Annotated in this window: 54 protein-coding genes and 1 pseudogene (2 of these 55 only partly in view); 36 read left to right on the top strand and 19 right to left on the bottom strand. The window is 61.2% G+C overall.

The genetic code is table 11. The features are described 5' to 3' along the window. Window positions 1-693: the 5' portion of a helix-turn-helix domain-containing protein gene (locus QCBJ_RS10220; protein WP_102060725.1), read on the bottom strand. Its footprint begins 174 nt before the window's first position; only the first 693 of its 867 coding nucleotides appear in the window; its start codon is at window positions 691-693; its stop codon lies beyond the left edge, outside the window. Between the two features lie 109 nt (window positions 694-802). Here QCBJ_RS10220 and QCBJ_RS10215 point away from each other — a divergent pair, with 109 nt between their 5' ends. After that, on the top strand, window positions 803-1,213 hold the full coding sequence (locus tag QCBJ_RS10215; protein WP_093541714.1) for a hypothetical protein: 411 nt from the start codon (window positions 803-805) through the stop codon (window positions 1,211-1,213). 33 nt (window positions 1,214-1,246) lie between these two features. On the opposite strand, the gene QCBJ_RS10210 is transcribed toward QCBJ_RS10215, so the two are convergent. Beyond that, a complete protein-coding gene (locus QCBJ_RS10210) occupies window positions 1,247-1,582 on the bottom strand; it encodes a hypothetical protein (RefSeq protein ID WP_093541716.1) in 336 nt (111 codons plus the stop codon). A gap of 91 nt (window positions 1,583-1,673) precedes the next feature. Between QCBJ_RS10210 and QCBJ_RS10205 the strand changes: the two genes are divergently transcribed. After that, a complete protein-coding gene (locus QCBJ_RS10205; RefSeq protein WP_012724736.1) occupies window positions 1,674-2,018 on the top strand; it encodes a hypothetical protein in 345 nt (114 codons plus the stop codon). A gap of 55 nt (window positions 2,019-2,073) precedes the next feature. Then, window positions 2,074-2,982 carry a glutaminase B gene (gene glsB, locus QCBJ_RS10200; RefSeq protein ID WP_012724735.1) on the top strand — a complete coding sequence of 303 codons (909 nt, stop codon included), beginning with the start codon at window positions 2,074-2,076 and terminating at the stop codon, window positions 2,980-2,982. 38 nt (window positions 2,983-3,020) lie between these two features. Here the strand turns inward: glsB and QCBJ_RS10195 are convergent, their stop codons facing one another. The 5 genes from QCBJ_RS10195 to QCBJ_RS10175 form a co-directional block, all read right to left on the bottom strand. After that, window positions 3,021-3,260, bottom strand: a complete 240-nt coding sequence (locus tag QCBJ_RS10195) for a DUF6124 family protein (protein WP_102060724.1) — start codon at window positions 3,258-3,260, stop codon at window positions 3,021-3,023. Window positions 3,261-3,725: 465 nt separating this feature from the next. Beyond that, window positions 3,726-4,994, bottom strand: coding sequence for an FAD-binding oxidoreductase (locus QCBJ_RS10190; RefSeq protein ID WP_102060723.1), 1,269 nt, complete (start codon window positions 4,992-4,994; stop codon window positions 3,726-3,728). Then, the gene (locus QCBJ_RS10185) at window positions 4,991-5,743 is read right to left on the bottom strand and encodes an amino acid ABC transporter ATP-binding protein (RefSeq protein WP_012724732.1); all 753 of its coding nucleotides are present in this window, start codon (window positions 5,741-5,743) and stop codon (window positions 4,991-4,993) included. Before QCBJ_RS10185 ends, QCBJ_RS10190 begins: the two co-directional genes overlap by 4 nt. Continuing rightward, window positions 5,740-6,408 (bottom strand): amino acid ABC transporter permease, encoded by a 669-nt coding sequence (locus tag QCBJ_RS10180; protein WP_012724731.1) that lies wholly within the window; start codon window positions 6,406-6,408, stop codon window positions 5,740-5,742. The genes QCBJ_RS10185 and QCBJ_RS10180 overlap by 4 nt, the downstream gene beginning before the upstream one ends. Beyond that, window positions 6,405-7,187 carry an ABC transporter substrate-binding protein gene (locus QCBJ_RS10175; protein ID WP_012724730.1) on the bottom strand — a complete coding sequence of 261 codons (783 nt, stop codon included), beginning with the start codon at window positions 7,185-7,187 and terminating at the stop codon, window positions 6,405-6,407. The genes QCBJ_RS10180 and QCBJ_RS10175 overlap by 4 nt, the downstream gene beginning before the upstream one ends. Window positions 7,188-7,402: 215 nt before the next feature. On the opposite strand from QCBJ_RS10175, the gene QCBJ_RS10170 reads away from it, so the two are divergent. After that, on the top strand, window positions 7,403-8,182 hold the full coding sequence (locus QCBJ_RS10170; protein ID WP_012724729.1) for an IclR family transcriptional regulator: 780 nt from the start codon (window positions 7,403-7,405) through the stop codon (window positions 8,180-8,182). A 134-nt stretch (window positions 8,183-8,316) separates the two neighbouring features. Here QCBJ_RS10170 and QCBJ_RS10165 read toward each other — a convergent pair whose 3' ends face one another. Both QCBJ_RS10165 and QCBJ_RS10160 read right to left on the bottom strand, forming a co-directional pair. Next, on the bottom strand, window positions 8,317-9,561 hold the full coding sequence (locus QCBJ_RS10165; RefSeq protein ID WP_012724728.1) for a saccharopine dehydrogenase family protein: 1,245 nt from the start codon (window positions 9,559-9,561) through the stop codon (window positions 8,317-8,319). A gap of 28 nt (window positions 9,562-9,589) precedes the next feature. Then, complete coding sequence (locus QCBJ_RS10160; protein WP_012724727.1) at window positions 9,590-10,687, bottom strand: carboxynorspermidine decarboxylase; 1,098 nt, start codon at window positions 10,685-10,687, stop codon at window positions 9,590-9,592. A 397-nt stretch (window positions 10,688-11,084) separates the two neighbouring features. On the opposite strand from QCBJ_RS10160, the gene QCBJ_RS10155 reads away from it, so the two are divergent. Genes QCBJ_RS10155 through QCBJ_RS10125 form a run of 7 tightly spaced genes read left to right on the top strand, consistent with a single transcriptional unit; the run spans window position 11,085 to window position 17,900 of the window. Continuing rightward, on the top strand, window positions 11,085-12,104 hold the full coding sequence (locus QCBJ_RS10155) for a LacI family DNA-binding transcriptional regulator (RefSeq protein ID WP_012724726.1): 1,020 nt from the start codon (window positions 11,085-11,087) through the stop codon (window positions 12,102-12,104). Next, window positions 12,088-13,092, top strand: coding sequence for an ABC transporter substrate-binding protein (locus QCBJ_RS10150; protein WP_093541726.1), 1,005 nt, complete (start codon window positions 12,088-12,090; stop codon window positions 13,090-13,092). Before QCBJ_RS10155 ends, QCBJ_RS10150 begins: the two co-directional genes overlap by 17 nt. Further along, window positions 13,093-13,911, top strand: a complete 819-nt coding sequence (locus QCBJ_RS10145; protein WP_012724724.1) for an iron ABC transporter permease — start codon at window positions 13,093-13,095, stop codon at window positions 13,909-13,911. It abuts the gene before it with no gap. Then, a complete protein-coding gene (locus tag QCBJ_RS10140) occupies window positions 13,908-14,702 on the top strand; it encodes an ABC transporter permease (protein ID WP_046034739.1) in 795 nt (264 codons plus the stop codon). The genes QCBJ_RS10145 and QCBJ_RS10140 overlap by 4 nt, the downstream gene beginning before the upstream one ends. Continuing rightward, a complete protein-coding gene (locus tag QCBJ_RS10135; RefSeq protein ID WP_012724722.1) occupies window positions 14,699-15,730 on the top strand; it encodes an ABC transporter ATP-binding protein in 1,032 nt (343 codons plus the stop codon). The genes QCBJ_RS10140 and QCBJ_RS10135 overlap by 4 nt, the downstream gene beginning before the upstream one ends. A 9-nt stretch (window positions 15,731-15,739) precedes the next feature. Beyond that, on the top strand, window positions 15,740-16,573 hold the full coding sequence (locus tag QCBJ_RS10130) for a phosphodiesterase (protein ID WP_102060722.1): 834 nt from the start codon (window positions 15,740-15,742) through the stop codon (window positions 16,571-16,573). Between the two features lie 7 nt (window positions 16,574-16,580). After that, the gene (locus QCBJ_RS10125) at window positions 16,581-17,900 is read left to right on the top strand and encodes an OprD family porin (protein ID WP_043205473.1); all 1,320 of its coding nucleotides are present in this window, start codon (window positions 16,581-16,583) and stop codon (window positions 17,898-17,900) included. A 117-nt stretch (window positions 17,901-18,017) separates the two neighbouring features. Here the strand turns inward: QCBJ_RS10125 and QCBJ_RS10120 are convergent, their stop codons facing one another. Further along, window positions 18,018-19,661: a sensor domain-containing diguanylate cyclase gene (locus QCBJ_RS10120; RefSeq protein WP_102060721.1), complete on the bottom strand. Its 1,644-nt coding sequence runs from the start codon at window positions 19,659-19,661 to the stop codon at window positions 18,018-18,020. Between the two features lie 191 nt (window positions 19,662-19,852). Between QCBJ_RS10120 and metE the strand changes: the two genes are divergently transcribed. Further along, complete coding sequence (metE, locus tag QCBJ_RS10115) at window positions 19,853-22,141, top strand: 5-methyltetrahydropteroyltriglutamate--homocysteine S-methyltransferase (RefSeq protein ID WP_102060720.1); 2,289 nt, start codon at window positions 19,853-19,855, stop codon at window positions 22,139-22,141. A gap of 249 nt (window positions 22,142-22,390) precedes the next feature. Here the strand turns inward: metE and QCBJ_RS10110 are convergent, their stop codons facing one another. Beyond that, window positions 22,391-23,545 (bottom strand): DUF1624 domain-containing protein, encoded by a 1,155-nt coding sequence (locus tag QCBJ_RS10110; RefSeq protein ID WP_102060719.1) that lies wholly within the window; start codon window positions 23,543-23,545, stop codon window positions 22,391-22,393. A 129-nt stretch (window positions 23,546-23,674) separates the two neighbouring features. On the opposite strand from QCBJ_RS10110, the gene QCBJ_RS10105 reads away from it, so the two are divergent. The 5 genes and pseudogenes from QCBJ_RS10105 to yfcF all read left to right on the top strand — a co-directional run bounded on the left by QCBJ_RS10105 (window position 23,675) and on the right by yfcF (window position 28,794). After that, window positions 23,675-24,172 carry a sigma-70 family RNA polymerase sigma factor gene (locus QCBJ_RS10105; RefSeq protein ID WP_102060718.1) on the top strand — a complete coding sequence of 166 codons (498 nt, stop codon included), beginning with the start codon at window positions 23,675-23,677 and terminating at the stop codon, window positions 24,170-24,172. Continuing rightward, entirely contained in the window at window positions 24,169-25,122 is a 954-nt protein-coding gene (locus QCBJ_RS10100; RefSeq protein WP_102060717.1) for a FecR domain-containing protein, read from the top strand. Before QCBJ_RS10105 ends, QCBJ_RS10100 begins: the two co-directional genes overlap by 4 nt. Before the next feature lie 90 nt (window positions 25,123-25,212). Further along, window positions 25,213-27,645 (top strand): TonB-dependent receptor, encoded by a 2,433-nt coding sequence (locus QCBJ_RS10095; protein WP_102060716.1) that lies wholly within the window; start codon window positions 25,213-25,215, stop codon window positions 27,643-27,645. A gap of 192 nt (window positions 27,646-27,837) precedes the next feature. Further along, window positions 27,838-28,065: pseudogene (locus tag QCBJ_RS10090) on the top strand (DUF924 family protein); the annotation flags it as partial. Between the two features lie 96 nt (window positions 28,066-28,161). Continuing rightward, the gene (gene yfcF / locus QCBJ_RS10085) at window positions 28,162-28,794 is read left to right on the top strand and encodes a glutathione transferase (protein WP_102060715.1); all 633 of its coding nucleotides are present in this window, start codon (window positions 28,162-28,164) and stop codon (window positions 28,792-28,794) included. On the opposite strand, the gene QCBJ_RS10080 is transcribed toward yfcF, so the two are convergent. Further along, entirely contained in the window at window positions 28,769-29,041 is a 273-nt protein-coding gene (locus QCBJ_RS10080; protein WP_012724711.1) for a hypothetical protein, read from the bottom strand. The two genes, yfcF and QCBJ_RS10080, sit on opposite strands and share 26 nt — an antisense overlap. 132 nt (window positions 29,042-29,173) lie before the next feature. Here QCBJ_RS10080 and QCBJ_RS10075 point away from each other — a divergent pair, with 132 nt between their 5' ends. Together QCBJ_RS10075 and QCBJ_RS10070 are read left to right on the top strand one after the other, a co-directional pair. Continuing rightward, window positions 29,174-29,818: a hypothetical protein gene (locus QCBJ_RS10075; RefSeq protein ID WP_012724710.1), complete on the top strand. Its 645-nt coding sequence runs from the start codon at window positions 29,174-29,176 to the stop codon at window positions 29,816-29,818. A 45-nt stretch (window positions 29,819-29,863) separates the two neighbouring features. Then, the gene (locus QCBJ_RS10070; protein ID WP_012724709.1) at window positions 29,864-30,205 is read left to right on the top strand and encodes a hypothetical protein; all 342 of its coding nucleotides are present in this window, start codon (window positions 29,864-29,866) and stop codon (window positions 30,203-30,205) included. A gap of 662 nt (window positions 30,206-30,867) precedes the next feature. Here QCBJ_RS10070 and QCBJ_RS10065 read toward each other — a convergent pair. Together QCBJ_RS10065 and QCBJ_RS10060 are read right to left on the bottom strand one after the other, a co-directional pair. Then, window positions 30,868-31,614, bottom strand: coding sequence for a creatininase family protein (locus QCBJ_RS10065; RefSeq protein WP_012724708.1), 747 nt, complete (start codon window positions 31,612-31,614; stop codon window positions 30,868-30,870). Between the two features lie 32 nt (window positions 31,615-31,646). Further along, window positions 31,647-32,360: a murein L,D-transpeptidase catalytic domain family protein gene (locus QCBJ_RS10060; protein ID WP_012724707.1), complete on the bottom strand. Its 714-nt coding sequence runs from the start codon at window positions 32,358-32,360 to the stop codon at window positions 31,647-31,649. 40 nt (window positions 32,361-32,400) lie between these two features. Between QCBJ_RS10060 and QCBJ_RS10055 the strand changes: the two genes are divergently transcribed. Further along, on the top strand, window positions 32,401-33,984 hold the full coding sequence (locus tag QCBJ_RS10055; protein ID WP_102060714.1) for a murein L,D-transpeptidase: 1,584 nt from the start codon (window positions 32,401-32,403) through the stop codon (window positions 33,982-33,984). On the opposite strand, the gene QCBJ_RS10050 is transcribed toward QCBJ_RS10055, so the two are convergent. After that, window positions 33,965-34,474, bottom strand: coding sequence for an AAA family ATPase (locus tag QCBJ_RS10050; protein WP_102060713.1), 510 nt, complete (start codon window positions 34,472-34,474; stop codon window positions 33,965-33,967). The genes QCBJ_RS10055 and QCBJ_RS10050 overlap by 20 nt on opposite strands. Before the next feature lie 74 nt (window positions 34,475-34,548). Here QCBJ_RS10050 and dapF point away from each other — a divergent pair, with 74 nt between their 5' ends. Further along, complete coding sequence (gene dapF, locus QCBJ_RS10045) at window positions 34,549-35,352, top strand: diaminopimelate epimerase (protein ID WP_102060712.1); 804 nt, start codon at window positions 34,549-34,551, stop codon at window positions 35,350-35,352. On the opposite strand, the gene QCBJ_RS10040 is transcribed toward dapF, so the two are convergent. After that, the gene (locus QCBJ_RS10040; RefSeq protein ID WP_102060711.1) at window positions 35,340-36,482 is read right to left on the bottom strand and encodes a PAS domain-containing sensor histidine kinase; all 1,143 of its coding nucleotides are present in this window, start codon (window positions 36,480-36,482) and stop codon (window positions 35,340-35,342) included. The two genes, dapF and QCBJ_RS10040, sit on opposite strands and share 13 nt — an antisense overlap. Further along, window positions 36,472-37,287 carry an alpha/beta fold hydrolase gene (locus QCBJ_RS10035; protein ID WP_102060710.1) on the bottom strand — a complete coding sequence of 272 codons (816 nt, stop codon included), beginning with the start codon at window positions 37,285-37,287 and terminating at the stop codon, window positions 36,472-36,474. The genes QCBJ_RS10040 and QCBJ_RS10035 overlap by 11 nt, the downstream gene beginning before the upstream one ends. A gap of 128 nt (window positions 37,288-37,415) precedes the next feature. Between QCBJ_RS10035 and QCBJ_RS10030 the strand changes: the two genes are divergently transcribed. Continuing rightward, the gene (locus QCBJ_RS10030) at window positions 37,416-38,609 is read left to right on the top strand and encodes a YgcG family protein (protein ID WP_102060709.1); all 1,194 of its coding nucleotides are present in this window, start codon (window positions 37,416-37,418) and stop codon (window positions 38,607-38,609) included. An 83-nt stretch (window positions 38,610-38,692) separates the two neighbouring features. Here the strand turns inward: QCBJ_RS10030 and QCBJ_RS10025 are convergent, their stop codons facing one another. Then, window positions 38,693-39,187 (bottom strand): DUF1543 domain-containing protein, encoded by a 495-nt coding sequence (locus tag QCBJ_RS10025; RefSeq protein WP_093541743.1) that lies wholly within the window; start codon window positions 39,185-39,187, stop codon window positions 38,693-38,695. Between the two features lie 106 nt (window positions 39,188-39,293). On the opposite strand from QCBJ_RS10025, the gene QCBJ_RS10020 reads away from it, so the two are divergent. Continuing rightward, window positions 39,294-40,115 carry an aldo/keto reductase gene (locus QCBJ_RS10020; RefSeq protein WP_046034753.1) on the top strand — a complete coding sequence of 274 codons (822 nt, stop codon included), beginning with the start codon at window positions 39,294-39,296 and terminating at the stop codon, window positions 40,113-40,115. A 52-nt stretch (window positions 40,116-40,167) separates the two neighbouring features. On the opposite strand, the gene QCBJ_RS10015 is transcribed toward QCBJ_RS10020, so the two are convergent. Next, window positions 40,168-40,683, bottom strand: a complete 516-nt coding sequence (locus QCBJ_RS10015) for an Hcp family type VI secretion system effector (protein WP_012724698.1) — start codon at window positions 40,681-40,683, stop codon at window positions 40,168-40,170. A 497-nt stretch (window positions 40,684-41,180) separates the two neighbouring features. Here QCBJ_RS10015 and tssA point away from each other — a divergent pair, with 497 nt between their 5' ends. The 13 genes in view from tssA to icmH are tightly spaced (at most 42 nt apart) and all read left to right on the top strand, a layout consistent with a single transcriptional unit that may run on beyond the window. Then, window positions 41,181-42,734, top strand: coding sequence for a type VI secretion system protein TssA (tssA, locus tag QCBJ_RS10010; RefSeq protein WP_102060708.1), 1,554 nt, complete (start codon window positions 41,181-41,183; stop codon window positions 42,732-42,734). A 32-nt stretch (window positions 42,735-42,766) separates the two neighbouring features. After that, the gene (gene tssB, locus QCBJ_RS10005) at window positions 42,767-43,264 is read left to right on the top strand and encodes a type VI secretion system contractile sheath small subunit (protein ID WP_012724696.1); all 498 of its coding nucleotides are present in this window, start codon (window positions 42,767-42,769) and stop codon (window positions 43,262-43,264) included. 27 nt (window positions 43,265-43,291) lie between these two features. Next, window positions 43,292-44,767, top strand: a complete 1,476-nt coding sequence (gene tssC, locus QCBJ_RS10000; RefSeq protein WP_102060707.1) for a type VI secretion system contractile sheath large subunit — start codon at window positions 43,292-43,294, stop codon at window positions 44,765-44,767. Window positions 44,768-44,781: 14 nt separating this feature from the next. Then, entirely contained in the window at window positions 44,782-45,183 is a 402-nt protein-coding gene (gene tssE / locus QCBJ_RS09995) for a type VI secretion system baseplate subunit TssE (RefSeq protein WP_093541751.1), read from the top strand. After that, window positions 45,173-46,960 (top strand): type VI secretion system baseplate subunit TssF, encoded by a 1,788-nt coding sequence (gene tssF / locus QCBJ_RS09990; protein WP_102060706.1) that lies wholly within the window; start codon window positions 45,173-45,175, stop codon window positions 46,958-46,960. Before tssE ends, tssF begins: the two co-directional genes overlap by 11 nt. Then, window positions 46,924-47,931: a type VI secretion system baseplate subunit TssG gene (gene tssG / locus QCBJ_RS09985; RefSeq protein ID WP_102060705.1), complete on the top strand. Its 1,008-nt coding sequence runs from the start codon at window positions 46,924-46,926 to the stop codon at window positions 47,929-47,931. Before tssF ends, tssG begins: the two co-directional genes overlap by 37 nt. Window positions 47,932-47,943: 12 nt before the next feature. Further along, entirely contained in the window at window positions 47,944-50,376 is a 2,433-nt protein-coding gene (locus tag QCBJ_RS09980) for an AAA family ATPase (RefSeq protein WP_102060704.1), read from the top strand. After that, window positions 50,373-51,905, top strand: coding sequence for a sigma-54-dependent Fis family transcriptional regulator (locus QCBJ_RS09975; RefSeq protein ID WP_102060703.1), 1,533 nt, complete (start codon window positions 50,373-50,375; stop codon window positions 51,903-51,905). The genes QCBJ_RS09980 and QCBJ_RS09975 overlap by 4 nt, the downstream gene beginning before the upstream one ends. Window positions 51,906-51,947: 42 nt before the next feature. After that, entirely contained in the window at window positions 51,948-52,079 is a 132-nt protein-coding gene (locus tag QCBJ_RS09970; RefSeq protein WP_080943345.1) for a type VI secretion protein, read from the top strand. Window positions 52,080-52,095: 16 nt separating this feature from the next. Beyond that, on the top strand, window positions 52,096-53,268 hold the full coding sequence (gene tagH / locus QCBJ_RS09965; protein ID WP_102060702.1) for a type VI secretion system-associated FHA domain protein TagH: 1,173 nt from the start codon (window positions 52,096-52,098) through the stop codon (window positions 53,266-53,268). Window positions 53,269-53,273: 5 nt separating this feature from the next. Beyond that, a complete protein-coding gene (gene tssJ, locus QCBJ_RS09960; protein ID WP_102060701.1) occupies window positions 53,274-53,759 on the top strand; it encodes a type VI secretion system lipoprotein TssJ in 486 nt (161 codons plus the stop codon). A 1-nt stretch (window position 53,760) separates the two neighbouring features. Next, complete coding sequence (tssK, locus tag QCBJ_RS09955) at window positions 53,761-55,089, top strand: type VI secretion system baseplate subunit TssK (protein WP_102060700.1); 1,329 nt, start codon at window positions 53,761-53,763, stop codon at window positions 55,087-55,089. 5 nt (window positions 55,090-55,094) lie between these two features. Then, window positions 55,095-55,750, top strand: partial view of a type IVB secretion system protein IcmH/DotU gene (gene icmH, locus QCBJ_RS09950; protein WP_102060699.1) — the 5' portion only. It continues 208 nt past the right edge of the window; the window shows 656 of its 864 coding nt (coding positions 1-656); its start codon is at window positions 55,095-55,097; the stop codon falls past the right edge of the window.

Genomic DNA, 55,750 nt, shown 5'->3' with positions numbered 1-55,750 from the left:
CACGCTTTCACCCCTGGCCAGGCGTTGCAATGACAGGATCACATGCAACTGCCGGCGCCAGCGGCCGAAACTCAGGCCGAACTCTTCCAGCAGCAGGCGCGTCATGCTGCGCTCGCTCATGCCGATGCGCACGGCCCACTGGCCGAGGGTGGCCTTATCGCCGGGGTTGGCCAGCAGGCTGTCGGCCAGGCGCCGCAACCGTGGGTCCTGGGGCATCGGCAGGTGCAAGTCTTCGATGGGCGCCTGGGCCAACTCGTCCAGCAGCGTGCTGATCAACCGGCCCTGAGCGCCGTCCTCTTCGTACCAATGCGGAAAGCTTACCGCCTTAGTAATCAACTCATGCAACAGGCCGGACACCGCCAGCGTGCAGCATTGCGGGGGCAGGGCGCCAGCGGCGTGCGGGTCGATCAGCAGGCAATACACCTCGGCTTCGCCGGCCCCCCGCGCCGCATGTGAAAGGCCGCCGGGGATCCACAGCGCACACTGGGGCGGCACAATCCAGATACCGGCCTCGATCTGGCAATGAATCACCCCGCGCAGGGTGTACATCAACTGGCCCTTGCGATGGACATGCGGTGCATGCTCCCAGGTCTGGGACGTGCTGGTAGCGCCCACGGCCACCACGGCGCGCGGGATCATGTCGGCGTCCTTGGCCCTGGAGGGGTCGAATTGATCAAGGCGGTGGTGCGTCATGGCGGTTTCACAGCTTGGCTGAATTGCGAAACATTCTGGCTATTCTGTGCAATGCCGTCCAGCAGGTTGATCCCTATGATGAGATCCACTCTCATTAAGGAGCTCTGCCATGCGACTCGACAGTTCAACATTCCCAGTGGTGAAAATCGTCTTTGATGCGCCAAACGAAGGCGGGCCCGACGATGCATTCGTGGTCTTCGAAGGCCTGCTGGCCCGCCAGCAAGCCTTTGTGCTGCTGCATGAAAAGGCCGAAGATGAAAACAGTCACGAACACTCCCACGAAGAGCGCAAACAGGCGTCGATCTGGATGAAGAAAAACAGGCCGGCCCTGCGCACGTACGTCAAGGGCATGATCCAGGTCGAGCCCAGCGCTGCGCAGCGGCTGGCGCTCAAGCCGTTTGCCGTGATGTTTGGCAAGGCGTGGGGCTACCCGTTGCTGGTGGTGGAATCCAAAGACCGCGCCTGGGCGCTGGCGCGGGACGTGCTGGATGATCGGGTGTCGGATGTGGCGCATTTTTAACGCGGCCTACAGTCCGCAAAAATGTGGCGCTCATCAGTCCACGCACATCGCCCGGCCCAGCTGGCCTTTCTCGACAGTGGCCGAGCAACCAAAGCGGCCGTTATCCGCCTGACACGCGCCGGTTACCGGGCGATTTTCGGAGGATGTGGTCACGCTGGTCCGGCATTCGCCTTCACACTGGCTCGAATCGGTACACGCCTTGCCCGCGTCCTTGTAGGGCGTGATGCACTTCCAGCTCTGCAGTTTGCCGACTTGCTTCATGCTGCCGCCACCGGCCAGGCAAACAGAGGCGGTGGCGTCTTGGGGCGGCGGCGTCGACGTACATGCCGATACCAACAGCAGGGCGGCCAGGGCGATCATCAGTTTCATGCAAAGGTCCTCAAAGGGTGAGCGCAGCGGTGCAGTGTACGGGCAATTGGACTACTTTGAGTGACGAGCCATCCCTGATCGGTACCGAGCGATGCAGACCTTATGGAAGCGCTATATGGCGCTGCTGGAAAACGACCTGAGCACGCAGATCTTCGACAACGTGAAGAACCTGCTGGTGTGTGCACTGTTGTTTGCGGCGGGGACGCACACATTGGTCGGGCAACGTGAACTGTTTATCGGCGTGTTTGCGTCCGATGTCGCGGGGTGGGGGTTGATCATCCTGTCCGCATTGCTGACGGTGTTGAATATCAGCGATGGCATTCGCCGGCTGGCCAAGCTGCGTTATCACCTGGCGCTGCAACTGTTGCTGATCCTGGTGTACCTGGTGATTGCCGAGCGGGTGGTTGAGATTATGTGGGGCTTCCGCGCGCATTGAAGTATCCTCCGCGACCCGTTTACCAGCGATTCCAACACAGATGACAGGACAAGACATGCAGGCGATGCTCTCGTCGATTCTCGACGAAGTGCGCCCACTGATCGGCCTCGGCAAAGTCGCCGATTACATCCCCGCGCTGGCCGATGTACCGGCCAACCAACTCGGTATCGCCGTGTACGGCAACGACGGCTCGGCCTACCGCGCCGGTGATGCGGACACGCTGTTTTCGGTGCAGAGCATCTCCAAGGTGTTCAGCCTGGTGCAGGCCATCGACCACGGCGGCGAAACCATCTGGGAGCGCTTGGGCCACGAGCCGTCAGGGCAGCCGTTCAACTCCATGGTGCAGTTGGAATTCGAACGCGGGCGCCCGCGCAATCCGTTCATCAATGCGGGTGCGCTGGTGATCTGCGACATCAACCAGTCGCGCTTCGCCGTGCCGATCCTGTCGATGCGCGACTTCGTGCGGCGCCTGTCGGGCAACCCACACATCCTGGTCAACAGCGTCGTCGCCGAATCCGAAGCCCAGCATGGCGCGCGCAACGCCGCCATGGCCTACCTGATGAAATCCTTCGGCAACTTCCACAACGACGTGGATGCCGTGCTGCACAGCTACTTCAACTACTGCGCGCTGCAAATGAGCTGCGTGGATCTGGCCAAGGCGTTCAGCTTCCTGGCCAACGAGGGCACGAGTGCCCACAGCGGCGAACAGATTCTGACCGCCCGACAGACCCGACAAGTCAACTCGATCATGGCCACCAGCGGGCTGTATGACGAGGCAGGGAATTTTGCTTATCGCGTCGGCTTGCCGGGCAAGAGCGGAGTGGGTGGCGGGATCGTTGCCGTGGTGCCGGGGCAGTTTACGGTGTGCGTGTGGTCGCCGGAGTTGAACGCGGCGGGAAATTCGCTGGCGGGGATGAAGGCGTTGGAGTTGTTGAGTGAGCGGATTGGGTGGTCGGTGTTTTGAGATCGTTCCCGTTCATGGGAACGATCGTCTTTGACGATTCAGGCTGCGGGGTAAGCCGTATTCAGCGCCTTGTCGACCAATAGTTGCACCCCTTCCAGCATGCGGCAGATGCCCAGCGCAATGTTGCGTTGGGCGCCGTTTACTTCAAATGCCAGGTGGGTCGCGATGTCGTTGATGGCGGCGAGGTCTTGGGAGGCGTTGGCCAGCAAGGTTTCCGTGTCTAAGTCGGCACGGACGGTGAAGAGTGTTTCTGGGGGATTGGGGCTGTCTTTGATCATGGTCAAATCTCTTTGGGAGTTGAGCCGCCACGATTCGCGGTCAAGCGAAAGGGGGTGGCAGCTATACGCGGGTTGACCGACCGGTCCCAAAGTAGCCCGGCATACCCGAAGGTATCCCGCGTACAGCTGCCGCGACACGATACAGCAGACGCAAAAGAAACGCCTGGATCGATGTTGATGCAGATGCACTTTGGGTTCGGACGGTCAAATCCGGCCGCTGAATTGGCAGCGACGGCGCAGAGGTTAGTCAGCGAAGTTCCGAGCGACAACCTGAAACCCTTGTGGGAAAAGTCCTGGAACTCATGGCTAAATGCGATCCCTTGTGGCGAGGGAGCTTGCTCCCGTTGGGCCGCGAAGCGACCCCAGGACGGTTTGCGCGGTATACCTGATGCGGCTCGGTTGTCGGGTTTAAGGGCTGCTGCGCAGCCCAGCGCGAGCAAGCTCGCTCACTACAGGGGACGTATTTCAGCTGATATTGAACCGATCCAACACGCTATACCACGCAACGCCTGCCCCAATGTAAAACCGCTGCAACCCATGCATCGGCAAGCGCTGCAACGGTGTCACCGGGTAGGCGAACTCTGCCTGGCTGTCACACAGCTTGCCCGCCAATTGCTGGCCCAGGCTGGTACACAGTGCGATCCCACGGCCATTGCAGCCCAGTGCTAATGTGAGCCCCGGCGCTGGCTGGTGAACATGGGGCATGAAGTCACGGGTGATTGCGATACGGCCCGCCCAGCGATACTCAAATTCCAATGGCCCCAACTGCGGAAACAGCAACGCCAGCGAGCGTTCCAGGTGGGCGAAATCGGTGGGCGAGGTGGGGTCGTTGAACAGCCCGCGTCCGCCCATCAGCAAGCGGCCATGGCTGTCTTTGCGAAAGTACAGCAACAGCCTTTGTGCGGTGGAGACGGTTTCCTGGCCCGGTAAAATGCTGTCGACTGCATGGCCTTTCAAAGGCTTGGTCGCGACGATAAAACTGTTCGCCGCCAATATGCTTTGAGCCATGCCCGGCCACAGGTTGCCGCTGTAGCCGTTGGTGGCCAGCACGACTTGATCGGCCGTGACCTGTGCACCGTTAGCGGTCTGTAACTGCCAGCCGGAGCCCTGGCGATGCAAGCCCGTCACCGCGCTGTGCCCATGAATCCGCACACCCGCCGCCAGCGCCGCGCCCACCAACCCCCGGGCATACGCCAGCGGTTGAATCGCACCCGCGCGACCGTCCAGCCAGCCGCCGGCAAAAGCGTCGCTGCCCATGCGCGAGGCCACCGCCGTTGCGTTCAAACGCTGCACCGGCACGCCGCGTCGGGCCCATTGATCCGCGCGTGCATGTAACCCTACCACGCCTTTTTCGGTGTACGACACCTGCATCCAACCCTTGCGCACCGGCGCGCAATCAATGCCGTGCTTTTCGATCAGCCTGAACACCAGGTCGGCCGAATTCGACACGGTTGAGATCAACGGTTCGGCGCGCTCCGGACCGTACATTTGCACCAGTTGCTCGGGGTCGTATTTGAGCGTCGGGTTGACCTGCCCACCGTTGCGTCCCGACGCGCCCCAGCCCGGCTCGTTGGCCTCCAATACACATACACTGACGCCACGCTCGGCCAAATGCAGCGCCGTCGACAAGCCGGTATACCCCGCGCCGACAATCGCCACATCCACCTTCACCGATTCGCTCAACGCAGGCGTCGGCACCACCGAGGGCGCAGTCGCTGACCACAATGACTTCATGACAGGCTCCGCGTATCACCAGTGGGGTGCAGCACCCGCCGCAGGAAATCCTGGGTGCGCGGATGCTGCGGATTGCCCAGCACTTGCTCGGCCGCGCCACTTTCTACGATGTAGCCGCCATGCAGGAAGCACACCCGGTCTGCCACCTCCCGCGCAAAACCCATTTCGTGAGTGACCACGATCATGGTCATGCCTTCATCGGCGAGGGTGCGCATCACCGCCAATACATCGCCGACCAGTTCTGGGTCGAGCGCCGAGGTGGGTTCATCGAACAGCATGGCTTCGGGTTTCATCGCCAGGGCGCGGGCGATGGCCACGCGTTGTTGCTGGCCTCCGGAGAGTTGTTCCGGGTAGGCGTCGGCCTTGGCGCTCAGGCCGACTTTTTCCAGCAGTACCAGGGCTTCTTCGCGGGCCTGCTTGGGCGACTCGCCTTTGACGTACACCGGGCCTTCCATCACGTTCTCCAGCACGCTGCGGTGAGGGAACAGGTTGAAGCGTTGGAATACCATGCCCATGCGGCTGCGCAGGGCGTGCACGGTCTTGCTGCCGCGCTGCACGGTTTCGCCGAACACGGTAATCGCGCCACCGTCGTAGGCCTCCAGCGCGTTGATGCAGCGCAGCAGGGTGGATTTGCCAGAGCCCGAGGGGCCGATGAGGCACACCACTTCACCCTTGGCCACGTCCAAGTCGACGCCGTGCAGCACGCGGTGGCTGCCGTAGTGTTTTTGCAGTTGGCGAATCTCGATCATGCTTTTTTCCTCCGGCCCAGGTGCTGTTCCATGCGGCGCAGGCCATACACCAGCGGCAGGCTCATCAGCAGGTAGAGCAGGGCGACCAAGGTGTAGACGGTCATGTTCTGGAAGGTCGACGAGGCGATCAGTTGGCCTTGGCGGGTCATCTCGGCGACGGTGATGGTGGACACCAGCGACGAGTCCTTGAGCATCATCACCAGCGTGTTGCCATACGGCGGCAGCGCAATGCGAAACGCTTGCGGCAGGATCACCCGGCGCATCATCAGCGTCGAGCGCATGCCCAAGGCTTCGGCGGCTTCACGCTGGCCCTGTTCAACGGCAATGATGCCGGTGCGGAAGTTCTCGGCCTGGTACGCCGAGTAGGCGATGCCCATGCCGATCACGCCTGCATAAAACGCAGTGAGGTGCACACCCATGTCGGGCAGCACGAAGTAGATGTAGAACAGCTGCACGATGATCGGCAGGCCACGGATCACGTTGATGATTGTGCTCGCCGTCCACGACAGCGCACGGATCGGCGACAGCTTGAGCAACGCCAGCACCAGGCCGATGGCACTGCTGAGCAGGAACGACAGCACGGTGATCTGGATCGTCACCCAGGCGCCTTGCAGCAAAATCGGCAAGAAGTCCTGGGCGTTTTGCAGGAACTCAGCCGGGTTCATGGGCGCACCTGGGTATCGAGTCCCCACTTCTTCAGGATGCTGTCGAGGGTGCCATCCGCCTTGATGCTGGCGATGGCGGTGTTCAGGCGTTCGAGGGTTTTTGTGTCGCCCTTGCGCACCACCAGGCACACTTCGCCGACATTGGTGGGCTTGTAGTCCGGCGCCAGTTTCACGCCTTTGAACAGCTTCTGGCGGATCTGGTAGGCGACCACCGGCTGATCACCCACGGCGGCCTTGATGCGGCCCAGGGACAGGTCACGGACCATCTCGCCGATGGAGTCGTAGGTGCGGATTTCCTTGAAGATGCCGAGCTTGTTCAACTGGTCATAGAAGACGGTGCCGGCCTGTACGCCGACCACCTGATCCTTCAGCGGCATCAGGTCGGGGTAGGCGGTGTTGTCATCGGTGTTGATGATCAGGCCTTCACCGTAGGCATACACCGGGGCGCTGAAGTCGACGACCTTGGTGCGCTCTTCGGTCTTGAGCATGCCCGCGGAAATGAAGTCGAGCTTGCCGGAGGTCAGGGAGGGGATCAGTGCGGCGAAGTTGGTCTGCTCGATCTGGCTGGTGAAACCGCCGGCCTTGCCCACGGCCTCAGCCACGTCGACCATCACGCCCTGGATGCTGTTGCTCTTGATGTCGAGGAAGGTAAACGGCGAACCACTGGCCGTTGCACCGACTTTGTACGAGGACGCACTTTCTGCGTGCGCAGCGCTGACGCAGAACGTGGCGCAGAGACCGAAGGCAAGGCGGCGAAACAAGGGCGAAAGACTGTTCATCGGGTTACTCCAGAAGGAAAACGGAAAGTCAGTACCGCAAGCGGCTGCCGATGAAATCGCAAGCTCTGTGCCATTTCGATTTAAAAAAATCGAATGTCGCTATAGAAATTAGATAAAATGAACTATTCGTATCGCTATGCGATATTTAGTGGTCTATTTTAATGATTTAGAGTAGAAATATCGCCACGCCTGATCGACCTGACCGCGAGTCCTCCATGTCCGAAGAACGCAACAGTCTGCACAACCAATCCCTGGAAAAGGGCCTGTCGGTGCTTAAGGCCTTCAGTGCCCAACGCCGCAGCATGAGCCTTGCAGAGGTGGCCGAGGCCGCCGGCATGACCAAAAGCTCGGCCCAGCGCATGGTGTTTACCCTTGAGAGCCTGGGTTACCTTCGGAAACACTCCCGCACACGGCATTACCAACTCACACCGCACGTGCTGGAGTTGGGCTTCAGTTACCTGGATGCGCATTCGTTGATCGAGGTGGCCAATCCGTTTCTCTCGGAGTTGACGCGATTGACCGGTGAGACCTCGTGCCTCACCGAACCTGCGGGCTACGACATGACCTATATCGCACGGTTCGTCAGCTCGGGCTTTGTGCCGGTGCATATGCCGATCGGCTCGCGGGTGCCGATGTATTGCACGGCGTCGGGGCGAGCGTATTTGAGTGCCTTGCCGCAGGACGAGGCGCTGGTGTTGATCGAGAACAGCCAGCGTATTGCGCACACCAGCCAGACGCTGACGGAAGTCGACAAAATCATGGAGTCGTTGCAGCAAGTGCGCGAGCAGGGCTATGCGGTGAATGGCCAGGAGCTGTTCCTGGGCGACATGACCATTGGTGCGCCGGTGCTGGGCGCCAATGGCCGGCCGGTGGCGGCGGTGCATGTGGTGGCGCCCACCAGTCGGTGGAGCAGGGCGGATGCGGAGCGGCAGTTGGCGCCGGCGCTTTTACAATGTTCGAGGGCGCTGAGCAACTCGGCCCGGAACTTGGAGTAACAGACACCCTAAAACAAAATGTGGGAGGGGGCTTGCCCCCGATTGCAGTGTGTCAGTCAATACAGCTGTGACTGATCTACCGCTCTCGGGGGCAAGCCCCCTCCCACCGTTTTGTTCGGTCAGCGATCGCCTATTCAGGCAATTGCATCCCAAGCCCGATCACCGTGCTCGTCTTTGATCCGAGTCGGCAAGCCCATCACGTCCAGCGCTTTCAGGAACGGCTCAGCCGGCAGTTCTTCGACGTTGGCCATGTGCTTCACATCCCATTCGCCACGCGCCACCAGCAGCGCGGCGGCGACCGGTGGAACACCTGCGGTGTAGGAGATGCCTTGGCTGTCGGTCTCGGCAAAGGCTTCTTCATGGCACGCCACGTTGTAGATGAACATCTCGTGGGGTTGGCCGTTCTTGGTGCCTTTGACCAGGTCGCCGATGCAGGTCTTGCCGGTGTAGCCCGGCGCGAGCGAAGACGGGTCGGGCAGCACGGCCTTGACCAGTTTCAGCGGCACGACTTCCAGGCCTTCGGCGGTGGTGACCGGCTTTTCGGAGAGCAGGCCGAGGTTCTTCAGCACGGTAAACACGTTGATGTAGTGTTCGCCGAAGCTCATCCAGAAACGCACGTTGGGCACGTCGAGGTTTTTCGACAGCGAGTGCACTTCATCGTGGCCGGTGAGGTAAAGGTTCTGCGAACCGACGACCGGCAGGTCGTCGGTGCGTTTGACTTCGAACATGGTGTTGCTGGTCCACTGGCTGTTCTGCCAGCTCCACACCTGTCCGGTGAACTCGCGGAAGTTGATTTCCGGGTCGAAGTTGGTGGCGAAGTATTTGCCATGGGAGCCGGCATTGACGTCGAGGATGTCGATCGAATCAATGCGGTCGAAATGCTGTTGCTGCGCCAGCGCGGCATACGCGTTGACGACACCCGGGTCGAAGCCCACGCCAAGGATGGCGGTGATGTTCTTCTGTTTGCACTCTTCCAGGTGGTTCCACTCGTAGTTGCCGTACCACGGCGGGGTCTCGCAGACCTTGCCCGGCTCTTCGTGGATGGCGGTGTCGAGGTACGCAACGCCGGTGTCGATGCAGGCCCGCAGGACCGACATGTTGAGGAACGCGGAGCCGACGTTGATGACGATCTGCGATTCGGTCTCGCGGATCAGGGCCTTGGTCGCTTCCACGTCCAGGGCGTTCAGCGCGAAGGCTTGGATATCGGCGGGAACCTTGAGGCTACCCTTGGCCTTGACGCTGTCGATGATGGCCTGGCATTTGGAGATGTTGCGCGACGCGATAGCAATACGACCGAGTTCGTCGTTGTGCTGCGCGCACTTGTGGGCCACCACCTTGGCGACACCTCCTGCACCAATGATAAGAACGTTCTTTTTCAATTGCTTTATCTCTCCTTTATCCGCCAGCTTACGAAAGGCTGGACAGGTAGTCGTCGTAACCAAATTCACGAACCACCTCGACTGTACCGTCGAGTTGTTTCACTACGATGGACGGCATTTTCAGGCCGTTGAACCAGTTTTTCTTGACCATGGTGTAGCCTGCGGTGTCGATGAACGACAGCCGATCGCCGATGGCCAGCGGACGATCAAATTGATACTCGCCGAAGATGTCCCCGGCCAGGCAGGATTTGCCGCACACCATGACGGTGTGTTCGCCATCGCTCGGCGCCAGCTTGGCGTTGAGGCGATAGATCAGCAGGTCCAGCAGGTGGGCTTCGATGGAACTGTCGACCACGGCGAGGTTCTTGCCGTTGTAGAGGGTGTCGAGCACGGTGACTTCCAGGGAGGCGCTGTTGGTGATCGCCGCTTCGCCGGGTTCCAGGTAGACCTGCACGCCGTACTTTTCGGAGAACGCCTTCAGGCGCGCGCAGAACGCGTCCACGGCATAGTCTTCACCGGTGAAGTGGATGCCGCCGCCGAGGCTGACCCACTCGACCTTGTGCAGCAGCGCGCCGAAGCGTTCTTCGATGGTGCCGAGCATGTTGTCGAACAGGCTGAAATCGCCGTTCTCGCAGTTGTTGTGGAACATGAAGCCGGAGATCTGCTCGATCACGCCTTCGATCTTCACCGGGTCCCATTCGCCCAGGCGGCTGAACGGACGCGCCGGGTCGGCCAGCAAGTAGTCGGAACTGCTCACCTGCGGGTTGACGCGCAGGCCGCGGGTCTTGCCTTCGGAGCGTTCGGCAAAGCGCTGCAGCTGGCTGATGGAGTTGAAGATGATCTTGTCGCAGTTATCCAGCATCTCTTCGATTTCATCGTCGGCCCAGGCCACACTGTAGGCGTGTGCCTCGCCTTCGAACTTCTGGCGGCCGAGCTTGAGCTCATACAGCGACGACGAGGTGGTGCCGTCCATGTATTGCTGCATCAGGTCGAACACCGACCAGGTGGCAAAGCACTTGAGCGCCAGCAGGGCCTTGGCGCCGGACTGCTCGCGCACGTAAGCAATCTTCTGCATGTTGACCAGAAGCTTCTGTTTATCGATGAGGTAGTACGGCGTTTTGATCATTTTTGAGAGCCTGCGGCGGTGCCTGCCAAAAAAGGACACGCATTGTGCCCGCACTTGGATCGAATCGAAAGGTTAGTGGGCGGATTTTGCTGCCCTTGGTTTACGAGCGTAGCGCCAGAGTGTGACTGTTCAGGGGCCGACACCGTTTTTTTGCAGTGAGCGGGCTTGCCCCGCGCTGGGGGGCGAAGCCGTCCTGAATCCAGGCACCACGATTTTTCTGGAGCTCCGCGGCGTCCTTATTGGGGTGGCTTCGCCACCCAGCGCGGGGCAAGCCCGCTCACCACAGGTGCATGGCAGCAGTCCTTGGCTGACATCAAATCGTCATGTTCTCGGCACTGAACTGCCACATTCCCCCGCTACTGTCCTCGCCAATGAGATCGATCTCAAGCGAGTGACAATGACTGACCTGAAAGACGTTGCGCGCCTGGCTGGTGTATCCCGCGCCACCGCCGCCCGCACCTTTGCCTCCCCCGACCAAGTGCGCCCGACCACCCGCGAGCAGGTGTTCGCCGCCGCCCGTGAGTTGGGCTTCCGGCCGAACCTGCTGGGCCGCCAATTGCGCCTGCAAACCACCCAATTGATCGGCGTGGTGGTGCCTAACCTGCTCAACCCGGTGTTTGCCGAGCAGTTCCAGGCCATGGAGCGCGCTGCACGGTCGCGCGGCTACAGCCTGTTGCTGGCAACCACCGACTACAGCAGTGAACGCGAGTGCATTGTGGTGGAAGAGCTGCTGCGCCAGCGCGTCGACGGCCTGGTGCTGACGGTCACCGATGCCGAGAGCAATAGCGTGCTCAGCAGCCTGAACACCGAACAGACGCCGTTCGTACTGGCCTACCACCAACCTAGCAACCCCAACTACAGCGCCGTGTCGGTCGACAACCGCGCCGGCATGGCCATGGCAACCCGGTATCTGCTGGACGCCGGACACCGGCGCATCAGCATGGTCGCTGGCCCCGCTTTGCAATCGGACCGTGCCCGCCTGCGTTACGCCGGTTACTGCGATGCGATGAAGGAATACGGCCTCAAGAGCCGCCCGGTGATCGAAATGCCGGCCCACACCCAGGCTGAATTCGCTGCTATCGAACCTTTCCTACAGGGGGCCGAGGCACCCACCGCTTTGGTGTGCTCCAACGATTTCCTGGCAATCAGCCTGATCGCTGAGTTGCGCCGCAACGCTTGGAACGTACCCGAACAACTCTCGGTGATGGGGTTCGACGGCATCAGCCTCGGCACCCAGATGCACCCGACCCTGTGCAGCGTGGTGCAGCCCATTGCGCTGCTTGCCAGCACCGTGATTGACCAGTTGCTGGCGCAGATCGCCGGCAACGCCCCGATTTCCCATTGCCTGCCTTGCCACATTCGACCAGGCGACAGTACCCAACCCCATGAGGAGACCCTTGATGCGCGCACTCAGTAAAACCCTGGCAGCCCTGCTGCTGTGCGGTACGGCCAGCCTGGCCCAGGCCGCCGACACCGCGATTTGCTACAACTGCCCGCCGGACTGGGCCGACTGGGGCACTCAGCTCAAGGCCATCGCCGCCAGCACCGGCGTGCACGTGCCGCTGGACAACAAGAACTCCGGCCAGTCCCTGGCGCAGTTGGTGGCGGAAAAAGCCGCACCGGTCGCCGACGTCGTTTACTACGGCGTGACCTTCGGCCTGCAGGCACAAAAAGCCCAGGTGGTCGACACCTACAAACCCAAGGCCTGGGAGCAGATTCCGGCGGGCCTCAAAGACCCTGCCGGCCATTGGTTCGCGATCCACTCCGGCACCTTGGGCATCATGGTCAACGTCGATGCACTCGGTGGTTTGCCGGTGCCGCAAAGCTGGGCCGACCTGCTCAAGCCAGAGTACAAAGGCATGGTCGGTTACCTCGACCCGTCCAGCGCCTTCGTCGGCTACGTGTCGGCAGTGGCGATCAACCGTGCCATGGGCGGCGACCTCGACAACTTTGCCCCGGCCATCGACTACTTCCAGAAACTGGCAAAGAACGCGCCCATCGTGCCCAAGCAAACCGCGTATGCACGGGTGCTGTCCGGTGAGTTGCCGATCCTGGTGGACTACGATTTCAACGCCTACCGCGCGCGCTACAAAGACAAGGCCAACGTCGCGTTCGTGATCCCCAAGGAAGGCAGCATCAGCGTGCCTTACGTGATGAGCCTGGTCGCCAACGCGCCGCACCGCGCCAATGCCGAAAAAGTCCTCGACTTCGTGCTGTCGGACGAAGGCCAGGCACTCTGGGCCAAGGCGTACCTGCGCCCTGTGCGCCCGATGAAAATGCCGGCCGACGTCGCCGCGCAGTTCCTGCCCGACAGCGATTACGCGCGCGCCGGGGTGGTGGACTACGAAAAAATGGCCGCTGTGCAGGAAGCCTTCGCCGCCCGTTACCTGAACGAGGTCAAGTAAGTGGCAGCATCGGCAAGACATGCCGCCTGGGCACTGGCCCCGGCGTTTGCGGTGCTGCTCGCGTTCTGGCTGTTGCCGCTCGCGCACTTGGTGCTGCTCGGTGCCGAAAGCCGTGACAGCAACGGCAGCGGTTACTGGCAGGTACTCAGCAGCGCGCAGTACCTGGGCAGCCTTGGGCAAACCCTGGTGCTGGCGGTGGTGGTGACGCTGGTCGCGTTGGTGATCGGCGGCATCAGCGGCGTGTTTCTCGCCCGCCAGCAGTTCTTCGGGCGCTCGGCGCTGGTGGCATTGCTGACGTTTCCGCTGGCGTTTCCCGGCGTGGTGGTGGGCTTCCTGGTGATTCTGCTGGCGGGGCGCCAGGGCCTGTTTGCCGCCCTGGGCCTGCAACTGGCGGGTGAGCGCTGGATCTTTGCCTACTCGCTGGCGGGGTTGTTCGTGGGGTACCTGTACTTCTCGATTCCGCGGGTGATCCTCACGGTGATGGCCGCCTGCGAAAGCCTCGACCGCAGCCTGGAAGAAGCCGCGCATTCGCTGGGCGCCGGGCATTGGCGGGTGGTGTGCGATGTGATTGTGCCGGGCCTGGCGCCGGCGCTGGCGTCGTGCGGGGCGATTTGTTTTGCCACGTCCATGGGCGCCTTTGGCACCGCCTTTACCTTGGGCACGCGGCTGAATGTCACCCCGGTGGCGATCTACAACGTGTTTACCAACTACGCCAACTTTGCCGTGGCTGCCGCGCTGTCGGTGGTCCTCGGCGCGGTGACCTGGGCCGTGTTGCTGCTCACGCGCCGCCTGGTGAAAAACGCGGGGACTGTGCTGTGAAACGCTCATCGCTGTTTGTGATGCAACTGCTGTTTACCCTGCTGGTGTGTGCCTTCATGTTGGTGCCGGTGCTCATGTCGCTGCTGGCCGGGCTGACGCGCAATTTCTTTGTGGGCCTGTCCAGCGGCTTGACCTTCGATTGGTTGATCCAGGTGTGGCAGGCCTATTCGCCCACCGTGTGGCTGTCGCTGCAACTGGCGCTGGCCTGTGCCGTGTGCGTCTGCGTGATTGGCGTACCGGCGGCCTACGCATTGGTACGTATGAACAACCGCTTCAGCCGCGCTTTTGAAGAACTGATGGTGCTGCCGGTGGCCATGCCCGGACTGGCCAGTGCGCTGGCCTTGCTGCTCACCTATGGCCAGTTCGGCGGCTTCCGTAGCAGCTGGGTGTTCATTCTGGTCGGCCACGTGTTGTTCACCTTGCCGTTCCTGGTACGCCCGGTGATGGCGGTGATGCAGCGCCAGCAATTGCCGGTGCTGGAGGAGGCGGCGGCCAGCCTGGGCGCCGGTCCGATCAAGCGTTTCTTCAGCGTGGTGGTGCCCAACTGCCGGGCGGGGATCCTGGCCGGTGTGCTGATGGTGGTCACGTTGTCCCTGGGTGAGTTCAACCTGACCTGGATGCTCCATACGCCGATGACCAAGACCTTGCCCGTGGGCCTGGCGGACAGCTACGCCTCGGCGCGCCTGGAAATCGCCAGCGCCTACACCCTTATCTTTTTGCTGATGATCGTGCCGCTGCTGATCGCGCTGCAGGCCATCAGTGCCCGTTTGTCCCGTGGAGAGCGTCGATGACCGCTATCACTATCCGCCTGCAAGGCTGTCGCAAGGCGTTCGCCGACGGCACCGTGGCCGTGCATGACCTGAACCTGACCGTCGAAGGCGGCGAAACCCTGGCGATCCTTGGCCCGTCAGGCTGTGGCAAAACCACGACCTTGCGCCTGATCGCCGGCCTGGAACGCCCGGATGTGGGCCAGGTGTTTTTTGGCGATCAGGACGTGACCCGCCTGCCGATCGAACGCCGCGACGTGGGCATGGTGTTCCAGAACTACGCGCTGTTTCCCAACCTGGATGTGGCGGGGAATATCGTTTACGGCTTGAAGATTCGCGGCATGTCGGTGCCTGAGCGCAACAAGCGCTGCGACGAGTTACTGGAACTGGTGGGCTTGCAGCATCACGGCAAGCGCAGCATCCACGAGCTCTCCGGCGGCCAGCGTCAGCGTGTGGCCCTGGCCCGTGCCTTGGCGCCGCGCCCCAAGGTGTTATTGCTGGATGAACCGCTGGCGGCCCTCGATGCGCAATTGCGCGAACGGCTGCGCAGCGAACTGAACGAACTGCTGCGTGGGCTCGGCATCACCTCGGTGTTCGTCACCCACGACCAGGGTGAAGCCATGGCCCTGGGCGACCGCATCCTGGTGATGGAACACGGGCGTGTCGCCCAACTGGCCAGCCCACGGGACATCTACCAGAAACCGGCTAACGCCTTCGTCGCGGGGTTTGTCGGCAACCTCAATGCCTTCGCGGTGATCGAGCCTTCAGCGCATGGCTTGAAGGTCTGCGGCGGCGAGTTGCCGTGGCACGGAGCGGACCTGCCCAGCACGATTTACTGCCGCCCTGAACACTTGCGGGTGATGGAAGGAGAAGGGCATCTGCACGGCCATCTGCTGGCGCAGTTTTTCCAGGGCGCGCAAAGCCGCCTGCTCGTGGACGTCGGCGGCCCGCAACCGCTGCTGGTCGACAGCAGCGACAACCAGCTCTACACCGTCGGCGCGCCGATTGCCTTGGCGATTGCGCCGCACATGTTGTTCACCCTGAATGCTTGAGAACCTATTGTGAATCGTCCGTTTCTTGTCGCGCAGATCAGCGACCTGCACCTTAAAGCCGGCCAGCGCCTCACCTATGGCGTTGTCGACACCCTGGGCGCGCTGCGCCGTGCCGTCGACCACCTGAACGCCAGCCACCCGCGCCCCGATATCGTGGTGATCAGCGGTGACCTGGTGGATTTCGGCCGCGCCGATGAATACGCCGTGCTGCACCCTGAACTCGCCCGCCTGCAGATGCCCTGCTACCTGGTGCCCGGCAACCACGACACACGCGGTCCGCTGCTGGAGGCGTTCCGTGATCACCCCTATTTGCCCGCGTCGGCGGATGGCCCATTGGACTGGGTGGTAGACGACCACCCGCTGCGCCTGATCGGCCTCGACTCGACCATCCCGGGAGGTCACGGCGGCCAGTTACTCGACAGCCAACTGCAGTGGCTCGACGAGCAGTTGGCGCTGCGCCCGCAGGCGCCAACGCTGTTGATCCTGCATCACCCGCCGTTTATCAGCGGCATCGGCCACATGGACCGTGAACCTTTCATCAACGCCGCCGCCCTCGAGCAAGTCGTTGCGCGCCATCCGCAAGTGGAGCGCCTGTTGTGCGGGCACCTGCACCGGCCGATGCAGCGGCGTTTCGGCGGCAGTGTGAGTTGTGTGTGCCCCGGCACTTCTCACCAGATCGTGCTGGATTTGCAAGAAGCGGCGCCCGCGCATTTCAACCTGGAGCCGGCGGGCTATTTGTTGCATCGCTGGGAGGCGCAACAAGGTTTGATCAGCCACAACGGCGTATTCGGGGACTACCCGGGGCCGTATCCGTTTTATGACGCTCATGGGTTAATTGACTGAGGTTGTGATGAAAGCCACTTTGAATGTGTTAAGCGTATTGACCGGCGGCCTGGGCATTGCCTTGAGCCCCTTGGCTTCGGCTGATTTTTTGGGGGACAGCAAAGCCAACTTGAGCATGCGCAACTTCTACTTCAACAACGACAACCGTGACGGCGCCGCCGCCCCCTCGAAGACCGAAGAGTGGGGCCAGGCGTTTATCCTCAACTATCAATCGGGCTTTACCGATGGCACCGTGGGGTTTGGCCTGGACGCCGTCGGCATGCTCGGCGTGACCCTCGACAGCGGCGCCGGCCGCCATGTGGGCAGCTCGATGATCCCCAACGACGACGGCAAGGCCGTTGACAACTGGGCCCGTGGCGGCGCAACGGCCAAGGCGCGTTTCGCCAAGAGCGAACTGCGCTACGGCTACCTGCGTCCAAACCTGCCGATCCTGGTGAGCAACGACGGTCGCCTGTTGCCACAGTCTTTCGAAGGCGGGCAAATCACCAGCAAAGACATCGATAACCTGACCCTGACCGGCGGCCAACTGCAACACACCACCGGCCGCGGCTCCAGTGATCGCAGCGGCCTGGCGGCAGCGGGCGGTACCCAGGAAAGCAACACGTTCAACTATGCCGGTGCCGACTACCAGGTGACCAAGGACCTGATGGTCCAGTACTACTACGCCAACCTTGAGGATTATTACCAGCAGCACTTTGCCGGGTTGATCCATGTACTGCCGCTCGGTGATTACGGCTCATTGAAAACCGACCTGCGCTACTTCAAGACCAGCTCCGACGGCAAAAACAGCAGCGCCGCCGGCCGTGCCGAAGGCTACAAAATCAGTGGGTTTACCAAAAACGGCAACGGTGAAATCGACAACAACACCTGGAGCGCGGCGTTCATCTACTCCCTGGGGCCGCACGCGATTACCGCCGGTTACCAGCAAGTCTCGGATGACAGTAACTTCGCCCAACTCAACCAGGGTGGCCTGGTGAACAAAGGGGAGGGCGGCGCCAGCCTTTACCTCTACACCGACCGCACCGTGCAGACCTTTATCCAGGCGGGCGAGCGTACGGCGTTTGCGCAGTACGCCTACGACTTCGCGTCACTGGGCGTGCCCGGCTTGAAGGCCTCGCTGATGTACTTGAAGGGTGACCACATCCTCACCGCCAGCGGCAACGATGCCAGCGAGTGGGAGCGTGATATCTCACTGGATTACGTGGTGCAGAGCGGTACGTTCAAGAACGTCGGGTTTGGCTGGCGCAACGGCGTGTCGCGCAGTGAAGTGGCGCGGGACCAGGATCAGAATCGGGTGTTTGTGAGTTATTCGATTCCGTTGCTGTAACGGCACTTCAACCCTAACCCTGTGGCGAGGGAGCTTGCTCCCGTTGGGCTGCGCAGCAGACCTGAAAAAGCGGGAGCAAGCTCCCTCGCCACAGCAAGCGGCCTCTTCACAGCAGTCTCAGGCCACGCGATTCCTGCCCGCCGCTTTAGCCTCATACAATTGCATATCCGCCCGCTTGAGCAGCGCCGAGGTGTCGCGGTCCGAAGGCTCGGCCACCCCTACGCCGATACTCACGGTCACATGACCGACGGTTGGAAACACCGCCGCTTCCACGGCTACGCGGATTTTCTCGGCGACCACGTCGGGGCTGTCGGGTTCTTCGACTTCGGGCAGCAGCACCGCGAACTCCTCACCACCGTAGCGCGCGACGAAGTCGGTGGCGCGGGTGGTGTTTTTAATCAGGGCGGCCAATTGGCACAGCACGTCGTCGCCGATGGCGTGGCCGTAGCTGTCGTTGACGCGCTTGAAGTAGTCGGCGTCGATCAGCAGCAGGGCGAAGGTACGGCCGGTGCGTTGGAACAGCAGGCTGTTTTCGGCGAGTTTTTCATCGAAGCGGCGACGGTTGTAGACGCCGGTCAATGCATCGTGGGTCGCGAGCTTGAGCAGCTCGGCATTGGCTTGGGTCAGGTCGGCGGTGCGTTGCGCGACGGTGGCTTCCAGGGATGCATTGGCGTCCTGCAGCTGACGTTCCTTGGACAGCAGGGACTGGGTCATGCCCGTGAGCGAACGGCCTAATTGGGCGATTTCCAGCACGGGGTGTTCCTGGGGGAAGGCTGCGCCAGGTTGATTGTCTTGCACCTGTTTGGCGGACCGCACCAGGCGTTCGATCGGACGGCTGAGGGTGGACGCCAAGTAATAGGCGACGAGCCCGAACACCAAGGCTGCGATCACGCCCAGGAGCAACAGCTTGTACAGCAGCAAGCGCGCCGGTTGCAGCGCGACATCCAGGGGTTGGCGCACCACGATGTACCAGCTCACTTTTGCATTCGACGGGCTGGGTACCGCCACCGAGGCGGTGACGTAGCCGTTGCCGGTGGACCAGCCGGACGGTTTGCCCAGGTTGGCCTGCGGCATCGGCTCACCGGCCAGTACTTGCGGGTAGAGCACTTTGCCGTCGAAGTCGACAATCAGGGCTTCAAGGTCGGGCAGGGCGTCCTTCTGCATCACGGCGGAGTCGACGATTTGCGTGACCCACTGCCAATGCGCATGGGCGCCCAGTACGCCGATGGTTTCACCTTGTGCGTTGCGGATCGGCGCGGCGAAATCGATAAAGCGCAATGGCTCGCCATTCGTGGCCCCCGGCAACAGCTTGGCCAGCAGCACGGCTTCATGGGGATCGCCGGCGTACTCGCCGCGCATCCCCGCCTGGAACCACGGCCGTTGCTGCACCGACTGATTGACCAGCAACCCGTTGACCGCCTGGTGCACCTTGCCCTCGGCGTCGGCCACCCCCATCCACGCATACTCGGCGCGCGATTGGGTGCGCAGTTCCATTAACGTGAGGATATCCGGCGCGTCCAGGTTGCCCTGGCGAAACAGCGGTGCCTTGCTCAGCAACGACACTTCCAGTTGCCGCTCGCGCAGTTGCACGGCCAGCAGCGCCGCCGTGGAACGGGCGGTGCTCAACAGCGTATTGCCGCTGGCCTGCTTCACCTGTTCAGTGGCGATATGGCCCACATAGAAGCCCACGCTCAACAACGTGAGTAACGATAAGCCGGCGAACCAGAGGGTCAGGTGACTGCGCAGGCTGGCTTTGATCATGAGGGCTCATTCGGTTGAGTGTTTTGACCCATGGTATGCGTATTGGATGGGGTGCGGCCAGCGAACGATGGCGTATCACTGGCCGTAAACATGAATAGATCTTGTGATCATCTCAAATTAAATGAGTTTGTCTCATGATGAGTGTGTGCCGACAATGGCTGCCATCAATATCGACATTGGAGTTGTAAGTCATGGCAGTCGCTCATTCCCTCGGATTCCCGCGTATTGGACGCGACCGTGAACTGAAAAAAGCGCAGGAAGCGTTCTGGAAGGGCGAGCTGGATGAAGCCGGCCTGCGTGCCGTTGGCCGTGACCTGCGCAAGACCCATTGGGACCTGCAAAAACAGGCCGGCATTGAACTGCTGCCCGCCGGTGATTTCGCCTGGTACGACCAGGTACTGGCGCACTCGCTGATGTTCGGCGTGATCCCCGAGCGTTTCCGCCCAGCCGATGGCAAAGCCACCCTGCACACCCTGTTCGGCATGGCCCGTGGCGTCAGCGACAGCTGCTGCGGCGGCGCCCACGCCCAGGAAATGACCAAGTGGTTCGACACCAACTACCACTACCTGGTGCCTGAGTTCAGCGCTGACCAGCAGTTCCACCTGGGTTGGGAGCAACTGTTCGAAGAAGTGCAGGAAGCCCGCGAATTGGGTCACAACGTCAAGCCCGTCGTCATCGGTCCATTGACTTACCTGTGGTTGGGCAAGGCCAAGGGCGGCGACTTCGATAAGCTTGACCTGTTGGAGCGCCTGCTGCCGTTGTATGGCCAGATCTTCCAACGCCTGGCTGATCTGGGGGTGGAATGGGTGCAGATCGACGAGCCCATCCTGGTGCTCGACCTGCCGCAAGCGTGGAAAAACGCGTTTGAGCGCGCCTACAACCTGATCCAGCGCGACCCGCTGAAAAAGCTGGTGGCCACCTACTTTGGCGGCCTTGAAGAAAACCTCGGCCTGGCCGCCAACCTGCCGGTCGATGGTCTGCACATCGACCTGGTGCGTGCCCCGGACCAGTACCCGACCATTCTCGACCGCTTGCCGGCTTATAAGGTGCTGTCCCTGGGCGTGGTCAACGGCCGTAACGTCTGGCGCTGCGACTTGGAAAAGGCCCTGGCCACCTTGCAGCATGCGCATGAAAAACTGGGGGATCGCCTGTGGGTGGCGCCTTCCTGCTCCTTGCTGCACAGCCCGGTCGACCTGGGCCGTGAAGATAAACTGGATGACGAGCTCAAGCGCTGGCTGGCATTTGCCGTACAGAAGTGCGCCGAAGTGGCGGTATTGGCCCAAGCAGTCAGCGCGCCCGAGGCGCCCAACGTACTCGCTGCCCTGGCTGAAAGCCGCGCCGTGCAGGCTGCGCGCGCTGCTTCACCGCGTATCCACAAGCCGGCCGTGCAGGCCCGTGTGGCGGCGATCACCGCCAAGGACAGCCAACGCCAGTCGCTGTTTGCCCAGCGTATCGAGCAGCAACGTGCCGGCCTCAACCTGCCGTTGTTCCCGACCACCACGATCGGTTCGTTCCCGCAGACCGCGTCGATCCGTCTGGCGCGCCAGTCGTATAAGGCCGGCAAGTTGAGCGAAGCCGAGTACGTCGAAGCGATGCACAGCGAGATCAAGCACGCGGTTGAAGTGCAGGAAAACCTCGGCCTGGACGTGCTGGTACACGGGGAAGCCGAACGTAACGACATGGTCGAATACTTCGCCGAGCAGTTGGACGGCTATGCGTTCACCCGCTTCGGTTGGGTGCAGAGCTACGGTTCGCGCTGCGTGAAACCGGCGGTGATTTTCGGTGACCTGAGCCGCCCGAACGCGATGACCGTGGAGTGGATCCGTTACGCCCAAGGCCTGACCAGCAAGGTCGTGAAGGGCATGCTCACCGGTCCCGTGACCATGCTGATGTGGTCGTTCCCTCGCGAAGACGTGAGCCGTGAAGTGCAGGCCCGCCAACTGGCCCTGGCGATTCGTGACGAAGTGGTGGACCTGGAAGCCGCCGGCATCAAGATCGTGCAGATCGACGAAGCTGCGTTCCGTGAAGGCCTGCCGTTGCGCCAGGCACAGTGGCAGCACTACCTGGACTGGGCCACCGAAGTGTTCCGCCTGTGCGCCTCGGGCGTGCGCGATGAAACCCAGATCCACACCCACATGTGCTACAGCGAGTTCAACGACGTGATCGAGTCGATCGCGGCAATGGACGCCGACGTGATCACCATCGAGACCTCACGCTCGGACATGGAGTTGCTGGACGCGTTCGAAGCCTTTGCGTACCCGAACGACATCGGCCCGGGCGTCTACGATATCCACTCGCCACGCGTGCCGGATGCCTCGGAGATGGCCAACCTGCTGCGCAAGGCGGCCAAGCGCATTCCAGCTGAGCGGTTGTGGGTGAACCCGGATTGCGGGTTGAAAACCCGTGGCTGGCCGGAGACGGAAGCGGCGTTGATTCACATGGTGACGGCAGCGCGTCAACTGCGGGCTGAACTGGCTTAACGCCTTCTAGAACGGTGGGAGAAGGCACGCCCTAATGCCCGTCAGTTAAGAAGTAGAAAGGGTAAAAAGTAATCTGTGGCGAGGGAGCTTGCTCCCGTTGGGCCGCAAAGCGGCCCCAGCTCTTTGCTCGAAAAAACCGGGACTGCTGCGCAGTCCAACGGGAGCAAGCTCCCTCGCCACAGGTACAGTGTTAGCCCTTAACTGACGGGCATTAGGGCACGCCCCCTCCCACAGTTGGACGGTGCCAGGTCAGAGGTATTTGAGCCAGGCCAGGTCGCGGCGGCGTGCCTTGAGCGCCGCAAACCAGCGCACCGGTGGATAGAGTGCCAGCGGTAACAGCAGCGCCACCAGCCAGATGGCGCCCATACTGTCGAAGCCGAAGTAGTTGCCGTGATTGAGGCCAACCAGCGCCACGCAGGCGACGTAAAGGACTTTCAAGACATACAAGTGCAGCAGGTAGAAGAACATCGGCGCGGCGCCGAACGTGGCCAAGATGCCAATCCAACGTTTTTGTCCCGCGCGTTCAAACGCCAGCAACAGCAACAAGCCGATCCCCAACGTCAGCGCCAGGAACAACAGCGAAGGCGGGTACTTGGTGACGTTGAAAAAGCTCATCAGCGTCTGCACGCCACTGTCATACGCCTGCCAAGGCTTCTCGCCATACCCGTTGGCCGTCCGCAACAGCACGAATCCCACCAACGCCCCCACACCGCCGAGCAACAGATAACGTTGGCGCAGCGCCGGCTGCGTGCCATTGGCAAACCACGGGCCCAGGCCGTAACCCAGCGCAATCACGCCAATCCACGGCAGCACCGGGTAGGTTGTGCGCAGTCGCAGCGAATCGCCGACCTCAATCCAACTGCGCTCATGCAGGATCGTCCACGGAATCTGCAAGGCCGAACCCGGCTCGAAGTGCACGCCATCCAACAGGTTGTGCCCGCCAATGATCACCAAAGCCAACCCGATCAACAGCGGGCGCGGCAACCACACCAGCGCGGCCAGCGCGAGCATGCTTACGCCAATCGCCCAGATCACCTGCATATAGATCACGCTGGGCGGCAGTTGGAAGGTCCAGGCGAAGTTGACCAAGGTAAATTCGAGCACCACCAGGAAGAGCCCGCGCTTGAACAGGAATGCCGACACATCGCGGCGGCCCTGGTATTTCTGGCCGTAGAGCCACGCCGACAACCCCGTGAGCATCACAAACACCGGCGCGCACAGGTGGGCGAGGGTGCGGCTGACAAACAGCACCGGCTCGGTGCTGTCGATGGTCATCGGGTCGCTGACCTGGCGGTGCAGCAGGAAGGTCTCGCGCACGTGGTCCAGCAGCATGAACAGGATCACCAGGCCGCGCAGGGCGTCGATGGAAAGCAGGCGTTGGCGCAAGGGGGCAGCATCGGTCATGGGCGCGATCACAGTGCGGGACGGAAAAGGGGCGTTATCCTATAACATTAATTTGCGCGTTGCCGCGTTTCGTTGTGCAGATTAGAATGCGATCAATTCTTAATTACTCTCTGGTCCCCGGTGATCTGCATGTCGTCTTCGCTCAATCTGCCTGTCGAGGCGCTGTACTGCGAACACCACGGATGGTTATACCGCTGGCTCGACCGCAAGTTGGGCAACGCCAGCGATGCGGCCGACCTGGCCCACGACACCTTCATGCGCCTGCTCACCCGGCAGCACAGTGCGGGCTTCGGCAGCGAGCCGCGTGCGTTGCTCACCCATATCGCCAAGGGCTTGATGATCGACAACTGGCGCCGCCAGGAAGTCGAGCGCGCTTATCTGGAAACCATTGCCCACTTGCCGGAGCAGGAGGTGCCGTCGCCGGAAACCCGCTGGCTGATTCTTGAGGCGCTGTACCGCATCGAAGCCATGCTGCGCGATTTGCCGGACAAGACCCGCCAGGCCTTCCTGATGTCGCAGATCGATGGCCTGACGTACGCGCAGATCGCCGAGGAATTGAAGGTGTCGCTGGTCTCGGTCAAACGCTACATGCGCGATGCGTTCCTGGCATGCCTGAGCGTGGCATGACCCCGTCCATCGACCCGCTGATCCTCGGCGAAGCCGCCGACTGGATGGTGCAGTTGCAGTCCGGCAGCGCCACCGACGAAGACCGCCGCGCCATCGCCCAATGGCAGGGCCGCAGCGCCCAACACGCCCAGGCCTGGCAACGGGCGGAGGCGATCCTGGGCGACTTCAACAGTGTGCCGGGCGCGATTGCCGGCGACACCCTCAAGCGCATCGGCCGTAAGCAATCGCTCGGCCGTCGCCAGGCCCTCGGGCTGTTGCTGCTGGCGGGGCCGGCGACCTGGTTGGCTTATCGGCAAAAGCCGTGGCAGCCGTGGACCGCCGACCAACACACCGCCATCGGCGAGCAACGCCACCTCACTTTGCCCGACGGCACGCGCCTGCTGATCAACACCGCCAGCTCGTTGAACATCTCTTTTACCGATCAGGTGCGACGTATCGAGTTGCTGCAAGGCGAAGTGATGATCACCACCGCCAAGGACCCCGCACCCCGCCATCGTGCGTTTATCGTGCAAACCCGCCACGGCACCGCCCGCGCCCTGGGCACGCACTTCAGCGTTCGAGTGGCGGAGCAGAGCAGCCGCGTGGCGGTGCTTGAAGGCGCGGTGGAAATGCTCCCGGAGCATGCCCGCCATGGGCTGATCCTCAAGGCCGGCGAGCAAAGCGCATTCGGCAGCGACGGCGTGGCTGCGGTGCAGCCGCTGGAGATCAGCGCAACCACCTGGGAAAACGGCATGCTGCTGGCCCAGCAGATGCGCTTGGCGGACTTGCTCGATGAACTGGGACGCTACCGTCACGGCGTGTTGCGCTGCCACGACAGCGTGGCCGGGCTGACCGTCTCCGGGGCGTTCCCCTTGCGAGACACCGACGCCAGCCTGCGTCTGTTGCAGGAAACGCTGCCGGTCAAGGTCAGCAGCCTGACTGGCTACTGGGTGACCGTTGAGCCTCGCTGAAATTATTGTCGATCTTCGCTGATACCTTTTTCGTTGTCGCCCGGTGTAGGGGAGAACCCTCAACTTTGCAGCGCGCCGACAGGAATCCCCATGACCTTCACACCGCACCCCATCCGCCCCTTGAAGGCCTTGAGCCTGGCCGTTGCCCTGGCAGCCATCGCACCGTTGCACAGTGCCGTGGCCGCTGACGCGGCGTCGACCAGTGCGGTGCGTAGCTACACCCTTGCGCCGGGGCCGTTGGGCAACGTACTGGCGCAGTTCGCGGCGTTGTCCGGGGTGCCGTTGTCGTTTGATTCCACACTGCTCAATGACCAGCAAAGCGCCGGCTTGCAGGGCCGTTTCACTGCACAAGCGGGCTTCATGCAGTTGTTGCAAGGCAGCGGTTATACCCTGCAAAGCACCGGCACCAACGGCTACACCGTGGTGCCCGAAGCGACGGGCGATGCGTTGCAGCTGGGTGCGACCACCATCAGTGGGGAGAGCGGGGCGCAGGCGGACACCTACGCCGGCGGCCAGGTCGCACGCTCGGCGCGCCTGGGGGTGTTGGGCACTCGTTCGATCAATGACGTGCCGTTCAGCGTGGTCAGCTACACCGCCAAGACCATCGCCGACCAACAGGCGCGCACGGTGGGCGATGTGCTGCTCAATGACGCGTCGGTGCGCCAGTCTTCCGGCTTCGGCAACTTTTCCCAGGTGTTCACTATTCGCGGCCTGCCGCTGAGCACCGATGACATTGCCTTCAACGGCCTGTACGGCGTGCTGCCCCGGCAGATCGTCACCACGGAGGCGTTGGAGCGGGTGGAGTTGTTCAAAGGCCCCAACGCGTTCGTCAATGGCGTGTCGCCAGCGGGCAGCGGCATCGGCGGCAGCGTCAACCTGGTGCCCAAGCGCGCCGAAGACGCGCCCACTCGCAGCGTGACCCTCGACACCACCACCGATGGCCAGCGCGGCGGCCACCTCGACCTGGGCCAGCGGTTTGGCGAAGACAACCGCTTCGGCGCGCGGGTCAACCTGGCCAGGCATGGCGGCGACACGGCCATTGAGGATGAATTCAAAAGCTCGCAACTGGTGGCCGTCGCCCTGGATTACCGTGACGATCGCCTGCGCATTTCCACCGACTTCGGCTACCAGAAAGAGCGCATCAACAACGGTCGCTCGGTGGTCTACCCCAATGGCACCCAAGTGCCGAAGGCGCCGTCAGCCAAGCACAATTACGCCCAGGACTGGAGCTGGTCGGAGCTGGAAGACACCTACGGCATGTTCAATGCCGAATACGATTTGAATGAAAGCTGGACCGCCTATGTGGGCGGCGGCGCCAAGCATACGCGGGAGAATGGCCAGTATTCGTCGCTGTACGTGGGCAATGATGGCAGCGGGCGTGTGGGCTTTTTGTACTCGCCTCACGATGAAGATAACAAGAGCGCCATGGCCGGGTTGAACGGGCATTTCAACACCGGCCCGGTGAGCCATCAGATGAACGTCGGTTTGTCGGGGATCTGGGGCGAGCAGCGTTCGGCCTTCGAGGCGATCCTGCAGGCCAACCGCCGACCGGGCAATCTGTACAACCCGACCCAGATTCCGCGCCCGAGCGTTACTTACTTCGGCAGCGATATCCATGACCCGCGTGTCGTCGGCAAGAATCGCATCAAGAGCGCGGCGGTGTCCGACACCCTGGGCTTTATCGATGATCGCGTGCTGCTGACCCTGGGCGTTCGGCGCCAGACCCTCGAGGTGGATGCATGGAACACCACCACGGGAGCGCGCAACGCCAACTATGCCGAAAGCATCACCACGCCGGTGTACGGCCTGGTGGTCAAACCGTGGGAGCACGTGTCGTTCTATGCCAACCGCATCGAGGGGCTGGCCCAGGGACCGACGGCGCCATTGAGCAATGTCACCAACCCCGGCGAGGTCTTTGCGCCTAACCGCAGCAAGCAGACGGAAGCCGGGGTGAAGCTGGATTGGGACAGCGTTGGCGCCACCTTGGGCGTGTACCGCATCGAGCAGCCGAACAGCTCCACGTCGCGCCTGCCCGGCAATAGCCTGGACACCTTCAGTGTCGACGGTGAGCAGATCAACAAAGGCGTGGAGCTGAACGTTTTCGGCGAACCGGTTGACGGCCTGCGTCTACTGGCCGGCGCTACCTGGATGAACACCGAATTGAAGAACACCTCCAACGGCCTCAGCGACGGTAACCGCGCTGCCGGCGTGCCGCGCTTCCAATACAATGTGGGCGCCGACTGGGACATTCCCGGCCTCCAGGGCGCCGCCGTCAACGCGCGAATGCTGCGCACCGGGGGCGAATACGTCAACGCCACCAACACCCTGAGCATCCCGGCCTGGACCCGCGTCGACCTCGGCGCCCGGTATGGCTTCAAGGCCGACGACAAGTACATCACCCTGCGCGCCAACGTCGAGAACGTGGCGAACAAGGCCTATTGGGCGTCGGCGTCGACGGCCAATAACTACCTGACCCAGGGCGAGCCGCGCACCGTCAAGCTCTCGGCAACAGTGGACTTCTGATCGGTAACCACGCTTGTCTCTGGCTGGCGGGCTTGTTGTGGTGAGCGGGGCAAGCCCGCTCACCACAATTGACACCGGGTTTCTGCTACCGTCGAGGGATTCGATTGAGAGTAGGTAGCGACAATGAGCAATGACACCCCGCACTCCGTCATCGACTTCTGGAAAAACGCCGGCCCCAAACGCTGGTTCGCATTGCGTGCATTCTGCTACCTGCCCTTCGAACATTCGGAAGACCCGGCGGATCAGCAGCGCTCTCTGGTTCTCAACCAGCCACTGGGCGCCACTACCTACCATTGGGCCAAGGAACATGCCGAGATCATCCAGCGGTTCGGGCGTTTTCCCCATCGTAATGAGGTGCTGGCTCGGGCGACCTCAGACGAAGAGCGCGTTTTCCTGAACAAGGGCGGGTTTGCGGGCTAGCCCGGTATTCCGCCGAGGAATGCCCCCATAAAAACAGCGCATTGTCTTTCTGGCGGCACATCTCGTAGCGTGGTGCTCCCTTCAAGGAGATTCGTCATGAGCCAGCGTCCGTTGCGTCTGTATGTTGATCATCTGTACACCAGCCCCTACGCCATGTCGGTGTTTGTCGCCCTGCGGGAAAAAGGCCTGGCGTTCGACACGCTCACCCTGGACCTGGATGCCGCGCAACAGCACGCGGCCGACTTCGCCCACCTGTCCCTGACTCAGCGCGTCCCCACGTTGGTAGAAAGCGATTTTGCGCTCTCCGAGTCTTCAGCAATCACCGAGTACCTGGAGCAGGTTTATCCCGAGACCCCGGTGTACCCGGCCGACCCCCAGCAGCGGGCGAGGGCGCGCCAGGTGCAGGCGTGGCTGCGCAGCGACTTGTTGCCGATTCGGCAGGAGCGCTCGACCCTGGTGGTGTTCTACGGGCAGAAGATGCCCCCACTGAGCGCCGAGGCTGAAGCGGCGGCCGCCAAGTTGATCAGTGCGGCGCAAGCGCTGCTGGCGAATAATCCGCCTTACCTGTTCGGTGAGTGGTCCATCGCGGACGTGGACCTGGCGGTGATGCTCAATCGCCTGATCCTCAACGGCGACCGCGTGCCTGCCGAGCTGGTGGAGTACGCGCAGCGTCAGTGGCAGCGGCCGTCGGTACAGGCGTGGGTCAATCAACAACGCCCTGCGCTGTAGCCTGTTCAGTGATGTGCACGACGCGGCGGTCCAGGTCCTCCCAGTCGGCCATGCCCAGCACCCGCGTGGTGTTCAGGCCACGCAGGTAGCCGCGTAATTGCTGGGCGCTGGCGTTGATTTGATCAGCGCCCGCGGCCTCATCCTGCAGCACGTCTTCATAGTCGACCAGGTAATCGGCGACGCGCTCGCGAAATTCCGGTAGGACGGCTTCGCGGATGCGGTCGAAGGTTTTCTGGTGAGGCTTCATAGCGTGGTCCTTATAGGTTTTATGGGTGCACTATCGGTTCAGATAATAGTCACCATCACGGATCGCAAGTTCTGTTTTTGCAGGAAAAGCGGAAAAATCACCCCATCGAAACGCTGTTCAAGGAAATGCGCGATGAGGACGTTTATTCAGCTTGTCTTAATGATGTTGATGCTTGGCACGGTCGCGATCAACAACGCGGCAAGTGCCGATGATCTGCGTTCGGGCCATTTGCTCCCTCTCGGCGCTAGCGTAGAATCCCTGCAGCACGCGCAGTCGGTGGGTGTGTTGTTGAGCGATAACACCCGCGACAACCTCAGCTACCTTGAACGCTACCACGACATGGCCTTGAATGGCGCCAAGGATGCCCTCGACGGACGCATCCGCCAGGCGTTCGTCAACAGCTCCGACCCGGAACTGGCCATCGACTGGTTGATGAGTTCGCTGCAAGGCACTTTTTTGTCGGTGACGGTCTACGACAGCCTGGATGCCTTGGTGCAGGCTCACCCCGATGTGGTGGTGATGCTCGACACCCATAACCAACTGCTGACCCAGCGTAACGACCAGGTCGAGGCGCGGTTTATTGCGCGGTTCTACGACGCGAACCTGCAATACATCGCCAAGGCCGAAGGCTCGGTGCATAAGCAGGTGCCGTCGGTGTGGGTACATGACAAGGCTGCACCGGAAATTGCCGCACAGATCGAGCAGCAGCGGGATGTGCAGCTCGATGCCTTGAAGCAGTTCGATGTGTCGCTCAAGGCGCTGCTTCGCGCTGGATAGTGGCGGCTTGATGTGAACCTTTATTTTTATTGTCAGGAATTTTTCATGCGCTCTTTTTTCGCCCCGGCCTTGGCCTTTGCTTCCTTGTGGCTGGCCGGTTGTGTGTCCGCCCCCAACGCCCCGACCCTGACCCTGCAAACCAGCAAGGGGCCTGAAGCCTATGTGCAGTGCGTGCTGCCCAAGCTGGAAAAACATGGGATCACCTCGACCGTGACGCAGAACTCGCGCCACGCCAAGGTGGTGTTGACCAGCAAGATTGCGGCCGATGATGTGCTGGAAGTCTATAAGTCCCAGGAGGGCGGCAAGGTGTTTCTGTATGAGCGCAAGCCGCTGGCGTCGGCGATCAAGCCGTCGCGGTTGGAGCAGGCGGCGCAGGAATGTATGTGATTCCAGGCAATACATAGCCAATGTGGGACGGGGGGGCCGCCCGATGGCGGTGTGTCAGTCGATTCACAACGCTGGGTACGACGCTGGACCTGTGGCGAGGGAGCTTGCACCCGTCGGCGGCCTGACAGCTGACCAGGATGTTGGATCAGCACGAGTACATATCCGTTATTTAGGTCACGGCTGCTATGGGTTCCGCCCTTACGGCGGGTCACTTTTGGAAGAGCGCCAAAAGTAACCAAAAACGCTTCGCCCCAACACTCGGCACCTCGCCTAGGCTCGGTGTGCCCTCACTCCGGCTTGAATCCGTGGGTCGCCGCCACGCGCCATCCATGGCGCGGGGCGGCTAACCCGGCGTCCTGCCGGGTTACCCACGGATTCAAGCCTGCGTTCGGCCAGCGTGTTTGACGGGGCGCCTCAGATCAAGATCAAAAGCAAGAGCACGGCGGCCTGGTAGCCGACCTGAGTGGTGTAGATCAAAAGCAGATTTGATTGATCTCTCAGGCCAGAGTGGCGGGCTTGGAGCTGGCCGGTTTTTTACTGTCGATCTCGGTTGAGTGTGGGAGGGGGCTTGCCCCCGATGGCGGTGGGGCAGTCACAGGTGCATTAGCTGACACACTGCTATCGGGAGCAAGTCTCCTCCCACAGTTTGATTCAGATAGGGATCAGGGTTTGGCTTCGTTACTGAAACTGTTGACTGCCTTGACCAACCCTTGCGCCGCCAACGCCACCAACTCCCCACCTTTCTCCACCGTTGCCAGCGCCGGGTCCGAGCCCATGCGCCCGTCGGGGAAGCGTGCACGGAAGTCCAGTGCTTCACGGATCGGCCCGGTGTTGGCGATTTGCGGCGAGTAGTCGGCGGTCTTGATCGACTCCGGGTACGCCCATTGCGTCACCGCAATCTCCGATGGCGTGGCATGGCTGCCGTGGCCCACCGGGAATTGGCGTTGGGCCAGGTCGGTCACGCCTTCCAGGTCCCACCAGTTCACCAGCTTCAGCGCGAACCCGGCCGGCCGGCGGGCGAAACTGGCTTCGGCGTATAGCTCGGAAAACGCCGCTTCAATGGTGGCGATATTGCCGCCATGGCCGTTCAGAAACAGAATCTTCTCGAAACCATGCCCGGCCAGCGAGCGCACCCAGTCGCCGATTGCGGCGATGAAGGTGGAAGGGCGCAGGGAAATGGTGCCGGGAAAGCCCAGGTGGTGCTGGGCCATGCCGATATTGAAGGTCGGGCCGATCAGGATGTCCGCGTGCTGCTGTGCTTCATGGGCGATGATTTCCGGGCACATCCAGTCGGTGCCGAGCAGGCCGGTGGGGCCATGCTGCTCGTTGGAGCCGATGGGGATTACCACCGTGCGGCTGCGTTCCAGAAACTGGCCGATCTCGATCCAGGTGGATTGATGTAGAAGCATGCGTGGCTCTCTTTTTTATCGATGGGAACAGGCTATCCGCCACGGATTGTACGACTACTCGCCACCTGTTGGGGTTTGCAATTGAGGTACGTCGAGGACTTCAACCAGCGCTGGTCGGGGTACCACGAAAACATGAACTGCCCATCCTTGAGCTTATCCACCACCTGGCGCGCCACCTGCGGGCGCACGGCGGGGCAGCCCTGGCTGCGGCCGATACGGCCTTCGCGCTTGCTCCACAGCGGGCTGACGTAGTCGGCGGCGTGGATGACCAGGGCGCGGTCGCGTGCCTGGTCGTTGAAGCCTGGCTCGAGGCCATCCATGCGCAACGAGTAGCCGTGGGTGCCCAGGTAACTCTCCTGGGTGCGGAACAGGCCCAGGCTTGATTGGTGGCTGCCTTCGCGATTGGAGAACTGGGTGGCGAAGTTTTCCCCGGAGTTGGCACCGTGGGCGACCAGGTCGCGCAGCACCAGGGTCTTCTTGCGCAAATCGAAGATCCACAGCCGACGGGCGGTCGAGGGCTGTGAATAGTCAATAACCGCTAGGCGCTCGGAACGTTCCTCGCCGTTACTGACGGCACACTGCATGGCGCTCAGGGCGCTTTTCAGTACAGTGGGATTGAGTTCTGGAGCCGAGCGCGCCAGGCTGCTATATAAGTTAGGAGGAATCCCATTGGCCGCGAGCGCAGAATTGCTCAACGTAACCAGGGACAAGGCGATCAGGCCTAAGCGACACAATAAAGTCAGCATCTACAGTACATCCCCCCGCTGTGGATTGGAGCTAAGCCAATTGTTCAAAAAACACGCATGTTACTTGAGCATTTGCCTGCTCGTTGCACCACTGGTCGCGACAGCCGATGAGCCTTTGCCCGTCGCACCCCCGGCCCTGGTCAATACCGCCCCCGTGCAACAGGCGTTGGCCCAACTGCCCAGCGTCTGCCCCAGCCTCGCGCCGCAGATCGACGGCGCCGCCCAAGCGCGTCTGCAAGCCTTTTATCAGCAGCAGGGTGATGAGCCGCTGTGGTCTGCCGACGAACGCCGGCAAGCCCTGGAAACACAGTTGCTGATGCTCGCCGATGACGGCCTGGACCCCACCCACTATAGCCTGCCTGCGCTGGATGCCACGACCAACGTGCTGTGCAGCGATATCGCTACCAGCCAGCATTACCTGCAAGCGCTCTGGGACCTGCACTACGGACGTCTTCAGCAATCGCGTTTCGAACCGTTGTGGCATTCGCAGCCGCCCACCCGTGACCCCAACACCGAAGTGCTGGCCTTTGCCGCCGCGGGCCTGCAAGACATGGCCCAGGCATTCGACCAGGCACGTCCCAGCGCCGACTTATACCGCAGCCTGCGCAACGCCTATGCCACTGTGCGCCAGCAGCCGTTGCCGCATTGGGACCCGGTCGGCAGTGGCCCGCTGTTGCGCCCCGGCATGGAAGACCCGCGTGTACCGGAGCTGGCACGGCGCTTGATCAGCGGCGGCTACCTGGCCACGGCGTCGAGCGGCAAGCAATACCACGATGAGTTGGTCAAGGCGGTAAAGGCCTTCCAGCTCAGCCACTCCTTGCAAGCCGATGGCGTGATCGGCGCGGGCACTGTGGCCGAACTGAATATCAGCCCGGCGATGCGCCGAGAACAGCTGCGCATCAACCTTGAGCGCTTCCGCTGGCTGGCCCAGGACCTGGAGCCCGAAGGCGTATTGGTCAACGTAGCCGCCGCGCAACTGAGCGTGTACCAGAGCGGCATCCCCGTGTGGCAGACCCGCCTGCAAGTCGGCCGCGCCGAACGCCAGACGCCGCTGCTCAAATCGCGCATCACCCGGCTGACCCTCAACCCGACGTGGACCATCCCGCCTACCATCATGCGCGAGGACAAACTCCCGGCCATCCGCCTCAACCCCGAATACCTGCGCCAACAAAACCTGCAAGTGCTTGATGCCGAAGGCCACCCGCTGGCCCCCGAACAAATCGACTGGGCGCGTCCCGGCAATATCCTGCTGCGCCAGGAAGCCGGTCCGCGTAACCCGCTGGGCAAGATCGTCATGCGCTTCCCCAACCCGTACTCGGTGTACCTGCACGACACGCCGAGCCAGCCCCTGTTTACCAAAGGGCCGCGGGCGTTCAGCTCGGGGTGTGTGAGGGTCGAGCAACCGCTGCTGCTGCGCGATTTACTGGTGAGCCCGGCCGAACGCGCGCGCACCGATGAGTTGCTGGCCACCGGCGTGACCCATGAGTTCAGGCTGGCCACGCCAGTGCCGGTGCTGTTGGGCTACTGGACGGTTGAGGTCGACCGCCAGGGCGGCTTGGTGTACGCCCCGGATATTTACGCGCGCGATCTGGTGTTGATGAAGGCTATGGGGAGTTTGCTCTGAGGTTCGCCAGCGTCATTGCGACAGCCTCATCCTGGGTCATGAGGGCGGTGTCGACCGTCAGCGGCACCTCGTCCCACGCCTCGAACTCATGCGCCAGGACGGACTGCCAAGTGGGAGGCGTCAGGCCGGGAATATCTGCTTTTCGGGTTGCCACCCGCCGTTGATGTTCCTGGCGGTCAGAGCAAATCACCAGAATATCCGTCAACTCGACCGCTGCCATTGCCGCCACAGCCTTCCACGCATCCCGGCTTTCCTTGACCGGGTTCACACAGTCGGCCACCACGCAGTGGCCCAGTCGCAGATTGCTCAACGCCAGTGCGTTTGCCACGCTGTAGCCGCTGGCCCCGACATCGCCGGCCAGCACGGCGGCATCGCGTATCGCCTGTTCAATCACATCGATACGCAGGTAAACCGCACCGGTCCGGTGTGCCAGTTCACGGGCTATTGTGGTCTTGCCGGTGCCGGGCAGTCCGCTGAAGACAATTAGCATGGGGGGCTCTCGATAAAGGCGTGCGCGTTCAGAGTATCCTTCAGTTCCCCCACGAGTCGACCACAGGACAGCCCATGCTTTTGCCGTTCGTAAAGATGCACGCCCACGGCGACGACTTCATCATCATTGATCGCCGTGGCTTGGACGATCCCATCACCGCGGCCATTGCCCGTCAGTTGGGCAACCGTCACACCGGTATCGGCTTCAACCAATTGGCCGTTGTGTACGATTGTGAAGAGGCGGCCGCACGTATCAGCTTCTGGAACGCCAATGGCACGCCGCTGGCCACTTGCGGCAGCGCCACCCGTGGCGTGGCCGATCGGTTGATGCATGAAACCGGCACGGATTCGATCGTGCTGCGTACCGACCGCGGCCTGCTGACCTGCGTGCGTGCGCCGGGGCGGCAAGTGTCGGTGAACATGGGCAAGCCCTCGCTGGAGTGGGCGGCCGTGCCTCTGTCCACCGCGATGGACACCCTGACATTGCCTGTCGAAGGCAGCCCGGCGGCGTGCAGCATGGGCAACCCCCACTGTACATTTTTCGTCGACGATATCGCGGCTGTCGACGTAGCAGGCCTGGGCCCTGCGCTGGAAATTCACCCGCTGTTCCCGGCCAGGACCAATGTGCATTTCGTGCAAGTGCTCGACCGTAGCCATATCCGCCTGCGCATCTGGGAGCGCGGTGGCGGTGTGGCGTTGGGTTCGGGGTCGTGCTGCTGTGGGGCGGTGGTCAACGGGATCCGGCGCGGGCTGCTGGATACCACGGTGCAGGTGCAGTGCGACGGCGGCACGGTGACCGTGCATTGGACGGGCGAGGGCGGTGTGGTATTGACCGGCAGTGTGGAGCCGGTGATGCAGGGCAGCGCCTACGTGCCTTGAAATGTCACGGTAAAGGTGGTGCCGCCGGTTGCACAGGAAGTCACCGCCACATCCCCACCGTGTACCTTGGCCAACTCGCGCACGATATACAGGCCCAGGCCCACGCTGCGCACATCGCTGCCCTGGTCGGTGCCGCGGGTCATGGGCTCGAACAGCCCGGCCAATAAGGCCTCCGGTATGGCTGCGCCGTGGTTGTGCACTGACACTTCGCAGCGGCCTTCGCCCAGGCGCGAGGTAATACTGATCGGCCGTTGCAAATCGCCATAAGCCACGCTGTTGGCCACCAGGTTGCCGATGATCTGTTGCACGCGGTCTGCGTCCAAATGGGCATTGCCGCTGCCAATCGCGTGGTGCTCCAGCGTCGCCTTGGGGAACGCCACGCGCAGTTCATCCACGGTGCGATGAATCACGCTATGCAAATCCATGGAGGTGGCCTTGATGACGATGCCCTGGCCGACCCGCGCCTGGGTGAAGTCCAGCAGATCGGCGATCATGCGCTGGGCACGCTCGGACGACTGGCCAATATGCCCGAGCAACTGCTGCTCCTTGGGCGTGCGCTCACCGCGACTGAGGAAGTCGGACGCCATGCGAATGGCCGTGAGTGGGTTTTTCAGGTCATGACTGACAATCGCCACCATCTGCTCGGCGAACAACGCGCGGCGTTGGGAAATGGTATAGGCCTCGCTCAGTTCGGCCTGGGCTTGCTTCAAGGCGAGTTCGGCGGCGGTTTTTTCCTGCAACAACGCTTCGGCCAGGTTGCGCGCGTTGAGCAGCTCGCGTTCGTACTTGTCGCGGTCGGTGGTGCCGAACAGGGCCAGGTCGTACACCACGGCGTCGGCGTGTTCACGCTTGATGCCGTTGAGCAGCACGGTGACCTTGTGCCCGTCATGGTGCAGCATATCGAGCTTCACTTCGGTGACGCTGCCATGCATGCGCAACATGGGCGCCAGGTGCGTCTGGTGGAAAATGCGCCCGCCCATGGTCAGCAAATCCTGGAAACGCTTGCCGCACAGCGCGGTAGTGCTGAACCCCAGCCACTCGCTGAAGCGCGCATTGGCTTGCAGGATCATGCCGTCTTCCGAGGTGACGGCCAGGGCGCAGGCCGCGCTGTCGAACAGGTCAGCTTGCACGTGCAGCCGCCCAAGGGGCCAGGAAACTGTCCATGGCCGTAGCGCAGGCCTGTGGCGCGCTCATGTGCGGGCAATGGCCGATGTTGTCCACCAGGCAATAGCTGCTGTTGGGCAGCACGCGGTGCAGGTATTCGCCTACGGCCACGGGGGCGATTAGGTCATCGGTCGATTGCAGGATCAGCACCGGGGTCGCCAGGCCGATCACGTCCTGGCGGTTATCCGACATAAACGTGACCCGCGCGAATTGCTTGGCGATCTCGGGTTCAGTGCGGCAGAAACTCTCGGTCAACTCTACACCCAGCGCCGATTGACCTTGCGCGCCCATAATCACCGGGGCCATGGCGCTTGACCAGCCGAGGTAGTTACTGTCGAGGGTATCGAGTAAGTCGTCGATATCGCTGTGCTTGAAACCACCGATGTACCCGTCGTCATCGATATAGCGCGGCGACGGCCCGATCATGACATGGGCCGCGACTCGGCCCGGAGCCAGGCGGTCGGCGAGGGCACCGATCATCGCGCTCACCGAATGCCCCACCAGGATCACGGGGCCAACGGCATAGGCATCGATAATTTCATTGAGGTCCCGGGCATAACCGTCCAGCGTGCTGTACTTGGCCTTGTCGAAGGCACTCAGGTCAGACAGGCCCGCGCCTACCAGGTCATACATCACGACGCGAAAGCGTTCCAGGAAGTGCGGCGCCAGGTAGTTCCACATGGCCTGGTTGCAACCGAACCCGTGGGAAAACACCAGGGTCGAGGTCCCGGAGCCCATCACGCTGACATTGTTACGATGGAGTAGGTCCATGGGCTTCCCGGTTATGGCGTATTGCTATGCGTGCGGGCAGTTTAGATAGTCAAACGCTTTGGGTCACGCGTTATAGCGCCGATAAGGTAAAGTCGGCGCCTTCAGGAAGAAACTTCAGGTAACAAAACATGATGCAGCGTGTGCGGCAATCCGTCTTGAGTCTGCTGGTGTTGATCAGCCTGCTTGCCACCGTCCACGCGGATACCTCACCTATCGGTGTAGCCCTCGACCAACGGGTGATTGACCTCACCCACACGCTGGATGCAGGCACCACCACCCGTCTGAAAAACCAGCTTGCCGACCTTGAACAGCGCAAAGGCGCACAAGTCGCCGTACTGCTGGTACCCAGTACCGGTGGCGCGAGCATTGAGGACTATGCCAACCAACTGTTCCGCGCCTGGAAACTAGGACGTAAGGATGTCAACGACGGCATCCTGCTGGTTGTTGCCAAGGACGACCGCAAGGTGCGCATCGAAGTGGGTTACGGCCTGGAAGGCAGCGTCACCGATTTGCTGGCTCACCGCATCATCGAAGAACACATCACCCCGGCGTTTCGCCAGGGTGACTATGCGGGTGGGGTTGTCCAAGGCGTCAATGACCTGGTCGTGCTGGTGGACGGCGGTGAATTGCCCCCGGTTGCGGGCCCTGCGTTCAATCCCCAGACGATTACCGTATTGCTGGCGTTCATCGTCGGGGCGATTGGCGGTGTCCTGATCGCCGCCGGCAAGTTGCAGTGGCGCCGTGCCTTGATTGCCACCATGGTAGTCACGGTGCTGCTGGCTATTTTTGGCGGCGGCCGTGACTGGTTGGTGTTTCTGCTGGTGCTGCCCCTGACGCTGCTGATCGGCGGCGCGACATTTGGCGCATTGTGGCTGGCGCGTGGGGTGTTTTACTGCGTGTTAGGACTGCTGGCGTATATCGTCGCGGTGCTGGTAGTGAACCACTTCGTTGAGGTCAACTTGGTCCATTGGCTGGCATGGCCGTTTGGTGGTGCCTTGGTGTTGGGGCTGTACGTAGGGCTGTTTTTCGTTATCCGCGAGTCCTTAAGAAAAAGCCCGCGCTTCTTCATCGTGCGTGTTCTGGCGGTGTTGGCGATTTACGCGGGGGTGGGTGTTTTGCTCGGGCATGGTTATCAAGGTTGGTTACTGGCGATACCGGCCGCGTCAATCGTGGCGTTTATCGTGTTTGTCCAGAGCATCTCCAATGGGGGCTCGGGCTCGGGTGGCGGTTCCGGTTCAAGCTCCAGCCGCTCCAGTTCCAGTAGCAGTTCGTCGGGAGGAGGCGGTTCCAGTGGCGGCGGCGGGGCGTCCGGGAGCTGGTAAAACCGTGAGCGCGGCGTTTAGCCAAACCCTCTCTTGAAGCTCAAACGTATGTAAAACGGCTCGATTCCTTCAACGCCGGTTGTTCAGGCCAGGACGATGTAGTCGTTCTGCTGCAGGATTGGCCGGTGCGGGCCCTGCACCAGGTGGACATATCGACCGTCCACCAGGTCGATGGGCAGGCAGTCGTCGAGGTCCAATACCCCATCGGTGTGGGCCTGGGACCAATGGCGCAGCATCTGTTGCTTGCCCTGGCGGGTGGCCTCCTGTTTATTGCGCGCCACCACCAACAGGTAGTGGTGGGCTTCGCCAAAGCTGTTGGCTTCATAACCGCCGAGGTTGAGGAAGTACAGGTGATGCGCGCCGGCAGCAGGCGCCAGCGGACTGAACTCGACTTTCCAGCCGTCAACGCCATCCACCCCCATCCACGCATCGATATGCACACCCTTAGGGCTGCCGAACCAGCCGTCACGCAATTGCGGGTAGGTAGCCTCCAGCGTGTCCGCCACAGCAAACACCACATCGTGGACTTCGATTTTCGCCCGTGGGTGCTTGCCCCCGAGCATAACGACAAACAGCATTGCAGGTCCTTCCTGGCATCTTGGCAGAGGGTAACCATACTTCGATTGAACCCTTTTGTCCGGCCAATGCCACACTGTTAATCCGCGAACTCATCAGGAGATTGTCATGCGTACCATTGATCTGGCGGGCGTCCCCGTTCCTGTCATCGGCCAGGGGACCTGGCGCATGGGCGAGAACCCCGACCAGCAGCGCGCCGAAGTCGCGGCGCTGCAACTGGGCATCGATGAGGGCATGACCCTGATCGATACCGCCGAAATGTACGGTGAGGGCGGCGCCGAAACGGTTGTGGGCGAAGCCATCCGTGGCAGGCGCGACCAAGTCTTCCTGGTGAGCAAGGTCTACCCGCACAACGCCAGCCACAAGGGCGTGCCTCGTGCCTGTGAAGCCAGCCTCCAGCGCCTGGGTACCGACTATATCGATCTGTATCTGTTGCACTGGCGCGGCCAATATCCCCTTGAAGAAACCGTCGAGGCCTTCGAGCGCCTGCGCGAAGCCGGCAAGATCGGCCGCTGGGGCGTCTCCAATTTCGATGTGGCCGACCTGCAGGAACTCGCCTCTCCGGCGTGCGCCACCAACCAGGTGCTCTACAACATCGAAGAGCGCGGCATCGAATTCGACCTGCTGCCCTGGTGGCAACAGCATCACTTGCCCTTGATGGCGTACTGCCCGATCGCTCAGGGTGGCGAGCTGTTGGCCAGCCCGACCCTGAAGCAGATCGCCCATCGCCACGAGGTGACACCGGCCCAGGTTTCCCTGGCCTGGGTATTGCGCCAGGACGGTGTGATCGCGATCCCCAAGGCGGTCACCCCGGAACACGTGCGACTCAACGCAGCCGCAGCCAAACTCGTGCTGGATGAACACGACCTGGATGCTATCGATCGCGTGTTTGGCGCACCCAAGCGCAAGCACCCGTTGGCGATGGTGTAGCGGGATGGCAGGTACGGCGCCTTCCCTGGCGCCGTACCTGCGTTAAAGCGGTTTAGCCCGCTACCGGGCTGCGCCAGTCATCCGACCCGGAAGTGCCGGACACTTCGTGGGTCCATACGATCTTGCGATAGGTGAAGTACACATCTTCCAAGTGGGTGAAATGGGCGTTGTCCGGATCCTGGCAGTTGGGCATGCGCGACTGGATGTCGACGATGGTTGCCCCCTCCAGTTCAATCGTGAAGTAGTGCTCCTGGGTGCCGGCCGACGAGGTGCGTAACCATTCGAGCCGGCACTTGACCTCTTCGCCGCTGGTCAACGCGCTGAACAGCAAGGGCGAGGACTTATCGAACACTTTGCTGATCATCAACGGTTTATGGACCCTTTGGCCTGTTGGCTGGCCGGATTGTGGGTCGCGCGGGATGATCACTTGATGAGCAAAAGCCTGGACCAGAATCTGATCCTCATGGCCTTCCTGGTAAATATTACCTACCGAGTCCTGGGTAAACGTGCCTGCCGTAATCAAACCTTGTTTGACACCGGTGATGGAAAGATACGCGGGTGTTGGCATGACGGGTTTCCTTGCCTGATTGATGAGGTAGTTCCAACCGACAATTGCATCGGCTGGGCAAGTGCCTATAACAAGAAACGTGCCTGAAAGTGTGGGGGGCAATAAAACAAGGGTGTTGCATTCTATAAGTTCGAATTTCCAGTGTGATTAGCCAGGATTGATGGGGTTGGTTAAGTATTTGATTGCGCAACGGTGCGCATTTAATTGCTCAGTTAAGTTGTTTTGTAACTGTTGAGGTGGGTGGGGATATCGGGTGTTTATGTGGGGAGTGAGTGCGCAAAATGCTGCGCAGTCCCAGTGTTTAGGCGTTTGTAGGAAAAGGATTAAGTGTGGTTCCGTCGCTTGCTGAATGTTTTAGGCATGGCTAAGGTTCGTGAGCTTCGCAGGAGTTCCAGCGATGCGAAGATGACTTTCTGAGGCGCACATTAAATGTGCTTAGTTGGTCTTTTGTGGACTTATTGTCTTGTTTTTTCTTGTTTAGTTGCGTGCGGTGCCAAATGGCTTATTCGGACAAGCTGTATGATTATTACCTTGAACTTGCACGGTCGCCCTGCATGCCAACAAGTTTTGCGGGCAATGACATGCGCTTTTCGAGTGAATATGAGGTCCTGGAGTTCGAGCTTGCCAAGGCACGATCAATTCATGGCAGTGGTCAACCCGATTGGCATAAGGTCCTGGAAGCCGGCGAAATCCTGTTGCGCCAGCAATCCAAGGACCTGCGGGTCGCCGTTTGGCTGACCTGGGCGCTGCACCAGAGGGAATCCTACCCAGGGTTGTTGGCCGGGCTCGGGTTGTTGCGCTATTTCTGCGAGCATCATTGGTCTGAGGTCCACCCCGGAAAACCACGCACACGTGGCGCGGCATTCGGATGGTTGGTGTTGCGCCTTGAGCCCTTGTTCACGCAAAGCCTGCCGCTCCAGAACCAGCAGCCTTTGTTCCAGGCGGTGCTTGAACACCTGATACGCCTCGATGAGCTGTGGGCCGAGCACTTGGGGGATGCCGCGCCAATGTTGTTGCCGATTCGCAGGCAATTGGCTCAGCGACTGGAGCGCGCTGCGCAGGACGACGCCCCGGTCGCAGGGCTGAGTGGTGTCATTGCGCACGTCAAGCAGGCGACCACCCAATTGCTCAAGCCCGAAGCGCGGGTGGACAACGAAAAAGACGCCCACAGGTTGTTGCGCACCTTGCAGGAACAGGCGCGCACGCTGTGCGTATGGTGGTTGCGTCAGAACGCCACCGACCTGCGCGCTTTTCGCCTGAACCGAACATTGACCTGGCTGGCGCTGGCCAATTATCCGGATGCCGACAACGAACGGCTCACCGCCCTGCGTGGGCCCGCTCCCGACAAGCTCAAGCGTTATCAGGAGCGTTTTGCCCAAGGTCATCACGCCGATCTGGTGCTCGAACTTGAAGCCAGTCTCGCCGGTGCGATGTTCTGGTTCGATGGGCTGCACATGCTCTGGGAATGCCTGGAGGCCATGCAGGCCGAGCAGGCCATGACTGAGCTGGAGGTGACCTTCGCTCTGTTGCTGCAACGTTTGCCAAACCTGGCGGAGTTTCGCTTTCACGACGGGGCTCCTTTTGCCGGCCCCGCGACCCGTGACTGGATAGCGCTGCAAGTTACCCGTCACCTGCAAATACCCGAATCGCCTGCATTGATAGTTGATGCCGACGCCGAGCCGTGGGAGATCGCCTTGCAGGCGGTCGCAACCCGCTTACGCAAGGACGGGCTCAAGGCCGCCATCCATGAACTCAAACAAGGCATGTATGCCGCTCGCAGTGATCGCGCACGTTTTTATTGGCGGTTGGCCCAAGCGCGCCTGTGTGTACTGGCGGGCAAGCATGAGCTGGCGAAGATCCAGCTCGAACAGCTGGACCACGAACTGCAACACACAGGCCTGGAGCGCTGGGAGCCGGATCTGGCCCTTCAAGTGACACAGCTTCTCTACCGCTGCTGCGACCTGTTGCCACAAAACCACGCCGTGCGCGAGCGCAAGGAAGACACCCATCGCAGGCTGTGCCTCTTCGATCTGGAAGCGGTACTTGAATAGGCTTTCGAGCCACTTGAAAAAGGAGAGACACCATGGCCAAAGAAGGTTCGGTAGCCCCCAAGGAACGTATCAATATCACGTTCAAACCCGCCATCGGCGGGGCGCAGGAAGAAGTCGAACTGCCGTTGAAACTATTGGTGCTTGGAGATTTCACCCAGCGTGAGGACGCGCGCAAGCTTGAAGATCGCAAACCCATCGCGATCGACAAAAACACCCTTGATGACGTGCTGGCCAAACAGGCGTTGAGCCTGACGCTGAATGTGCCCAATCGTCTGCAGGAGGATGCGCACGTTGAGGAACTGGCCATTCAGGTACGCATTAACGCCATGAAGGATTTCAATCCCGCGAACCTGGTTGAGCAGGTTCCGGAGTTGCACAAGCTGATGGCGTTGCGCGAGGCACTGATGGCTCTCAAAGGCCCACTGGGCAACACCCCGAGCTTTCGCAAGGCCATCGAACAGGCCCTGGCCGATGACGAGTCCCGCGCGCGGGTACTGGCGGAGCTGGGCCTGGGCAGCCCGGACGCCTGACATTTTCAGTAAAAGGACACTGACCGCATGACCACACCACAACACGCGCTACCGGCACAAACCGCTGATGAATACAGCATCCTCGACAACATCGTTGCCCAGACGCTACTGAGTGCCGATGACGAAGCGTATGGCATTGCCAAACGGGGTGTCTCGGCGTTTATCGAAGAGTTGATCAAGCCGCAGAACCGTGGCGAGCCGGTAAAAAAACGCCTGGTCGACCGGATGATTGCCGAGATCGACACCAAGCTCAGTCTGCAAATGGACGAGATATTGCACCACCCGGACTTTCAGGCCCTGGAAGCGTCCTGGAAGGGGCTGCAGTTGTTGGTCGATCGCACCGACTTTCGCGAAAACATCAAGATCGAACTCTTGAACGTTTCCCGGCAAGACCTGCTGGAAGACTTCGAAGACTCACCGGAAGTGACCCAGTCGGGCTTGTACAAACATATCTACAGTGCTGAATACGGCCAGTTTGGCGGTCAGCCTGTGCGCGCGATCATTGCCAACTATTTTCTGTCGCCCAGCGCGCCTGATGTAAAGCTGATGCAATACGCTTCCAGTGTGGCCTGCATGGCGCATGCGCCTTTTATCGCCGCAGCCGGGCCAGCGTTCTTCGGGTTGGAGAGCTTCACCGGCTTACCGGATCTCAAAGATCTGAAGGACCATTTCGAAGGCCCGCAATTTGCCAAATGGCAAAGCTTTCGCCAGAGCGAGGACGCGCGTTACATCGGGTTGACCGTGCCGCGTTTCTTGCTCCGTACGCCTTATGACCCCCTTGAATGCCCGGTCAAGACCTTTGCCTACCAGGAAAACGTGGTCAACAGCCACGAACATTACTTATGGGGCAATACAGCCTACGCCTTTGCCACGCGCCTGACCGACAGCTTCGCGCGCTTTCGCTGGTGCCCGAACATCATCGGCCCGCAAAGCGGTGGTGCGGTAGAAGACTTGCCGTTGCATCACTTCCACAGCATGGGGGAGATTGAAACCAAGATCCCGACCGAAGTGCTGGTTTCCGACCGTCGTGAATACGAACTGGCGCAAGAGGGCTTCATTGCCTTGACGATGCGCAAGGGCAGTGACAACGCCGCGTTCTTCTCTGCCAGCTCGGTACAAAAGCCGAAACACTTCGGCCTCAGCCCCGAGGGCAAGGAAGCCGAGCTGAATTACCGCTTGGGAACACAGTTGCCCTACATGATGGTGGTCAATCGCCTGGCCCATTACCTCAAGGTCCTTCAGCGCGAGCAACTGGGTTCATGGAAGGAGCGCACCGACCTGGAGCTGGAGCTCAATAAATGGATTCGCCAGTACGTCGCCGACCAGGAAAACCCCAGTGCCGAAGTGCGCGGGCGGCGCCCCTTGCGCGCAGCACGCATCGTTGTCAGTGATGTCGAGGGCGAGCCTGGCTGGTACCGCGTCAACCTGAGTGTGCGACCGCACTTCAAGTACATGGGGGCGGATTTCACGCTGTCCCTGGTTGGCAAGCTCGATAAAGAATGAGCCGAGGCCAGGCAATGCCCCACTACCAAAGCCTTTTCGAGCGACTCGAGCGTCCGGCGACGACCCAGGCATGTGGCGTGACATCGGTCGCACTCCATCTGGGGAAAATGCTCAGCATCCGTGCGGGCAGTGTGCAGACACTGCCCGACTACGGCTTGCCCGACCTTAATGATATGAATCAGAGCCTGCACGAATCATTGAGTCAGTCGCGCGTGTTGATCGAGCGATTTATCCGCGCCTACGAGCCGCGCTTGAAGCAGGTGCGGGTCAAGACATTGCCACGGGATCATGATCCGTTGGCCCTGGCGTTCGCTATCGAAGCCACACTGGTGATCAAGGGTGCCGAGCAACCCGTGGTGTTTACCGCGCGGTTATGTGATGCCGGTCGGGTAGAGGTCTTGCCGGATGTCCTTTAACCGTTACTACCAAAGCGAGCTCAGTGCGTTACGCCAACTCGGGCGGCGGTTCTCCCAGCGCAACCCGGCGCTCGCGCCTTTTCTTGCGGAGTCCGGCCAGGATCCGGATGTAGAGCGGTTGCTGGAAGGCTTTGCGTTTCTCACTGGCCGCTTGCGCCAGAAGTTGGATGACGAGCTTCCGGAGCTGACGCATTCGTTGATGCATTTGCTCTGGCCCAATTACATGCGACCGATGCCCGCGTTCAGCATCCTGCAGTTTGATCCGTTGAAGCATTCAGGCCCCGGCGTGTGGGTGGCGCGTGATACACCGGTTGAAAGTGCCGCCGTCAATGACGAACGCTGCCGCTTTCGCACCTGTTACGCCACGCAGATTCTGCCGCTGCAACTGAGTGCGCTGGAGTACAGCGCCCACGCAGAGCGAGGGGTGTTGAGCCTGCGTCTGGGCATGAGCGCCGAAGGTAATTTCGGTGAGTTGACCTTCGATCAGATGCGCCTGCACCTGGCGGGAGACCGCTACATCAGCCAGGCGCTGTACCTGAGCTTATTGCGTCATCTTGAAGGTATCGAGTTGCAGCCTTTGGGCAACGATGGCCTGCCAGTGACAGGGGCCGATGGGCAGGCTATATCCCTGCGGCTGGGGGCTGACCAGGTACAGCCGGTGGGATTCAGCGAGGAGCAGGCGTTGATTCCGTATCCGTCGAATACCTTTCGCGGGTATCGCCATCTGCAGGAGTACTTTGCCTTTCCTGACAAGTATCTGTTTGTCGATGTGGGCGGGCTGAGCGCATTGCACAGGCTGCCCGGCGAGTTGCTGAAACAAGTGTGCGGCATGGTGTTGCGCTTCGAATTGCGCAATCCCTGGCGTGAATCCCAACTGCCCACCCTGGATAACGTGAAGCTGTACTGCACGCCCATCGTCAACCTGTTCAAGCATGACGCGGTGCCCATCCGCCTGGACGGCAAGCAGGATGAGTACCTGCTGATTCCCGGCGACTATTCACGAGAGAGCGCCAGTGTATTTTCCGTCGACAGTGTCACGGGGTGGCAGCCTGGAGGGCTTGGCTATCAGACCTATGTACCTTTCGAATCCTTTGAACATGATGGCGACACCGAGGGATCAGAGGGCCCCCCGAGCTACAGCATTCGCCAACGGCCATCGTCACAGCATGCCGGCCTCGATACCTGGCTTGGGTTTGGTAACGGCCTGAAACTGGAGCCGCAAACACTCTCGATCGAACTGACGTGCACCAATCACAACCTGCCACGGAGGCTGCAGGTCGGTGACATCAACCAGCCTTGCGAGCAGACGCCGCAGGGGGTGTCGTTCCAGAATATCTGCGCACCCACCGCCAGTTTTTCTCCGCCGCTGGACCAGGATTTTCTCTGGCGGCTTATCAGCAATATGTCGCTCAACTACCTGTCATTGAGCGACATAAATGCCTTGAAAGTGATCCTCCAAACCTATGACTTAGCGCGCTACCACGACCGACAGGCACAGAAGGTCAGCGAGAGAAGGTTGGGCGCGATGCGCTCCGTCAGTCACTCAGCCGTCGACCGATTGCACCGTGGCTTGCCGTTTCGGGGGGTACGAATTGACCTGACCGTCGATCCCCAGGGCTTTCTGGGCCAGGGCGAAGTATTCGTGTTTGCCTCGGTACTCAACGAATTCTTCGCGCTCTACGCCAGCCTCAATGCCTATCACGAACTAAGAGTCATCAGCACACAAGGAGACGTGTACCTATGGCCACCACGGATGGGGCAGCAGCCCCTGCTTTAACGCAACTGTCTCGGGTTATCCGCGAATACTCGCTGTTCCAAGCGGTTCTGCAGGTCGTCAAGCGTCTGCGTGATGCCCATCCGCTGCTGGACGACGACGCGCTGCATGACCTGTTGGAGTTTCAAGCCAACCCAGGCCTGGGGTTTCCCGGCCACGATATTGACCGGGTGGTTTTTTTTGTCGAGCACGGCCAGTTGCGTGCGCGTCTGCGCCTTAACGTGCTGGGCCTGTGTGGTGCAGGGTCGCCGTTGCCCGCGTTTTATGGCGAGCAGGCGTGTGCTGACGGGGCAGGCGGCAACGCTACCCGCGATTTTCTCGATGTGTTTCACCACCGCCTGCAACGGCTGATGCTGCCGATCTGGCGAAAATATCGTTACCGGGCGTGTTTCCAGGCAGGCGCACGTGACGCCTTTTCCGAACAGATGTTTGCGTTGATCGGGTTGAGAGGAGAGCAGATTCGCAGTGCTGCGCAATTGAACTGCAAGCGGCTCTTGCCTTACCTGGGGTTGCTCAGCCTGCGGGCGCATTCGGCAGCCCTGATCGAGACGGTGCTGCGCTACTACTTCAAGCACAACCGCTTGTTCATCGAGCAATGGGTCCAGCGCCGGGTTGTTATCGCTGACTCACAGCGAAATCGGCTGGGTGCCGCGAACAGCGTGCTTGGCCATGACCACGTACTGGGGGGCCAGGTCGACGATCGCAGCGGCAAGTTCAGGGTGCATCTGCAGGCGTTGGGCTGGGACGCATTCCATGGGTTTCTACCCACTGGCAAGGACTACCCGCAGCTGTGTTCATTGGTGCGGCTGACGGCGCGTGATCCTTTGGAATATGACCTGCGGCTGGTGCTGGCCAAGGACGAGATAAGGCCGTTGCACATTGGCGAACACAACGTCTGCCGGCTGGGATGGACCAGTTGGCTGGCACATGAATGCGCCGACGGTGTGGTCATTGTGCCGAGCAATGCTCATTAGGGATGAATCGTTATGATGAATGTGGACCTGCAACAACTGATCCAGACATTGACCCCCCGGGCCCGTCGAGACTTGGAGCGTTCGGCCGAACGCTGCGTGACGCGCGGCGGCAGGGAAGTGCTGGTGGAAGACCTGCTGTTGACCCTGCTGGAACATCACGATGGCCTTCTGGCAAGGGCACTGGCGGATGCGGGCCTCGACGCCGGAGAGCTACAAGCCACCCTGCAACCCAAGGGGGAGTCGAGTGCTTCGCGCAATCCGGTTTTTGCCCAGGCACTGGTGCGTTGGCTGCAACAGGCCTTGATGGTTGCTCATTTGGAGCTGCGACAGACTGAAATCGATCACGGCGCCCTGTTGCTGGCGTTGTTACGTCATCCGCTGGAGCATGCAGGCAGTGCCTATCAGGCGTTTTTGAACCGGTTGGATGTCGAGCGTGTGCACGGTTTCGTGTTGAGTCAGGTGGCGGCGACTGATCCTGCGCCTGAGGGCGAATCGCTGCTGGGGCGCTTCACCCATGACCTGACACGCCAGGCCCATGAAGGTCGTATCGACCCGGTGTTGTGTCGTGACGCTGAGATCAGCCAGTTGATCGACATCCTCATGCGCCGGCGCAAGAACAATCCAATACTGGTCGGTGAAGCTGGAGTCGGCAAGACCGCGGTTGTCGAAGGCTTCGCGCTGCGTGTTGCCAGCGCACAGGTGCCGGGCGCTCTCAAGGATGTCCGGGTGCTGACCTTGGACATGGGCCTGCTCCAGGCGGGTGCCAGCATCAAGGGTGAGTTCGAACGACGCCTCAAGGGTGTGATCGATGAGGTGAATGCCTCGGCAAAACCGGTGATCCTGTTTATCGACGAAGCGCATACGCTGGTAGGGGCGGGCGCCCAGGCGGGCACGTCGGATGCCGCCAACCTGCTCAAGCCCGCCCTGGCCCGTGGTGAGCTGCGCACCATCGCTGCCACCACCTGGACGGAATACAAGAAATACTTCGAAAAAGATCCGGCCTTGGCCCGGCGCTTCCAGCCTGTGCTGGTCGGTGAACCGAGTGTCGAGCAAGCGGTTTCGATACTGCGCGGGTTGGTTTCGGTGTATGAGCAAAGCCATGGCGTCTACGTGCGGGACGATGCGGTCGTCGCGGCGGCGCAGATGAGTGCCCGTTACCTGGCCGGGCGGCAGTTACCTGACAAAGCGGTGGATGTGCTCGACACCGCCTGCGCTCGCTTGCGTACCCGTCAAGAGATGGCGCCGGAAGCATTGCAGCGTCTGTACGCGGAACAGGTTGAAAGCGCGCGGCAGCTTCAGGCACTGAGTCGGGATCGCGACTCGGGGCATTCTGTGGATGAGCAGGTCCTGCACGCGCTGAACCAGCGCATGGAGGCGGTGGGCTGCGAATGCGAGCATCTGGAGCAACGCTGGCTTGAACAGCAAAAGACGGCGCAGCAGGTGTGTCCGCGCCTGGTGTCCCAGGTCATCAGTGCCTGGACAGGTATCCCGGTTGAACAACTGGCGCTCGAGCACAGTGAACGGGTCTTGGGCTTTGCCGATGCGCTGCGCTCGCGCATTCTCGGCCAGGAGCAGGCGGTACAAGCCCTGGACCGTTGCCTGCGCGCCGTCGCAGCTGGGCTCAACAAGGCCGAGGCCCCGGTCGGTGTGTTCCTGCTGGTCGGCCCAAGTGGTGTGGGCAAGACTGAAACTGCATTGGCGCTTGGCGACCTGTTGTATGGCGGTGAGCGGTTTGTCACCACCCTCAATATGTCGGAGTTCCAGGAAAAGCACTCGCTGTCTCGATTGATTGGCGCACCGCCCGGTTATGTCGGTTTTGGCGAGGGCGGCGTGCTGACAGAAGCCGTGCGCCAACGTCCGTATTCGGTGGTACTGCTCGATGAAGTCGAGAAGGCCGACCCGGAAGTGTTGAACCTGTTCTACCAGATTTTCGACAAGGGCCTGGCCAATGATGGGGAGGGCCGGGAAATCGACTTTCGCAACACGCTGATCCTGATGACGTCCAACCTGGGCAGCGAGTGCATCGGCCGTTTATGCGCTGGCGACCAGCGACCTGATGTGCACGTGCTGCAAGAGGCGATCCACCCGTTGTTGCGCGGTCACTTCAAGCCTGCGTTGTTGGCGCGGATGCGTGTGGTGCCGTATTACCCGGTCACGGGTGAGATTCTGCATGACTTGGCCAGGCTCAAGCTGGAGCGTCTGGGCCAGCGCTTGCATCTGCGCAAACTGGCCTTCAGCTATACGCCGGAGCTGGTTGCACACACGGCCGAGCGGTGTACCCACGGTGACAGCGGTGCTCGTTACATCGATCAATGGATCGAACTCCATTTGTTGCCGCAAGTGGTGGATAGGCTGCTGGAGGCCATGGCTCAAGGTGAACCCCTGTCACAGGTGCATGCCCGCGTCCAGGGTAATGGCCATCCCATCTGTGAGTTCAGCCAATGAGGGATAGCCGGCTCACTCAGATCCCTCATCCTTTGGCCTGCGCCGATGTGCTGCTCGGCTGGTTTATCCGCCTGGGCATCGAGGGCGACGAAGCCACTTTGCCCAGTCTCTGTGTCGCTGCGGTGGCGCAACTGAGCCAGTGCGAACTCAGCCAATTGTACTGGCGCAATGAGTCCACCGGTCGGCTCGAACTGATCGCCCAGCATTTGCCCGGCGTGTTATGCCCCAGTGACCCGGCCTGCACCCGGGACTTTCAGCATGAGCAAGTGTTGCAGTACGTGCTCAGCCATCAAAGCGCCCTTAGCCTGGAAGATCTAACGGGCAGCGTTTACGAATACGGGTTCCTGCCGGCGATGGCGACACCTTGGCAAGCGTTGTCATGCGTGCCGTTGTTCAATCGAGGCAAAGCCATCAACGGCGTGTTGGTGTGTGCCAGCCAGCGCCGGAAAAACTGGCCGGACCACACCGCCTCCTTGAGCCAACTGGGCAGTTTTACCTTGATGCAACTGGCGTTGCTGCGGTGTAAGCGTTCCGCAGAGGGTGTCGCTCCAACCCATGACGGCACACCATCCCCCGGTGCTGCGTTTGGGTTGATTGGCAGCAGCAAGGCTATGGATGAGACGTATCGCTTGATCGGTAAGGTGCTGAATACGCCCTATACCGTATTGCTGCGGGGCGAGACGGGTACAGGCAAGGAGGTGGTCGCACGAGAGATCCATTCTGCGGGGCCGCGCAAGCGCAAAGCGTTCGTGGTGCAGAACTGCGCGGCATTTCCCGAAGGGCTATTGGAAAGTGAGTTGTTTGGCTACCGCAAAGGTGCATTCACGGGGGCGGAGCGCAACCACACGGGGCTATTTGACACTGCGCATGGTGGCACGCTGCTCCTGGACGAAATCGGCGATATGCCACTGTCGCTGCAGGCCAAGTTGCTGCGGGTTTTGCAGGAAGGAGAAGTACGCCCACTGGGGGCCAGTGAAGCCCACAAGGTCGATGTGCGCATCATCGCCGCGACCCACCGTGACCTCGCCGCAATGGTGGCCCAAGGCAGTTTTCGCGAGGACCTTTACTACAGGCTTGCGCAATTTCCTATCGAGCTGCCGCCGTTGCGTGAGCGCGACGGCGATGTGTTGCTGTTGGCGCGCGAATTTGCACACAAGGCGTCTACTGCGCTTGGGCGTGCGCCGGTGGGGTGGTCCAGTGCAGCCCTGGATCAACTCTCCAGTCACGCCTTTCCCGGCAATGTCCGTGAACTCAAATGCCTGGTGGAGCGTGCGGTACTGCTGTGTGATGACGGCGTGATCCTGCCGGCCCACCTGTCGTTGTCTGCACCCGCGACCAGTGAGTCAGTCGACGCGACGTTGCGCCAACGCCTGGAGCGCGTCGAGCGCGTAGTCCTGATCGATTGCCTGCACAAGAATCGTGGCAATCGCACCCGTACCGCACGTGAGTTGGGCGTCGCACGCCGCACGCTGCTCTACCGCCTGGCGCGTCTGAAGATTCCCGTCGGTGATGCCCGTGAGGAGTGTTGAACGGGCGACGTGTGGGCACCTTACTTTCATGGGAGATACCTGATGTCTTTTCATCCGTGGCGAGCCGTGGTGCTTGCGTTGTGTTTGTTGAGCGGCTGTAACGCCAATTATGTCTTTGATGATGCCGACTACCGTCCATTGGGTGACCCCCAGGCGACCCGTCGTGGGCAGTGAGCAGGGGAGCGCTGCCATGCAATTAGTGTTTGAAGTCTGCAGTACCGCAAGCGGTGTGCTGCCTGTCGGTAAAACGTTTGATCGTATTGGCGGCGTGATCGGCCGTGGGTCGGGGTGTGACTGGATCATCCCTGATGCCAATCGCTTGATTTCCAGTCACCACGGCTTGGTCAGTTACCGGGAAGGCCGTTACTTTCTGACGGACATCAGCAGCAACGGCATCGGCGTGTCAGGCAGCATGGAGCGTCTGTGCAAGGGCCAGGCACGGCTCATCAGTAACGGTGATGTGTACCAACTGGGGGTGCTGGATATCCGTGCCCGCCTGGTGATGGATGCCCGGCAGACGTTTGCGCGGGATGACATGATTCCAGACGATGCGTTCCTGGGGCTTGACCCTGTCCACGCATTGGATCGCGAGCAACGGCGTGGCGATTCATCAGCAGAACTGGACGCCTTGGACACATCAGCGCCGGCGCTGATCCAAGCGCTTTGTCAGGGGCGCGTGGACCGCGATCATTTGGTCGTACCGACATGGGCTGAACCGGTCAAGGACGTCCTATCTCCCGAACCCGTTACCGCTGCATCGGGTGCTTCGCAAGCATTCTGGGCGCAGTTCGCGCAAGCATTGGGCATGCCTATGGACACGCTTGATACACCGGGTCGTGAAGGCCTGGCGATCAAGGTGGCGGGCTTGCTCAGGCAAACCGTCGAAGGGTTGCAGCAAAACCTGAGAACTTGCCACGAGCTCAACAGCGAGATCAACGGGACGCTGGTTGTCCCGGTCCTCAATACCCGTAACCCGTTGAACGATGCTGCCGACACCCAGTCAGCCCTGACGTCGCTGCTGGATGCTTGCGCGCCGGACCAACGCGCTGCCGAGCACGCGGTTGCCCAGACCTGTCGGGACCTGCAAGTTCATCAACTGGCCTTGGTCGTGGCCTGCCGAGCCACCGTACGTGCCGCATTGGCGGCCTTTGCGCCTGGTCACCTGCTGTGTTGCTTCGAGCGCGAGGGCAGGCCAGCCAAGTTGTTTACCGATGGCGCCCATTGGCGGGCGTATCAACGCCACTATCGACGGCTGATGGACGACGATCCCTTGGGCGAGCAGTTGTTACGCAATGATTTTTCCAAAGCCTACGAGGAGCAGGTGCGCCTGGTCTCCACCCTGCACGCCGGGTACCCAGGATGATGCTCATGTATAGAGTCGCTGTTACATCCACGTTGTTAGCGCTGGGCCTGCTGGCGGGTTGCAGCACGCTTTCACCGTTCTCGACCCTGACCAAGCTGGACCTGACGTTGACGGCCAGCGAGGAGGTCAACCCCGATCTTCACGGCCGTCCCTCGCCTGTCGTGGTGCGCCTGCTTGAGCTACGGCACCCGGTGGCTTTTGAAAACGCCGACTTCTTCAGCCTCTACGACCGGGCCGAGCAGACACTGTCCAAGGATTGGCTCAGCAGCGAGGAATGGGAGCTGCGTCCCGGCGAACAGCTGGCGCTCAAACTCAGTGTCGAACCCCGTGGCCGTTATGTCGGGGTGCTGGCGGCCTATCGCGATTTGCCCCATGTGCAATGGCGGCTGGTAGTGCCTGTGGCCCCGAGCCAACTGACCCGTGCCGACCTTGTGCTGGACCAGGCGGGTATCCGGATGGCGGCGCCTCAAACCGACACGGCGGAGCATTGAGATGCAGATCCATAACGTTATCTGGCAGGAAGGCATGCTGCTGAGGCCCCAGCACTTGCAGCACAATGATCGCTACTACCATCGGCAACTCAACCGCAGTCGCCTGTTGAGCAGTGATGCCTGGGGCTTCCTGACCTTGGACGTCGATGTGCAATACCTCAACCTGGGCAAGGTCGTGGTCAACCAGGCCAGTGGCGTATTGCCGGATGGCAGTCTGTTCGAACTGAGCGGCGCCATGGAACCCCTGGTGTTGCAGGTACCTGCCAACGCCGGCAGGCAAGCCGTGTACCTCGCGCTGCCCCTGGCGACGGGCAATCAGGTTGAAGTGCGCAGACAGGAGCAAGGCGATGTGCTGGCACGTTATGTCGCCTGTGAAACGGAGATCGGAGACTCCAATGCCGGCGTGGATTCCCGTTGCCAGATCAACTGTGCACGTCCGGATTTACGCCTGATGCTGGGGGAGCAACCGAGTGATCCTTACTACGTGAAACTCCAGGTCGCCCAGGTCCTGGATTCGACCCATGAAGGCGGCGTGACGCTGGACGTGGATTTTGTGCCGACGTTCATCTATCTCCAGGGCTCGGGGTATGTGTCGTCATGCATCAAGGAAGTGATCAGCCTGCTGGCCACCCGTGGCGATGCGATAGCCGCACGCATCCAGGGTTCCGGCGCGTCGGCGGGGGCGCAGGTCGGCGACTTTCTGATGCTGCAATTGATCAATCGTGCGGAATTGATATTGCGTCATTACCTGGGCCAGGCCCAGGTCCGTCCGGAAGCGTTATATCGGGAGTTGCTGGCGATTCTTGGTGAGCTGTCGACGTTCGCCAATGACAACAAACGTGCGCAATTGGCGACGCACTACCGGCATGGTGATCAAGGGGCGAGCTTTCGCGGGCTGATGGAAGGCCTTCGCACGGTGCTGTCGCTGGTCCTGGAACAGCATGCCATTGAGCTGACGCTGCAGCAGCGCCAGTACGGAGTGCTGGTCTGCCCAGTCAGCGATCTCAAATTACTCGGCGCGGCCACGTTTATTTTGGCGGCCACCGCCCAGTGCGATTCGGAGGAGCTGCGCCATCGCCTGCCGGCCCATCTCAAGATCGGCCCCGTGGAACGCATCCGTGAACTGGTGAACCTGCACCTCGCAGGCATCAAGGTCAAGCCGCTGCCGGTAGCGCCGCGTCAGATCCCGTTCCACGCCGGCAAGACCTATTTCATGCTCGAGCTCAGTCCACGGGACATCACGCAGCTGGAGCAATCCGGTGGTTTCGCCTTCCACGCCAGCGGCGAGTTCGCCGAGCTGGAACTCAACTTCTGGGCTATCAGGAACTGAACACCATGACTATGGACAGTGAATACCCGCAGGATGAAAAAACCGTGCTGCTTGACCGTGAAGGGCTGGGCCCGGTGCGGGGCGCCGTCACGGACTACCCGTCGCCGCCTCGCTTCGAGCAGTTGGAAGACCGCATGATCTATACCGCCCACCTGCAGGGCGCACCGCCATTCAAGATGGGGTCGAATATTGTGTTGGCAGCCGCCTGGGAGCTCTTGTTGCAGGTTGTTCAGCTCAAGGCCGGTCCTGGTCGGGAAAGCCTGCAGGCACTCAATGACCAGCTGTCATCGGGCGTCAACGCGTTTGAGGCGCGTGCCTTGCACCAGGGCGTAGAGAACAGTCAGGTGATGTCGGCGCGTTATGTGCTGTGCAGTGTCATTGATGAGGCTGTGGTCACGACGTCTTGGGGCAGTCGTAGCGACTGGTCGAAGACCAGTCTGCTGAGCCGCTTCCATAACGAAACTTTCGGCGGTGAAAAATTTTTCCAACTGCTGGAGCGATTGTCCCGCGACCCCGTCAAGCATGTGGCCATGCTGGAGCTTATGTACGTGTGCCTGTCGTTGGGTTTCGAAGGTAAATATCGCGTCATGGAGCGGGGGCGGGTGCAGCTTGAAACCCTGCACGATGCGGTGTACCGCCAGATCAGGCATGTGCGCGGTGA

Origin of the sequence: Pseudomonas sp. QC2 (genome assembly GCF_002859085.1) — a bacterium.
GTDB classification, from domain to species: domain Bacteria; phylum Pseudomonadota; class Gammaproteobacteria; order Pseudomonadales; family Pseudomonadaceae; genus Aquipseudomonas; species Aquipseudomonas petroselini.
The sequence above is the reverse complement of the archived record's forward strand: the minus strand, read 5'-3'. Positions and strand labels throughout refer to the sequence as shown.

Excerpts from the sequence above, each read along its gene's own strand:
- QCBJ_RS10215 (WP_093541714.1), top strand. The coding sequence starts at position 803 with ATGCGACTCGACAGTTCAACATTCCCAGTGGTGAAAATCGTCTTTGAT.
- QCBJ_RS10210 (WP_093541716.1), bottom strand. The coding sequence starts at position 1,582 with ATGAAACTGATGATCGCCCTGGCCGCCCTGCTGTTGGTATCGGCATGT.
- QCBJ_RS10205 (WP_012724736.1), top strand. The coding sequence starts at position 1,674 with ATGCAGACCTTATGGAAGCGCTATATGGCGCTGCTGGAAAACGACCTG.
- glsB (WP_012724735.1), top strand. The coding sequence starts at position 2,074 with ATGCAGGCGATGCTCTCGTCGATTCTCGACGAAGTGCGCCCACTGATC.
- QCBJ_RS10195 (WP_102060724.1), bottom strand. The coding sequence starts at position 3,260 with ATGATCAAAGACAGCCCCAATCCCCCAGAAACACTCTTCACCGTCCGT.
- QCBJ_RS10190 (WP_102060723.1), bottom strand. The coding sequence starts at position 4,994 with ATGAAGTCATTGTGGTCAGCGACTGCGCCCTCGGTGGTGCCGACGCCT.
- QCBJ_RS10185 (WP_012724732.1), bottom strand. The coding sequence starts at position 5,743 with ATGATCGAGATTCGCCAACTGCAAAAACACTACGGCAGCCACCGCGTG.
- QCBJ_RS10180 (WP_012724731.1), bottom strand. The coding sequence starts at position 6,408 with ATGAACCCGGCTGAGTTCCTGCAAAACGCCCAGGACTTCTTGCCGATT.
- QCBJ_RS10175 (WP_012724730.1), bottom strand. The coding sequence starts at position 7,187 with ATGAACAGTCTTTCGCCCTTGTTTCGCCGCCTTGCCTTCGGTCTCTGC.
- QCBJ_RS10170 (WP_012724729.1), top strand. The coding sequence starts at position 7,403 with ATGTCCGAAGAACGCAACAGTCTGCACAACCAATCCCTGGAAAAGGGC.
- QCBJ_RS10160 (WP_012724727.1), bottom strand. The coding sequence starts at position 10,687 with ATGATCAAAACGCCGTACTACCTCATCGATAAACAGAAGCTTCTGGTC.
- QCBJ_RS10155 (WP_012724726.1), top strand. The coding sequence starts at position 11,085 with ATGACTGACCTGAAAGACGTTGCGCGCCTGGCTGGTGTATCCCGCGCC.
- QCBJ_RS10150 (WP_093541726.1), top strand. The coding sequence starts at position 12,088 with ATGCGCGCACTCAGTAAAACCCTGGCAGCCCTGCTGCTGTGCGGTACG.
- QCBJ_RS10135 (WP_012724722.1), top strand. The coding sequence starts at position 14,699 with ATGACCGCTATCACTATCCGCCTGCAAGGCTGTCGCAAGGCGTTCGCC.
- QCBJ_RS10125 (WP_043205473.1), top strand. The coding sequence starts at position 16,581 with ATGAAAGCCACTTTGAATGTGTTAAGCGTATTGACCGGCGGCCTGGGC.
- QCBJ_RS10120 (WP_102060721.1), bottom strand. The coding sequence starts at position 19,661 with ATGATCAAAGCCAGCCTGCGCAGTCACCTGACCCTCTGGTTCGCCGGC.
- metE (WP_102060720.1), top strand. The coding sequence starts at position 19,853 with ATGGCAGTCGCTCATTCCCTCGGATTCCCGCGTATTGGACGCGACCGT.
- QCBJ_RS10110 (WP_102060719.1), bottom strand. The coding sequence starts at position 23,545 with ATGACCGATGCTGCCCCCTTGCGCCAACGCCTGCTTTCCATCGACGCC.
- QCBJ_RS10105 (WP_102060718.1), top strand. The coding sequence starts at position 23,675 with ATGTCGTCTTCGCTCAATCTGCCTGTCGAGGCGCTGTACTGCGAACAC.
- QCBJ_RS10100 (WP_102060717.1), top strand. The coding sequence starts at position 24,169 with ATGACCCCGTCCATCGACCCGCTGATCCTCGGCGAAGCCGCCGACTGG.
- QCBJ_RS10095 (WP_102060716.1), top strand. The coding sequence starts at position 25,213 with ATGACCTTCACACCGCACCCCATCCGCCCCTTGAAGGCCTTGAGCCTG.
- yfcF (WP_102060715.1), top strand. The coding sequence starts at position 28,162 with ATGAGCCAGCGTCCGTTGCGTCTGTATGTTGATCATCTGTACACCAGC.
- QCBJ_RS10080 (WP_012724711.1), bottom strand. The coding sequence starts at position 29,041 with ATGAAGCCTCACCAGAAAACCTTCGACCGCATCCGCGAAGCCGTCCTA.
- QCBJ_RS10075 (WP_012724710.1), top strand. The coding sequence starts at position 29,174 with ATGAGGACGTTTATTCAGCTTGTCTTAATGATGTTGATGCTTGGCACG.
- QCBJ_RS10070 (WP_012724709.1), top strand. The coding sequence starts at position 29,864 with ATGCGCTCTTTTTTCGCCCCGGCCTTGGCCTTTGCTTCCTTGTGGCTG.
- QCBJ_RS10065 (WP_012724708.1), bottom strand. The coding sequence starts at position 31,614 with ATGCTTCTACATCAATCCACCTGGATCGAGATCGGCCAGTTTCTGGAA.
- QCBJ_RS10060 (WP_012724707.1), bottom strand. The coding sequence starts at position 32,360 with ATGCTGACTTTATTGTGTCGCTTAGGCCTGATCGCCTTGTCCCTGGTT.
- QCBJ_RS10050 (WP_102060713.1), bottom strand. The coding sequence starts at position 34,474 with ATGCTAATTGTCTTCAGCGGACTGCCCGGCACCGGCAAGACCACAATA.
- dapF (WP_102060712.1), top strand. The coding sequence starts at position 34,549 with ATGCTTTTGCCGTTCGTAAAGATGCACGCCCACGGCGACGACTTCATC.
- QCBJ_RS10035 (WP_102060710.1), bottom strand. The coding sequence starts at position 37,287 with ATGGACCTACTCCATCGTAACAATGTCAGCGTGATGGGCTCCGGGACC.
- QCBJ_RS10030 (WP_102060709.1), top strand. The coding sequence starts at position 37,416 with ATGATGCAGCGTGTGCGGCAATCCGTCTTGAGTCTGCTGGTGTTGATC.
- QCBJ_RS10025 (WP_093541743.1), bottom strand. The coding sequence starts at position 39,187 with ATGCTGTTTGTCGTTATGCTCGGGGGCAAGCACCCACGGGCGAAAATC.
- QCBJ_RS10020 (WP_046034753.1), top strand. The coding sequence starts at position 39,294 with ATGCGTACCATTGATCTGGCGGGCGTCCCCGTTCCTGTCATCGGCCAG.
- QCBJ_RS10015 (WP_012724698.1), bottom strand. The coding sequence starts at position 40,683 with ATGCCAACACCCGCGTATCTTTCCATCACCGGTGTCAAACAAGGTTTG.
- tssA (WP_102060708.1), top strand. The coding sequence starts at position 41,181 with ATGGCTTATTCGGACAAGCTGTATGATTATTACCTTGAACTTGCACGG.
- tssB (WP_012724696.1), top strand. The coding sequence starts at position 42,767 with ATGGCCAAAGAAGGTTCGGTAGCCCCCAAGGAACGTATCAATATCACG.
- tssC (WP_102060707.1), top strand. The coding sequence starts at position 43,292 with ATGACCACACCACAACACGCGCTACCGGCACAAACCGCTGATGAATAC.
- tssE (WP_093541751.1), top strand. The coding sequence starts at position 44,782 with ATGCCCCACTACCAAAGCCTTTTCGAGCGACTCGAGCGTCCGGCGACG.
- tssF (WP_102060706.1), top strand. The coding sequence starts at position 45,173 with ATGTCCTTTAACCGTTACTACCAAAGCGAGCTCAGTGCGTTACGCCAA.
- tssG (WP_102060705.1), top strand. The coding sequence starts at position 46,924 with ATGGCCACCACGGATGGGGCAGCAGCCCCTGCTTTAACGCAACTGTCT.
- QCBJ_RS09980 (WP_102060704.1), top strand. The coding sequence starts at position 47,944 with ATGATGAATGTGGACCTGCAACAACTGATCCAGACATTGACCCCCCGG.
- QCBJ_RS09975 (WP_102060703.1), top strand. The coding sequence starts at position 50,373 with ATGAGGGATAGCCGGCTCACTCAGATCCCTCATCCTTTGGCCTGCGCC.
- QCBJ_RS09970 (WP_080943345.1), top strand. The coding sequence starts at position 51,948 with ATGTCTTTTCATCCGTGGCGAGCCGTGGTGCTTGCGTTGTGTTTGTTG.
- tagH (WP_102060702.1), top strand. The coding sequence starts at position 52,096 with ATGCAATTAGTGTTTGAAGTCTGCAGTACCGCAAGCGGTGTGCTGCCT.
- tssJ (WP_102060701.1), top strand. The coding sequence starts at position 53,274 with ATGTATAGAGTCGCTGTTACATCCACGTTGTTAGCGCTGGGCCTGCTG.
- tssK (WP_102060700.1), top strand. The coding sequence starts at position 53,761 with ATGCAGATCCATAACGTTATCTGGCAGGAAGGCATGCTGCTGAGGCCC.